The sequence below is a fragment of the Salinimicrobium sp. CAU 1759 genome, assembly GCF_054482715.1.
This window is the reverse complement of the sequence record NZ_JBTLRK010000001.1, coordinates 1746934-1803856: the sequence shown is the minus strand read 5'-3', so window position 1 is coordinate 1803856 and position 56923 is coordinate 1746934. Positions and strand designations below refer to the sequence as shown.

At 41.6% G+C, this 56923-nt stretch carries 59 protein-coding genes and 1 tRNA gene (2 of these 60 running past the window's edge); 30 read left to right on the top strand and 30 right to left on the bottom strand.

All coding sequences use genetic code 11. The features are described 5' to 3' along the window. Positions 1–660, bottom strand: partial view of a diaminopimelate epimerase gene (gene dapF, locus ACXYMT_RS08170; protein WP_459058588.1) — the 5' portion only. Its footprint begins 135 nt before the window's first position; 660 of the gene's 795 nt are visible here — the first part of the coding sequence; the start codon lies at positions 658–660; its stop codon lies beyond the left edge, outside the window. A gap of 134 nt (positions 661–794) precedes the next feature. Here dapF and ACXYMT_RS08165 point away from each other — a divergent pair, with 134 nt between their 5' ends. The 7 genes from ACXYMT_RS08165 to ACXYMT_RS08135 all read left to right on the top strand — a co-directional run bounded on the left by ACXYMT_RS08165 (position 795) and on the right by ACXYMT_RS08135 (position 9780). Next, positions 795–2162, top strand: a complete 1368-nt coding sequence (locus ACXYMT_RS08165; protein ID WP_459058587.1) for a S1C family serine protease — start codon at positions 795–797, stop codon at positions 2160–2162. A gap of 122 nt (positions 2163–2284) precedes the next feature. After that, positions 2285–3733, top strand: coding sequence for a glyceraldehyde-3-phosphate dehydrogenase (locus ACXYMT_RS08160; protein WP_459058586.1), 1449 nt, complete (start codon positions 2285–2287; stop codon positions 3731–3733). Between the two features lie 300 nt (positions 3734–4033). Continuing rightward, positions 4034–4615 carry a hypothetical protein gene (locus ACXYMT_RS08155; RefSeq protein ID WP_459058585.1) on the top strand — a complete coding sequence of 194 codons (582 nt, stop codon included), beginning with the start codon at positions 4034–4036 and terminating at the stop codon, positions 4613–4615. 71 nt (positions 4616–4686) lie between these two features. After that, positions 4687–5373 carry a tRNA (guanosine(37)-N1)-methyltransferase TrmD gene (gene trmD / locus ACXYMT_RS08150; RefSeq protein WP_459058584.1) on the top strand — a complete coding sequence of 229 codons (687 nt, stop codon included), beginning with the start codon at positions 4687–4689 and terminating at the stop codon, positions 5371–5373. Positions 5374–5488: 115 nt separating this feature from the next. Further along, positions 5489–5839, top strand: a complete 351-nt coding sequence (gene rplS / locus ACXYMT_RS08145; RefSeq protein WP_324719494.1) for a 50S ribosomal protein L19 — start codon at positions 5489–5491, stop codon at positions 5837–5839. A 537-nt stretch (positions 5840–6376) separates the two neighbouring features. After that, positions 6377–8602, top strand: coding sequence for an NADP-dependent isocitrate dehydrogenase (locus tag ACXYMT_RS08140; RefSeq protein WP_459058583.1), 2226 nt, complete (start codon positions 6377–6379; stop codon positions 8600–8602). 236 nt (positions 8603–8838) lie between these two features. Then, positions 8839–9780 carry a LysR family transcriptional regulator gene (locus ACXYMT_RS08135; protein WP_459058582.1) on the top strand — a complete coding sequence of 314 codons (942 nt, stop codon included), beginning with the start codon at positions 8839–8841 and terminating at the stop codon, positions 9778–9780. Between the two features lie 56 nt (positions 9781–9836). Here ACXYMT_RS08135 and ACXYMT_RS08130 read toward each other — a convergent pair whose 3' ends face one another. From ACXYMT_RS08130 to ACXYMT_RS08120, 3 genes are all read right to left on the bottom strand, one after another. Then, positions 9837–10034 (bottom strand): hypothetical protein, encoded by a 198-nt coding sequence (locus tag ACXYMT_RS08130; protein ID WP_324719497.1) that lies wholly within the window; start codon positions 10032–10034, stop codon positions 9837–9839. A 127-nt stretch (positions 10035–10161) separates the two neighbouring features. Then, a complete protein-coding gene (locus ACXYMT_RS08125; RefSeq protein ID WP_459058581.1) occupies positions 10162–10962 on the bottom strand; it encodes a TIGR00266 family protein in 801 nt (266 codons plus the stop codon). Positions 10963–11136: 174 nt separating this feature from the next. Continuing rightward, positions 11137–11589: a DUF4442 domain-containing protein gene (locus ACXYMT_RS08120; protein WP_459058580.1), complete on the bottom strand. Its 453-nt coding sequence runs from the start codon at positions 11587–11589 to the stop codon at positions 11137–11139. Between the two features lie 143 nt (positions 11590–11732). Between ACXYMT_RS08120 and ACXYMT_RS08115 the strand changes: the two genes are divergently transcribed. The 3 genes from ACXYMT_RS08115 to ACXYMT_RS08105 all read left to right on the top strand — a co-directional run bounded on the left by ACXYMT_RS08115 (position 11733) and on the right by ACXYMT_RS08105 (position 14354). Beyond that, a complete protein-coding gene (locus ACXYMT_RS08115) occupies positions 11733–12254 on the top strand; it encodes a DUF4870 domain-containing protein (protein ID WP_459058579.1) in 522 nt (173 codons plus the stop codon). Between the two features lie 71 nt (positions 12255–12325). Continuing rightward, positions 12326–12670, top strand: coding sequence for a PadR family transcriptional regulator (locus ACXYMT_RS08110; protein ID WP_459058578.1), 345 nt, complete (start codon positions 12326–12328; stop codon positions 12668–12670). Further along, on the top strand, positions 12663–14354 hold the full coding sequence (locus tag ACXYMT_RS08105) for a PspC domain-containing protein (RefSeq protein WP_459058577.1): 1692 nt from the start codon (positions 12663–12665) through the stop codon (positions 14352–14354). The genes ACXYMT_RS08110 and ACXYMT_RS08105 overlap by 8 nt, the downstream gene beginning before the upstream one ends. Before the next feature lie 390 nt (positions 14355–14744). Here the strand turns inward: ACXYMT_RS08105 and trxB are convergent, their stop codons facing one another. After that, positions 14745–15716: a thioredoxin-disulfide reductase gene (trxB, locus tag ACXYMT_RS08100; RefSeq protein ID WP_459058576.1), complete on the bottom strand. Its 972-nt coding sequence runs from the start codon at positions 15714–15716 to the stop codon at positions 14745–14747. Positions 15717–15857: 141 nt separating this feature from the next. On the opposite strand from trxB, the gene ACXYMT_RS08095 reads away from it, so the two are divergent. Beyond that, entirely contained in the window at positions 15858–16484 is a 627-nt protein-coding gene (locus ACXYMT_RS08095) for a trimeric intracellular cation channel family protein (RefSeq protein ID WP_459058575.1), read from the top strand. 161 nt (positions 16485–16645) lie between these two features. Continuing rightward, a complete protein-coding gene (locus tag ACXYMT_RS08090; protein WP_459058574.1) occupies positions 16646–16999 on the top strand; it encodes a hypothetical protein in 354 nt (117 codons plus the stop codon). Here ACXYMT_RS08090 and ACXYMT_RS08085 read toward each other — a convergent pair. From ACXYMT_RS08085 to ACXYMT_RS08040, 10 genes are all read right to left on the bottom strand, one after another. Further along, a complete protein-coding gene (locus tag ACXYMT_RS08085) occupies positions 16996–17412 on the bottom strand; it encodes a DUF6691 family protein (RefSeq protein WP_459058573.1) in 417 nt (138 codons plus the stop codon). The two genes, ACXYMT_RS08090 and ACXYMT_RS08085, sit on opposite strands and share 4 nt — an antisense overlap. 1 nt (position 17413) lies before the next feature. Further along, positions 17414–17971, bottom strand: coding sequence for a YeeE/YedE family protein (locus ACXYMT_RS08080; RefSeq protein ID WP_459058572.1), 558 nt, complete (start codon positions 17969–17971; stop codon positions 17414–17416). A gap of 80 nt (positions 17972–18051) precedes the next feature. Then, positions 18052–18942 (bottom strand): NAD(P)-dependent oxidoreductase, encoded by an 891-nt coding sequence (locus ACXYMT_RS08075; protein WP_459058571.1) that lies wholly within the window; start codon positions 18940–18942, stop codon positions 18052–18054. 120 nt (positions 18943–19062) lie between these two features. Then, positions 19063–20604 (bottom strand): acyl-CoA carboxylase subunit beta, encoded by a 1542-nt coding sequence (locus tag ACXYMT_RS08070; protein WP_459058570.1) that lies wholly within the window; start codon positions 20602–20604, stop codon positions 19063–19065. 17 nt (positions 20605–20621) lie between these two features. Then, positions 20622–22064: an acetyl-CoA carboxylase biotin carboxylase subunit gene (accC, locus tag ACXYMT_RS08065; RefSeq protein ID WP_459058569.1), complete on the bottom strand. Its 1443-nt coding sequence runs from the start codon at positions 22062–22064 to the stop codon at positions 20622–20624. A 48-nt stretch (positions 22065–22112) separates the two neighbouring features. Further along, positions 22113–22598 (bottom strand): acyl-CoA carboxylase biotin carboxyl carrier protein subunit, encoded by a 486-nt coding sequence (locus ACXYMT_RS08060; RefSeq protein ID WP_459058568.1) that lies wholly within the window; start codon positions 22596–22598, stop codon positions 22113–22115. Positions 22599–22725: 127 nt separating this feature from the next. Next, the gene (locus ACXYMT_RS08055; protein ID WP_459058567.1) at positions 22726–23085 is read right to left on the bottom strand and encodes a DUF3703 domain-containing protein; all 360 of its coding nucleotides are present in this window, start codon (positions 23083–23085) and stop codon (positions 22726–22728) included. 9 nt (positions 23086–23094) lie between these two features. Continuing rightward, positions 23095–24432 (bottom strand): MBL fold metallo-hydrolase, encoded by a 1338-nt coding sequence (locus ACXYMT_RS08050; protein ID WP_459058566.1) that lies wholly within the window; start codon positions 24430–24432, stop codon positions 23095–23097. 130 nt (positions 24433–24562) lie between these two features. Continuing rightward, entirely contained in the window at positions 24563–25051 is a 489-nt protein-coding gene (locus tag ACXYMT_RS08045; RefSeq protein ID WP_459058565.1) for a DUF2231 domain-containing protein, read from the bottom strand. A 2-nt stretch (positions 25052–25053) separates the two neighbouring features. After that, complete coding sequence (locus ACXYMT_RS08040; protein ID WP_459058564.1) at positions 25054–25368, bottom strand: hypothetical protein; 315 nt, start codon at positions 25366–25368, stop codon at positions 25054–25056. Between the two features lie 195 nt (positions 25369–25563). Here ACXYMT_RS08040 and ACXYMT_RS08035 point away from each other — a divergent pair, with 195 nt between their 5' ends. The 5 genes from ACXYMT_RS08035 (at position 25564) to ACXYMT_RS08015 (ending at position 29099) form a co-directional block, all read left to right on the top strand. Next, positions 25564–25884: a hypothetical protein gene (locus ACXYMT_RS08035; protein WP_459058563.1), complete on the top strand. Its 321-nt coding sequence runs from the start codon at positions 25564–25566 to the stop codon at positions 25882–25884. Positions 25885–25940: 56 nt separating this feature from the next. Continuing rightward, positions 25941–26336, top strand: a complete 396-nt coding sequence (locus tag ACXYMT_RS08030; RefSeq protein WP_459058562.1) for a DoxX family protein — start codon at positions 25941–25943, stop codon at positions 26334–26336. 6 nt (positions 26337–26342) lie between these two features. Further along, positions 26343–26771 (top strand): DsrE family protein, encoded by a 429-nt coding sequence (locus ACXYMT_RS08025; RefSeq protein ID WP_459058561.1) that lies wholly within the window; start codon positions 26343–26345, stop codon positions 26769–26771. 7 nt (positions 26772–26778) lie between these two features. Further along, entirely contained in the window at positions 26779–28431 is a 1653-nt protein-coding gene (locus tag ACXYMT_RS08020) for a bifunctional metallophosphatase/5'-nucleotidase (RefSeq protein ID WP_459058560.1), read from the top strand. A 74-nt stretch (positions 28432–28505) separates the two neighbouring features. After that, positions 28506–29099: a TlpA family protein disulfide reductase gene (locus ACXYMT_RS08015; protein WP_459058559.1), complete on the top strand. Its 594-nt coding sequence runs from the start codon at positions 28506–28508 to the stop codon at positions 29097–29099. Positions 29100–29147: 48 nt separating this feature from the next. Here the strand turns inward: ACXYMT_RS08015 and ACXYMT_RS08010 are convergent, their stop codons facing one another. The 6 genes from ACXYMT_RS08010 to ACXYMT_RS07985 all read right to left on the bottom strand — a co-directional run bounded on the left by ACXYMT_RS08010 (position 29148) and on the right by ACXYMT_RS07985 (position 33494). Then, a complete protein-coding gene (locus ACXYMT_RS08010) occupies positions 29148–29759 on the bottom strand; it encodes a class I SAM-dependent methyltransferase (protein ID WP_459058558.1) in 612 nt (203 codons plus the stop codon). An 11-nt stretch (positions 29760–29770) separates the two neighbouring features. Then, positions 29771–30388 (bottom strand): class I SAM-dependent methyltransferase, encoded by a 618-nt coding sequence (locus ACXYMT_RS08005; protein ID WP_459058557.1) that lies wholly within the window; start codon positions 30386–30388, stop codon positions 29771–29773. Continuing rightward, the gene (locus ACXYMT_RS08000) at positions 30360–31433 is read right to left on the bottom strand and encodes an MBL fold metallo-hydrolase (protein ID WP_459058556.1); all 1074 of its coding nucleotides are present in this window, start codon (positions 31431–31433) and stop codon (positions 30360–30362) included. Before ACXYMT_RS08000 ends, ACXYMT_RS08005 begins: the two co-directional genes overlap by 29 nt. A 6-nt stretch (positions 31434–31439) precedes the next feature. After that, on the bottom strand, positions 31440–31904 hold the full coding sequence (locus ACXYMT_RS07995) for a methyltransferase family protein (protein ID WP_459058555.1): 465 nt from the start codon (positions 31902–31904) through the stop codon (positions 31440–31442). 93 nt (positions 31905–31997) lie between these two features. After that, entirely contained in the window at positions 31998–32795 is a 798-nt protein-coding gene (locus tag ACXYMT_RS07990) for a sulfite exporter TauE/SafE family protein (protein WP_459058554.1), read from the bottom strand. A 63-nt stretch (positions 32796–32858) separates the two neighbouring features. After that, positions 32859–33494 (bottom strand): Crp/Fnr family transcriptional regulator, encoded by a 636-nt coding sequence (locus ACXYMT_RS07985; RefSeq protein WP_459058553.1) that lies wholly within the window; start codon positions 33492–33494, stop codon positions 32859–32861. 151 nt (positions 33495–33645) lie between these two features. Between ACXYMT_RS07985 and ACXYMT_RS07980 the strand changes: the two genes are divergently transcribed. After that, positions 33646–34485 (top strand): TlpA family protein disulfide reductase, encoded by an 840-nt coding sequence (locus ACXYMT_RS07980; RefSeq protein ID WP_459058552.1) that lies wholly within the window; start codon positions 33646–33648, stop codon positions 34483–34485. A 68-nt stretch (positions 34486–34553) separates the two neighbouring features. Here the strand turns inward: ACXYMT_RS07980 and ACXYMT_RS07975 are convergent, their stop codons facing one another. Together ACXYMT_RS07975 and serA are read right to left on the bottom strand one after the other, a co-directional pair. Further along, the gene (locus ACXYMT_RS07975; RefSeq protein WP_459058551.1) at positions 34554–36353 is read right to left on the bottom strand and encodes a nitronate monooxygenase family protein; all 1800 of its coding nucleotides are present in this window, start codon (positions 36351–36353) and stop codon (positions 34554–34556) included. A 290-nt stretch (positions 36354–36643) separates the two neighbouring features. Further along, complete coding sequence (gene serA, locus ACXYMT_RS07970) at positions 36644–38536, bottom strand: phosphoglycerate dehydrogenase (protein WP_459058550.1); 1893 nt, start codon at positions 38534–38536, stop codon at positions 36644–36646. A 245-nt stretch (positions 38537–38781) separates the two neighbouring features. On the opposite strand from serA, the gene ACXYMT_RS07965 reads away from it, so the two are divergent. The 3 genes from ACXYMT_RS07965 (at position 38782) to ACXYMT_RS07955 (ending at position 41811) form a co-directional block, all read left to right on the top strand. Beyond that, entirely contained in the window at positions 38782–39207 is a 426-nt protein-coding gene (locus ACXYMT_RS07965) for a hypothetical protein (protein WP_459058549.1), read from the top strand. Positions 39208–39344: 137 nt separating this feature from the next. Then, on the top strand, positions 39345–40652 hold the full coding sequence (locus ACXYMT_RS07960; protein WP_459058548.1) for a rhodanese-like domain-containing protein: 1308 nt from the start codon (positions 39345–39347) through the stop codon (positions 40650–40652). A 613-nt stretch (positions 40653–41265) separates the two neighbouring features. Next, on the top strand, positions 41266–41811 hold the full coding sequence (locus ACXYMT_RS07955; RefSeq protein ID WP_459058547.1) for a GNAT family N-acetyltransferase: 546 nt from the start codon (positions 41266–41268) through the stop codon (positions 41809–41811). A gap of 11 nt (positions 41812–41822) precedes the next feature. On the opposite strand, the gene ACXYMT_RS07950 is transcribed toward ACXYMT_RS07955, so the two are convergent. Continuing rightward, on the bottom strand, positions 41823–43292 hold the full coding sequence (locus tag ACXYMT_RS07950; protein ID WP_459058546.1) for an SLC13 family permease: 1470 nt from the start codon (positions 43290–43292) through the stop codon (positions 41823–41825). A gap of 227 nt (positions 43293–43519) precedes the next feature. Here ACXYMT_RS07950 and ACXYMT_RS07945 point away from each other — a divergent pair, with 227 nt between their 5' ends. The 4 genes from ACXYMT_RS07945 to ACXYMT_RS07930 are packed head-to-tail and all read left to right on the top strand — an operon-like array spanning position 43520 to position 47244. Further along, on the top strand, positions 43520–43975 hold the full coding sequence (locus ACXYMT_RS07945; protein ID WP_459058545.1) for an RrF2 family transcriptional regulator: 456 nt from the start codon (positions 43520–43522) through the stop codon (positions 43973–43975). Next, positions 43975–44919, top strand: coding sequence for a quinolinate synthase NadA (gene nadA, locus ACXYMT_RS07940; protein ID WP_459058544.1), 945 nt, complete (start codon positions 43975–43977; stop codon positions 44917–44919). The genes ACXYMT_RS07945 and nadA overlap by 1 nt, the downstream gene beginning before the upstream one ends. A gap of 2 nt (positions 44920–44921) precedes the next feature. Next, complete coding sequence (gene nadB / locus ACXYMT_RS07935; RefSeq protein WP_459058543.1) at positions 44922–46448, top strand: L-aspartate oxidase; 1527 nt, start codon at positions 44922–44924, stop codon at positions 46446–46448. Positions 46449–46506: 58 nt separating this feature from the next. Further along, complete coding sequence (locus ACXYMT_RS07930; RefSeq protein WP_459058542.1) at positions 46507–47244, top strand: hypothetical protein; 738 nt, start codon at positions 46507–46509, stop codon at positions 47242–47244. 34 nt (positions 47245–47278) lie between these two features. On the opposite strand, the gene ACXYMT_RS07925 is transcribed toward ACXYMT_RS07930, so the two are convergent. From ACXYMT_RS07925 to trhA, 3 genes are read right to left on the bottom strand one after another with little or no spacing between them, the layout of a single operon-like run. Further along, the gene (locus ACXYMT_RS07925) at positions 47279–47584 is read right to left on the bottom strand and encodes a YidH family protein (RefSeq protein WP_459058541.1); all 306 of its coding nucleotides are present in this window, start codon (positions 47582–47584) and stop codon (positions 47279–47281) included. Then, positions 47547–47933 carry a rhodanese-like domain-containing protein gene (locus ACXYMT_RS07920; protein WP_459058540.1) on the bottom strand — a complete coding sequence of 129 codons (387 nt, stop codon included), beginning with the start codon at positions 47931–47933 and terminating at the stop codon, positions 47547–47549. The genes ACXYMT_RS07925 and ACXYMT_RS07920 overlap by 38 nt, the downstream gene beginning before the upstream one ends. Before the next feature lie 47 nt (positions 47934–47980). Further along, positions 47981–48631 carry a PAQR family membrane homeostasis protein TrhA gene (gene trhA, locus ACXYMT_RS07915; RefSeq protein WP_459058539.1) on the bottom strand — a complete coding sequence of 217 codons (651 nt, stop codon included), beginning with the start codon at positions 48629–48631 and terminating at the stop codon, positions 47981–47983. A 692-nt stretch (positions 48632–49323) separates the two neighbouring features. Between trhA and ACXYMT_RS07910 the strand changes: the two genes are divergently transcribed. The 4 genes from ACXYMT_RS07910 to ACXYMT_RS07895 all read left to right on the top strand — a co-directional run bounded on the left by ACXYMT_RS07910 (position 49324) and on the right by ACXYMT_RS07895 (position 53254). Then, positions 49324–50688, top strand: a complete 1365-nt coding sequence (locus ACXYMT_RS07910; protein WP_459058538.1) for a short-chain fatty acid transporter — start codon at positions 49324–49326, stop codon at positions 50686–50688. Positions 50689–50878: 190 nt separating this feature from the next. Further along, a complete protein-coding gene (locus ACXYMT_RS07905) occupies positions 50879–51286 on the top strand; it encodes a hypothetical protein (RefSeq protein WP_459058537.1) in 408 nt (135 codons plus the stop codon). Between the two features lie 18 nt (positions 51287–51304). Then, on the top strand, positions 51305–52711 hold the full coding sequence (locus tag ACXYMT_RS07900; RefSeq protein ID WP_459058536.1) for a PQQ-dependent sugar dehydrogenase: 1407 nt from the start codon (positions 51305–51307) through the stop codon (positions 52709–52711). 469 nt (positions 52712–53180) lie between these two features. Continuing rightward, a tRNA-Pro gene (locus ACXYMT_RS07895) sits at positions 53181–53254 on the top strand. Between the two features lie 69 nt (positions 53255–53323). Here the strand turns inward: ACXYMT_RS07895 and ACXYMT_RS07890 are convergent. The 3 genes from ACXYMT_RS07890 to ACXYMT_RS07880 form a co-directional block, all read right to left on the bottom strand. Next, positions 53324–54196 carry an ester cyclase gene (locus tag ACXYMT_RS07890; RefSeq protein WP_459058535.1) on the bottom strand — a complete coding sequence of 291 codons (873 nt, stop codon included), beginning with the start codon at positions 54194–54196 and terminating at the stop codon, positions 53324–53326. 61 nt (positions 54197–54257) lie between these two features. Beyond that, positions 54258–54719 (bottom strand): hypothetical protein, encoded by a 462-nt coding sequence (locus tag ACXYMT_RS07885; protein WP_459058534.1) that lies wholly within the window; start codon positions 54717–54719, stop codon positions 54258–54260. Between the two features lie 134 nt (positions 54720–54853). Then, positions 54854–55672, bottom strand: coding sequence for a helix-turn-helix domain-containing protein (locus tag ACXYMT_RS07880; RefSeq protein WP_459058533.1), 819 nt, complete (start codon positions 55670–55672; stop codon positions 54854–54856). Positions 55673–55881: 209 nt separating this feature from the next. Between ACXYMT_RS07880 and ggt the strand changes: the two genes are divergently transcribed. Next, positions 55882–56923: the 5' portion of a gamma-glutamyltransferase gene (ggt, locus tag ACXYMT_RS07875; RefSeq protein ID WP_459058532.1), read on the top strand. Its footprint extends 668 nt past the window's final position; 1042 of the gene's 1710 nt are visible here — the first part of the coding sequence; the start codon lies at positions 55882–55884; the stop codon falls past the right edge of the window.

Below are 56923 nucleotides of genomic sequence, written 5' to 3'. Positions count from 1 at the left end.
TGAAGTAGTTCTGCCACTATGATACGCTGCAAGTGCACTAGCCGTTACTCCAGTACCACAGGAAAGGGTTTCCGCCTCCACCCCTCTTTCATAGGTTCTCACATTAAACGATGCAGTATCTAACGGCGACACAAAATTGACATTTGTGCCACCTTTAGAATTGTAGTCTTCTGAATATCTTACTGCAGATCCCTCTTCCTGAATATTTATGTCTTTAATTTCCTCTGAAAAAATGACATGATGCGGTGAACCTGTATCTAGAAAAAATGCACTCTCTGCTTCAGAAACACTCTTTACTTCTGTCATTTTCAGTCCTACAAGGTCATCCTCAATTACAGCTTTATGGAAACCATCTATTGCTCCAAATGCTGCTTCTTTTGAGATTATTCCGAGGTATTTTGCAAAAGCAACAAGACATCTGCCTCCGTTTCCACACATGCTGCTTTCATTACCATCGGCATTGAAGTAGACCATGTTAAAATCCTCCCCTTCATTAGGAGAATTTTCGAGCAGGATAAGACCATCGGCGCCAATGCCAAATCTTCGGTCACAAAGGGATCTGATTAGATTGGTATCATTTTTGGATAAAACAGAAGTACGGTTATCTACCATAATAAAATCATTTCCCGTACCCTGATATTTAAAGAAGTTCAGCTTCATCTGGATGAATTTGAGGGGGCAAAGATACAATAAAACACAAAAAACGGGAGCGGTTAAACCAGGATTAAACTGTGGCAGAACCGTGCTAAATCATTAAACTTTTTGTTCCACAATAATTAAAAAACAATAGATATATGAAAAGATTCGCAAGTTTTCTCATGATCTCTCTTTTAAGCGGAGCTCTTACTCTAGGAGGATACATCCTTTTTATTGATAAAGACCCTGTCTTTGTTCAGGAAAGCAGGACTATTCCCGACTATACTCCGGTAAATATGAACTCGCTACCTCCAGACGCTAATGCAGATTTTACCGAAGCAGCAAATAAATCGGTAAATGCGGTGGTACACGTAAAGAACGTTGCAGCAGTTAGAACCTCGCCATTTTCTTCAGCTACCTCCCAGGTACTGCGCGGGGCGGGAAGCGGAGTCATCATTTCTCCTGACGGCTATATAGTTACGAATAATCACGTGATCCAGAATGCTAATCGCCTTCAGGTTACCTTAAATAATAATCAGAACTACATGGCCGAAGTCATTGGGACCGATCCCAAGAGCGACATTGCCCTGTTAAAAATTGATGCTGAAGACCTTGATTATCTTCCCTTCGGAGATTCAGATAACGCCCGAATTGGGGAGTGGGTACTTGCTGTTGGAAATCCTTTTAATCTTACCTCCACAGTGACTGCCGGTATTATTTCAGCAAAATCCCGTGATCTGGGAATGGACGAGAACATCTCTTCTTTTATCCAAACCGATGCAGCAGTGAATCCTGGTAACAGTGGGGGAGCTCTCGTGAATATCTATGGGGAATTGATAGGCATTAATACAGCCATTACCTCACAGACGGGAACCTATGTGGGTTACGCCTTTGCAGTTCCTTCCAACAATGCCCGTAAAATTGTAGAGGATATTCTTGAATATGGAGATGTACAGCAAGGTATACTTGGTATTCGCGGCGTACAGGCTGCCAGTGTGCCTAGTGACTATGACATTGCAGTTTCTGAAGGAGTTTATATCGATGAAGTTGAACAGGGAAGCGGGGCAGATAAAGCAGGCTTACGCTCTGGAGATGTTATTCAGAAAATAGATAATGTAAAAATCAGAAAGTTCTCAGATCTCACAGGGTATATTGGCTCTAAGAGACCAAACGATGTTGTGAAGGTAAAGGTGATAAGGGATGGAAACACCAGAGAATTTGACGTAAAGCTTACAAAATATGAAGTGTATCAAATTAAAGCTATAGGTCTTGAAGTATCTAACGCAACTCCCGAAGAACTTAAAGAACGCAACGTGGAGAACGGTGTTAAAATCACCAGAGGCCTAACTCCACAAATGCAAAATGAGCAACTTTATGGAACTATAATAACAGCTATTGACAATATTCCCGTAAGAAACGTGGGAGATGTAGAAAAGATCATGCAGCAAAGATCTGCAGGAGAGCCTATCTCAGTAACTTTTGTGACTCCCGATGGGGAGAAACAGAAGTATGTGTGGCGACGATAATCTTTTAAAGAAATACCTGAAAATACCTGCTTTTTGGCAGGTATTTTTTTATTTAAAATCCTTTACGAAAACGTTTGAAATATATATTTTTGCCGCAATTTCAACACAACACCAAAAGAAGAATGAACTCTAACGAAGTTTACGAGAAAGAATTAGCCTTTCAGGCAGATCGTCGTAGGGCTGCAGTGCAATTCATCAAAACTGTAAGTGATCTATGGTACGATAAATCCATTGAACTGGTTCTATTCAGGAATCAATTGATCGATCGCAACGTGAGTGACATCCTGGACCTACACGAGTACGCAGGAGAATTTGTACAAAAGCCAATTTCAATTTTTGATTCCGTAGAGATTGCAGAGGCTATCCAGCGTTTGGATTTCCCACCTTCCAAACTTGATATTGGAAAGCTGACCTTCGAATACCACCTGGAAGACAATAAACATTCTAACGCTACTGCCTTTGTATCCTCTAAATTAAAAGATGCAAAAAAAGTAGAAGAACTTACTCCCAAAGATGTAGTTCTTTACGGCTTTGGTCGCATTGGAAGACTACTGGCTCGTGAGCTAATGACGCGTACAGGAAAGGGAAGTCAATTAAGATTAAGAGCTATTGTGACCAGAGGAAAAATTGATGAGACCGTGCTGGAAAAAAGAGCAAGTCTTCTTAAGAATGACTCTGTTCATGGAGATTTTTCGGGTACAGTTTCTTTTGATGTAAAGAAGAAGTGTCTTATCATCAATGGAACTACTGTACATATGATCTCTGCAAACGAGCCGGAAGAGATCGATTATACCTCCTACGGAATAAAGGATGCTCTTGTTATTGATAACACCGGTGCATTTAGAGATAAGGAAGCTCTCAGCAGACACCTCAGCTCAAAAGGCGCATCAAAGGTTCTACTCACAGCTCCGGGCAAAGGAATTCCTAATATTGTACATGGGGTAAACCATTTAGAACATGACCCTAACGAGGTTTCCATCTTTTCGGCTGCTTCCTGCACCACGAATGCCATAACTCCTGTGCTTAAAGCGATACAGGATTCTTTAGGAGTGGTTCATGGCCACCTGGAAACCATCCATGCCTATACAAATGACCAGAATCTGGTAGATAATATGCATAACAAATATAGAAGAGGTCGTGCTGCCGCATTAAATATGGTGATTACCGAAACCGGTGCAGGACAGGCAGTATCCAAAGCTCTTCCTGTTTTTGACGGCAAACTCACTTCCAATGCCATTAGAGTACCAGTACCTAATGGCTCTTTGGCTATTCTTAATCTGGAGGTAGAAAAAACAACTTCAAAAGAAAAGGTAAATAAGATACTTAGAAAGTATGCCCTGGAAGGAGATCTTGTGGAACAGATCAAGTACTCAATAGATAATGAGCTGGTATCTACAGATATTGTTGGGTCTGCACAACCTTCTATCTATGACAGCAACGCCACTATAGTATCGGGTAACGGAAAGAATATTGTACTATATGTGTGGTACGACAATGAATATGGCTATAGCCACCAGGTGATAAGGCTGGCCAAGTATATTGCGAAGGTAAGAAGGTTTACCTATTATTAAATGAGAGTTTAATTAGTTTGAAGGCCCGTCACCCAAAAGGTGGCGGGTTTTTTCATGCCTTAGTTCAGCAAAATAAATGCAATATTTGAAAGTTTTTAATGCTGCCAATGTTCCTATTAAAAATTAACTAAAATAATTTTACAGGCCTAAAGCTGTACCGTTTATATTCTTTAGTTTTGCATCCGCTTACCCATCGGGCACTTATACACAGGAAGTTAAAGAAGAAAAAACGAGATTTTTTCAACAATAAGAGCTGTCAGCCTTCGTTGTGGTAGTGATCAAAAAACAATAATAATTGCTATGAAAAAAATTCTTTTTGCCTCCCTCTTTTTATTTACTCTTACTAACGCAGTAGGACAGACCTCAACAGAAACCACTATTGACGAAAAATTTCAGGAGTTGATCACCAACTCCAATAATTTTAAGGGTTACAAAGTAGTGGACACAGATCAACTTACAACTTTACAACAACTTACTTCTAACAGGATCGCCGAACTCAAAGAAGAAATCGCCGCTTCAAAAGAGGCTTTTAAGACTCAGAAGTTAAAAATTTCTGATCTTGAGGCTGAACTTGAAGAGATACAAGGGCAATTAAATGCAGTGACTGCCCAAAAAGATGAAATTGCTGTATTAGGAATGTCTGTTAGCAAGTCGGCATACAACAGCAGTATGTGGAGCGTTATAGGTGTTTTGATTCTGGCACTGGCACTATTTGTAGTAAGATTCAAAAAAAGCCATATTCATACCTTAGAGGCGCGCAAGAATCTTGCGGAGCTTGAAAAAGAATTCGACACTTATAGGGCTAAATCTCTTGAAAAGGAACAGAGATTGGGGCGTTTGCTGCAGGACGAAAAGAACAAGCAGCTAAAAATGGCTAAATAAGCCCTTTTCCACTTTAGGTTTTTATTTAACTTTGCGGGCTCAAAGCTCACAAAGCTTAATCTTCTGTCGCCATGCGAATTGATATTATTACTGTTGTCCCAGACATTCTAAAAAGTCCTTTTGAGGCATCCATCTTAAAAAGAGCTATAGAAAAAGAACTTGTTGAGATCCACCTCCACAATTTGCGGGACTACGTGACCGACAATTACAAACAGGTAGATGATTACCAGTTTGGAGGGGGTGCCGGGATGGTAATGATGATCGAACCTATAGACAAATGTATTTCAGCTTTAAAGGCGGAACGGGACTATGACGAGGTGATTTACATGACTCCTGATGGTGCCACTTTAAAGCAAGGTTTGGCCAATGAACTGAGCCTGAAAAAAAATCTTATCATTCTTTGCGGTCATTATAAAGGCGTTGACCAAAGAGTGAGAGATCACTTTATAACCAAAGAGATCTCTGTGGGAGATTACGTGCTCTCGGGAGGAGAATTGGGTGCCGCGGTGTTGTGTGATGCAGTAATACGCTTGCTGCCGGGAGTTCTGGGCAACGAAACGTCTGCCTTAACCGATTCTTTTCAGGACAATTTACTCGCTCCACCCATATATACCAGGCCGGCCGAATATAAAGGCTGGAAGGTCCCGGAGATACTAACCTCGGGCAATACGCCAAAAATTGAAGAATGGCGGGAAGACCAGGCGTGGGAAAGAACGAGAAGCTTACGCCCGGACCTCCTAGAAGAGGAAGGAAAATAATTTTCACTTTGCTTTAGAGAATAAGAATTTTTCTTACTTTTGCACACGTTTCTAAATTAACCTCTGGCGATCACCGTGAATGTTGTTTTAGACTTATTTTTAAACCATTAGAAACATGGAATCTTTAATTAAATTTGTACAAGACGAGTTCGTAACCAAGAAGGAGTTTCCTGAATTCTCAGCCGGAGACACTATTACTGCTTACTATGAAATTACGGAGGGTCAAAAGACCCGTACGCAGTTCTTCCGTGGAGTTGTGATCCAGAAGAGAGGAACAGGAGCTTCTCAGACTTTCACCATTCGTAAAATGAGTGGAACTGTAGGTGTTGAGCGTATTTTTCCACTTAACCTTCCTGCACTTCAAAAAATCGAAGTCAACAAACGAGGAAAAGTACGTAGAGCCAGAATCTACTACTTTAGAGAACTTACAGGTAAAAAAGCCCGTATTAAAGAAAGAAGAGCTTAATACTCTAATAATAGTCAATGAAAAAGCCCCGATTCCGGGGCTTTTTTATTTGTCTCAATTTTTAAGAAATATTTATAAGTGACTGAACGTAAATTGTTTGCAGGATAAATATTTGTTTCGTAAATTTAAATTAGAGTTTTAAGCAAAAGAATGTCGCAAGGAATTCTTCTTACAAACTCCAATGTAGAGCAAAGATCTTTACATAGTTTTTACCATTTTGAATAACAATATGATTATGCATAGTTGGTTTAATTGGTAAAAACATTTTCGGATCATTTACACACACTCTTTTGGGAAATGTAGATTGATCCAGATGAAATAACAACCTGCTTGTGAAATATAGATTTCACTTGAGAATGTAAAAGTTCAGCAAATCATTGTTATTTCATTAGAGCCATTTCATTACTCAAATAGTGAAATGGCTTTTTTTTGTACAATTTACGGCCAATGCCTCACTATCTTCCACCTTCCTCCTGTGAAATGAGCTCGAAAAATGGTAAATTGCAAACCCTTTGACCAAAAAATAAAAATTTCTATATGTCGAACACAACAAAGATTATTTACACAAAAACTGATGAGGCTCCTGCCCTCGCAACATATTCACTCTTACCAATTGTAGAATCTTTTACAAAACCTGCTAACATTGCCCTGGAAACCAGGGATATTTCTCTTGCAGGAAGAATACTCTCTCAGTTTCCGGACAGACTCAAAGAAGATCAGCGAGTTTCTGATGATCTGGCAGAGTTAGGCGAGCTGGCAAAGCAACCGGAAGCCAATATCATAAAATTACCGAATATTAGCGCCTCCATTCCGCAGCTCAAGACAGCGATTGAAGAGTTGCAGAATAAAGGATACGATCTTCCTAATTATCCCGATGAGCCTAAAACTGAAGAAGAAAAACAAATTAAAGAAAAGTACGACAAAGTAAAAGGTAGTGCTGTAAACCCGGTACTTAGGGAAGGAAATTCAGATCGAAGAGCTCCAAAAGCAGTTAAAAATTATGCGAAAAAACACCCTCACTCGATGGGGGAATGGAGCAAGGATTCCAGAAGCCATGTAGCTACGATGGATAGCAATGATTTTAAACACAATGAGAAATCTGTGACCCTAGAGGAGGCTACCAAGGTTAACATTCAACTTCAAACTACTACAGGCGGTACTACAATACTAAAGAAAGACCTTCAGCTTCAAAAAGGGGAAATTATCGATGGGACTTTCATGAGTAGAAAGGCGCTAATTAATTTCCTTGAAGAACAGGTCAAAGATGCAAAAGATAAAGGGGTTCTCTTCTCCCTGCATATGAAAGCAACCATGATGAAGGTTTCAGACCCTATCATTTTTGGTCATGCTGTAAAGGTCTTCTTTAAAGACATTTTTGAGAAGTATGGACAGGAATTGCAAGAAGCGGGTGCCGATCCCAACAGTGGGCTTGGGGATGTTCTTAACGCCATCAATAATCTTCCGGAGGAAAAACAACAGAAAATAAACGCAGATATTGAACAGGATATTGAGGAAGGGCCAGATCTTGCCATGGTAAATTCCGATAAGGGAATTACAAACCTGCATGTTCCAAGTGATGTGATCATTGACGCGTCCATGCCTGCAATGATAAGAACTTCAGGAAAGATGTGGAATGCAGAAGGCAAACCTCAAGACGCCAAAGCTGTTATCCCGGATAGCAGTTATGCCGATCTCTATGAAACGACCATCCAATTCTGTAAAGAAAATGGTGCTTTTGACCCTACCACTATGGGTACAGTGCCCAACGTTGGTCTTATGGCTCAAAAAGCTGAAGAATATGGTTCTCACGATAAAACTTTTGAATTAAAAGAATCAGGCAAAGTACAGATCGTCACACAGGATGGAAAAGTTCTTATGGAACATGAGGTGGAAGAAGGAGATATCTGGAGAGCATGCCAAACCAAAGACGCACCTGTACAGGATTGGGTGAAACTTGCTGTTACACGTGCCAGAGCTACAGGTAGTCCCGCTGTATTCTGGCTGGATGAAGAAAGAGCTCATGATGCCGAACTCATCAAGAAGGTAAACACTTATCTCAAGGACCATGATACTTCTGGTCTTGAGATCAAGATAATGTCTGTTGAGAAAGCTACCAGGTATACTCTTGAAAGGCTGAAGAATGGTAAAGACACCATTTCTGTAACCGGTAATGTACTCAGAGATTATCTGACCGATCTCTTCCCAATTCTGGAAGTTGGAACGAGTGCCAAGATGCTTTCTATTGTACCGCTCATGAATGGTGGTGGATTATTTGAAACAGGTGCAGGAGGTTCTGCTCCAAAACACGTGCAACAGTTTGTTGAAGAAGGTCACCTGCGCTGGGATTCCTTAGGAGAATTCCTGGCCCTGGCCGTTTCCCTGGAACATTTGGGAGACAAGTATGATAACAAAAGAGCTTTGATCCTTTCAAATGCCTTAGACAAAGCTACAGAAGAGTTTTTGGAAAAAGATAAATCCCCGTCAAGAAAAGTGAATGAGCTTGACAACAGGGGAAGTCACTTTTACCTGGCTTTATACTGGGCTCAGGCTTTAGCTGAACAAAATGAAGACAAGGAGCTAAAAGATCATTTTAAGAAGGTTAGTGAAAGACTGGAACAAAATAAGGACCAGATCCTGAAGGAACTTCTGGATGCACAGGGAGCTTCAGTAGACATTGGAGGATACTATCAGCCTGAAGAAGACAAAGTAAACAAGGCAATGAGACCGAGTGAAACTTTCAACAGGATTCTTAGAGGAGAATAGAATTTATACAATTTAAATACAGAGGAGCCGGGGAAAACCCGGCTCTTTTCTTTTAATAGAACGAACAATAGAGTATCTAAAAATGGCATTTTTAAGCATCAGTATTAGAGCGACTTTAAGTATAATAGGCAGACGACTCAATATAAAAAGCGGAGTTATAGAGAAACGAATCCTTTTTTGCTCCTACTATAGAAAAAATAAATACTTTTGCATCTGAACTTAATTTTACGGAACAAATGACCATTACCCAGTTACATTATGTATTAGCTGTTGCAGAACACCAGAACTTCACCAAAGCTGCACAAAAGGTTTTTGTCACTCAGCCGACTTTGAGCATGCAGATCCAGAAGCTTGAGGAAGAACTGGATGTCCTCATTTTTGATCGCAGTAAAAAACCTATTGAGCTTACCGAAACAGGCCGTAAGATCGTACAGCAGGCAAGGAATATTGTAAATGAAAGCGACAGGATAAAAGATATTGTAGACCAGCAAAAAGGATTTGTGGGAGGTCTTTTTAGACTCGGAGTAATCCCGACAATCATGCCTACCCTTTTACCCATGTTCCTCAATAACTTCATCAAGAAGTACCCGAAAGTCAACCTTAAGATCGAGGAACTACATACAGAAGCAATAATTGAGAAACTACAGGATGGACACCTGGATGCAGCAATAGCTGCCACACCTCTTGAACTTGCGGGGATCAAGGAACAAGCACTCTATTATGAACCTTTTGTTGGTTATATTCCGCAGGGACATAGATTGCATTCCAAAGAGAAAATCGAAGTGGAAGACCTTGATCTCAATGACATCCTCCTTTTGGAAGATGGACATTGTTTTAAAGATGGTATTCTAAATTTGTGCAAAGCAAGTCGAAATACCGATGAAGATCATTTTCAACTGGAAAGTGGAAGTTTTGAAACTATGATCAAACTTGCCAACGAAGGCTTGGGGATGACCCTCCTGCCCTATCTTCACACCCTCGACCTAAAGGATGATGAAAAGAAAAATATAAGAATGTTCAGGGAGCCCAATCCTGCGAGAGAGGTGAGCCTTATTTATAATAAGAGCGAATTAAAAATGCAAATAATTGAAGCTCTTCGCAGTACTATAGCCGGTGTTATCAAAGGTGCAATAGCCTTTCAAAACGTGCAGATTATTAGTCCGCTTCACAAAAAGTAGCATTGAAAGTAAAGATTAAAAAAAAGCGGCTCTTTTTTGAGCCGCTTTTCCTATTTCTAAGGATTTAGATAAATTAAACATTGATTTAATTCGGGATTTTGCCGAATTAGTGAAAAAATGTACAGCTTCAACTCCTCTATTTCATAAGGTAATAGTCGTTGAAGCGCTTTTTTCACTTCTTTGCAGAACAGAGTAACATCAAAACTAACCTTGTTTAGGACCGTTTTGGTGTACTCGAACATCGCTCTTGCCATAATTATTAAATTAGTTAACCTTGGTTAGAAAAAGTAATGGTCACCAATAAGCGAAATCGTTTTCGTTAACGATATAAAAATAGCAATTTTTTCCAGATTCGGAACAAGATGAAGTTAATTTAACACACTAAAAACGGTTATCTCCACTTACTATATCCCCAAGGCCGCCAAGGATACTACCCTCTCCTTTGTCCTTACCTCCACCTTGTGGTGCCGCAGCAAGAATACGGCCGGCAAGTCTACTAAAGGGGAGAGATTGAACAAAAACAGTACCCGGGCCTGTTAAGGTGGCGTAAAACAATCCTTCCCCTCCAAAAAGGCTGTTTTTAATCCCTCCTATAAATTCAATATCGTAATCGACGTCCTTTGTGAAACCAATAATACAACCGGTGTCTACTTTTAGCTTTTCCCCCGGCTGCAATACCTTTTTAGCAGTAGTACCTCCCGAATGTACAAAGGCCATCCCGTCGCCTTCCAGTTTTTGCATGATAAAACCTTCTCCTCCAAAAAAACCACGGCCCAGTCTTCGGCTAAACTCTATTCCTATTGCCACTCCCTTGGCAGCACATAAGAACGCGTCCTTCTGGCAGATAAATTTACCCCCATATTCTGTCAGGTCCAGAGGAATCACCTTTCCCGGATAAGGGGAAGCAAAACTAATCTTCTTCTTTCCCTGTATCTGGTTGGTAAAGATGGTCATAAATAAACTTTCTCCGGTAAGTAGACGCTTTCCGGCTCCCAGAACTTTTCCAAGAAAGCCTTCATTTTGTTTTGATCCATCTCCAAAGATGGTGTCCATCTTTATACCGTTATCCATCATCATGAAGTTCCCGGCTTCGGCAATAACAGCCTCTTGTGGATCCAGTTCCAGCTCCACATACTGCATCTCTTCTCCAAAGATTTCATAGTCTATTTCGTGTGCATTCATCTTAATAAGGTTTATGTGTTAAGGTCTAAGGTCTATTATTACTATTTAAGTTAGAGGTTTATCTCTTCCCTACTAACTACTAACTACTAACTACTAACTACTAACTACTAACTACTAACTACTAACTACTAACTACTAACTACTAACTACTAACTACTAACTACTAACTACTAACTACTTCACTTTAATCGTCCATTCAAATTCGAAGACAGAAACTTCCTGTCCCTCTTCATTGAGTCCGCGGGAGCGCATCCAGAAGGTTTGCCCCTCTCCTGTTTTTACTGCTTCTTCAATGGCTGTAGAAACCAGATTGGCATCGTTGCATATAAAAGAGATCTTTCCAGTCGCTTTTTTTGTAAACCGGGATTTATTCTGAGCAACAAGCATGGAAATGGGCTTTTTAGAAGCCCGTATTGCGGTCATGACCAGGGCTCCTGTACTTAGCTCGGCAGCCATAGCCTGTACAGCAAAATAGAGGGAATTAAAAGGATTTTGATTGATCCAGCGATGTTTGACTGCAGTAACACAGTGACTTTCATCGATCTCCTTCACTCTAACTCCACAAAGCCAGGCACTGGGGAGTTTAAATATCAAAAAAGAATTTAGTTTTTGGGAAGAAACTTCCATAGTTGTTGAAGATTTTTTTAAAAGTATTCAAATTATTCAACATGCTCAAATGTTAAATTTTAAGCCTTGGATAAAAAATATAGTACTTTGTTTTGCATAATACTGTTTTTAAGATATATATTTGTATTAGAAAATCAATCATAATGAACAATCAATCACAAAATCATGACAAAACAGTGGCAGCATTGATCCACTTATCGACCTTTACGCAATTTTTCTTTCCTTTTGGGAATTTCATCTTTCCGTTGATCTTCTGGACTGCGAAGAAGAAAGATCCATTCGTAAATGAACACGGGAAGCAGGCACTCAATTTCCAGATAAGTCTCTTTCTATATGCCTTCTTTCTTGTTATGGTAGGCGTCGCCGGTGCGATCATCATTGGCTTAAACATGAACTTCGAAGGATCATTCTATATTGATGATCACCATCAATGGATTGGAAATCCAATGGAGGCAAGCCCTATCATCATCTATATAATGACTATGGCTTTTCTCCTCCTGGCACTTTTTGTGCTTAACCTTTATGCAGTTGTTTCAGCAACAATTAGAGCAGGTGAAGGGCGGCTTTACCAATATCCTTTGACCATTAATTTCCTTAATGCGGGAGAATATCAGGAACAGCAGGAAATCACAAAAACCCAAGAGTCAGACAAGGCTCCGGAATAATAATTTAATCAATCATTAATCATCAATCAATCAAAAAATGAACAGTTCAACAACATTCAAAACCAAACACTATGAAGATTGAAAACACAAAGGCACAAATGCGCAAAGGTGTTTTGGAGTACTGCATTTTGTCTGTCCTCAAGGATAATGACGCTTATGTAGCCGAAATCCTCGACACCTTGAAAAGCGCAAAACTCCTGGTGGTAGAAGGTACGATTTACCCTTTGTTAACCCGCCTCAAAAATGCCGGATTGCTCACCTATCGCTGGGAAGAATCTACCAGCGGACCGCCACGAAAGTATTATGGCCTAACAGAGACCGGAAAGATATTTTTAAAAGAACTCACCCATACATGGGACGAACTGCAAACCGCAGTAACAATAGTAACTACCCAAAAACCTAAAAATCATGAATAAGACAGTCAACATAAATCTTGCCGGCATTTTCTTTCATATTGATGAGGATGCTTATGCCAGGCTGCAACATTATCTCGAGGCTATAAAGAGGTCTCTTACTAATACTTCTGGCCAGGAAGAGATCATTCATGATATCGAAGCCCGTATAGCCGAACTATTTTCAGAAAAGATAAAAAATGAAAAACAGGTAATTGGTTTAAGGGAAGTGGATGAAGTGATCTCTGTCATGGGACAACCTGAAGATTATGTGTTGGATGACGAGATCTTTGAAGATGAGCCTGTTTATAAAAAGACCAGAGGTAAAAAACTCTTCCGCGATACAGAGAATAGCTACATTGGAGGAGTATCTTCGGGACTTGCGCATTATACGGGAATAAACGCTCTTTGGATAAGGATTCTATGGATATTACTTACCGTTTTCTCGACAGGTGCATTCATACTTATTTATATCGCCCTTTGGATATTCGTGCCTGAAGCTAAAACTACTGCCGATAAGCTTGCCATGCGCGGGGAGCCTGTAACCATTAGCAACATTGAACGCAAAATTAGGGAGGGCTTTGATGATGTGTCGGGAAAGATGAAGGACATCAACTACGAAAAGTATGGTTATAAAGCCCGGTCTGGAGCCAATTCAGCTGCAACCGCAGTAGGTGATGTCGTAAAATTCATTCTCAACCTCTTTGTAAAACTTATTGGTATATTCTTGCTGCTAATTGCAGGATTTACTCTCATAGGATTGTTTATAGGTTTGTTCTCAATAGGAACCTTTGGAATCATCGAAGCACCATGGACAGATTATGTGGAGATAGTAGGCCCCGGTGCCGATAGTATTTGGATCATATCCTTGCTTGCATTCTTTGCAGTAGGAATTCCATTCTTCTTCCTCTTTATTCTGGGATTGAAGATCCTGGTTAAAAATCTCAGATCAATAGGAAGAACTGCGAAACTTGTACTCCTGGGACTTTGGATCATTTCGGTGCTGGGATTGATTTTCTTCGGAATTCAACAGGCTACCGAAAGAGCTTTTGACGGAGAGGTAAGAATTACCGAAAATCTTCCTGTAACCGCAAATGATACGCTTTACATTAACATGGTAGGAGATCCTCAGTTAAACTCTACACCTTATCAGTCAAACGATTTCAGTATCTCCTATAATGGAGATAACCAGAAAGTGATCTGGTCGCAAAATGTGCAGTTGATCGTCAAATCTACTTCAGATTCTACTGGTAGAATGGAGATTATTAAAATGGCTGAAGGTAAGACCTACGATGAGGCACGTGAACGAGCAGAAGATATCTATTACCATTCAAACTTTTCAAATGGACGTTTAGACCTTAGCGGTATTCTCACCACAGATCCTGCGAACAAATACCGGGAACAGAAGGTACAGGTAACCTTATTCCTTCCGGTGGGGACCGTGTTATATGCTAATGATAATACCTATTCCTTTCACAGGAACACCGATTATTACGGCGATATCCTACACAATGGATATGAAGAGAGATACCTCAAGATAACCGGAGAGGGAGCTGAATGTCTCGATTGCCCCGAAGAGGAAGAAGACCCCTGGGGAGATTCTGAAAATGACTGGGATACTGAAGACAGCTTTGACGAAACTTTTGATGAAGAGTTGCAGGATGAAGAGCCGGTCATGACTGAAACTGATACCATCCCTCAGCCATGAGCACTCTTATAGAAATCCTGATTGCCAGCCTTCTCAGCCTGCTATTTTCTACTGGCGAAGAAATTAGAACTGAAGTCTCGGAAGAAGTTGGAATTGAAAAAGTTCATTCAGTTCAACAATCCGGGGATTGTTAGAAAATACTACCTGAAATAAAAAAGACTGCTCCAAAGGGCAGTCTTTTTTTGTTCAAATTTTCTTGTTTCTTATTTCTTACAAGAGATACCACAGCACTTTAAAAGAACCCAATCTTAAAATTTAGAACCAGACGTGCCGGAGAATAGCAGTGAAGAATAAAGCTGTTGTTGGTGTTTATAATCAGGATCACGAAATTATTGTCATAAAAAAAGCTGCCTTTTCAGGCAGCTTTATAATCTTATCATCAAGGGATCTTTACTTTGCGGTCACTTCTTCACTACTTTCTACTGTAGCAAGATATCTCTCTGCATCCAGAGCTGCCATACAACCTGTTCCGGCAGCAGTGATCGCCTGTCGGTATTCCTTGTCCTGCACATCTCCCGATGCAAAAACGCCGGGAATGTTGGTTTTGGTACTTTTTCCCTGGGTGATCAAATATCCGGTGCTGTCCATATCCAGCTGCCCCTTAAAGATCTCTGTATTAGGTTTATGTCCAATTGCGATAAAAAGTCCGGTAATTTTAATTTCTTCTTTTTCTCCGGTTTGGTTATTTACCACTCTAAGTCCTTCCACAACCTGTTCTCCAAGCACTTCATCAACCTCAGTATTAAATCGTACCTTAAGGTTCTTGGTGTTAAAGACCCTGTGCTGCATAGCTTTTGAAGCCCGCAGTTCGTCCTTTCTTACCAGCATAGTAACCTTTGTACATATATTGGCAAGATAGGTAGCTTCTTCGGCCGCCGTATCCCCTCCTCCAACAATAGCCACTTCCTGTCCTTTATAAAAGAAACCATCACACACAGCACATGCTGACACTCCGCCTCCTCTTAGTCTTTGTTCACTTGGAAGTCCTAAATATTTTGCAGTGGCACCTGTAGAGATGATCACAGTTTCGGCTTCCACCCATGTTGAATTGTCCACACATACCTGGTGAATTCCGCCATTTTCTTTACTAAGCTGAACTTCGGTCACCATTCCAATACGCACCTCTGTTCCAAATCTTTCGGCCTGTTTTTGAAGGTCGATCATCATTGCAGGACCATCAATACCTTCAGGATATCCCGGAAAGTTATCCACTTCGGTAGTTGTAGTCAACTGTCCTCCAGGCTCTAATCCTGTGTACATGACCGGGTGAAGATCTGCCCTGGCAGCATAAATGGCAGCAGTATATCCTGCCGGTCCCGATCCTATTATTAAACATTTTATTCTTTCTCTGGTTTCGCTCATGGTCAAAAAATTTCTTCCTGTAAAAGTAGTAACTTTCCAATAAATCTTACAGGTTTGAGTATACAGATTTCCTATATAACTATATGATCAGCTTAAAGCAGAAGACTTTAGAAGCTGTCACTATTCCTATACCTTTGCAGCATGATCGAACTTTCCCTCTTTAATATCCTGGACTTGCTGGGAACCATAGCCTTTGCCATCTCGGGAGCTCTCTCGGCCATGAACCGGCGACTGGATCTTTTCGGGATCTTTATAATTGCCTTTGTAACAGCTATTGGCGGCGGAACCATACGTGATACATTAATAGGTAATACCCCCGTTACCTGGATGGAAAATACAATTTATATTTATTTGATAGGCTTAGTAACAGTTCTTGCCATTATCTTTAGAAAAGATCTTGATCACCTGAAGAAGTCTCTTTTTCTATTCGACACTATAGGGCTGGGGATCTTTACTATTACCGGAGTTGAAATAGGAATCCAGAACGATCTAAATCCCATCATTTCCATTACCCTGGGCACCATGACCGGTACTTTTGGCGGCGTTATTAGAGATATATTATGTAATGAGATCCCGGTGATCTTTAGAAAAGAGATCTATGCGACCGCTTGCATTGTAGGTGGTATGGCGTTTATCCTGCTCTATGAAGCAGGAATGCAGCAGGATTTGATCTATGTCCTCACTTCCCTTACCGTGATTGTGATAAGGTTGATGGCAGTTAAATTCCATATCTCCCTTCCGTCCTTTTATCTTTCCGACCAAAAATAGAGCTTTCAAAAATGCTATTTTTGAGGCCTCTTCAAATTAACAGGAAAATATCTTCAAAAAATTTCACCTATATCTGTAACGAATTCATTTCCAGTAAGTCTTTAAAGTAAAGAGTCAAAATCCCCCGAAGAATTTGATATTAACTTTTAAAGATTTGCATCATGAAACGTTTTAAATTACTGCTGTTGACTTTAGCGATCACTGTGAGCACAGTTATCTACGCCGAAAAATCAGGGAAAATTTATGACCTTAATAGTCTTTCTGCTGAAATTGAACAATTACTTCGGGATACCGACCACACTCTTGAAGAAGGAAAATCTGTCACTGTATTCTTCTCTATTTCTGAAGAAAACAGCATTCAGTATTTAAGCGTTGCTTGCGAAGATCCTGAAGTAGTAGATATCCTTCAGAAAAGACTTCAGGATCAAGCCCTGGATGGAGAGAAATGGAGAGAAGGAGTGATCTATGAACTTTCTGTATATGGCAGATCTTCTTTTGCCTGTGTCACCCGTTAATGAGGAAGATACTTCCGAAGCAATCCGTACAGGAAAGCGCCCCCTAGTGCGCCTAATAACACTACCAAAATAGATACATAACCAGCTCCAATAAGTGTGTAAATAGGCCCGGGACATGCTCCTGCCAAAGCCCAGCCCAGTCCAAAAATAATACCTCCAAAAAGGTAATTTTTGAAGCCTCTTTCTTTAGGGACTATTTTTATTGGTTCTCCAAAAAATGATCTTCCATTACTTCTTTTTATAAGCTGCACTCCTATGATCCCCATTAATAATGCAGAACCTATGATCCCATACATGTGAAACGAATCGAATTGGAACATCTCGTAAATTCGAAACCAGGATGCAGCTTCAGATTTATACATTACAATCCCGAAAAAGATCCCTATTAATAAATAACCGGCTGTTCTTTTCATTTTAAAATATTAAAGGAAATAATAAATGTATCATGATTAGACCACCTATGAAGAAGCCTATAACAGCGATCAACGATGGAAGCTGCAGATTACTAAGCCCGGAGATGGCATGACCCGAAGTACAACCTGCAGCATAGCGTGCTCCAAAGCCAATTAACAGGCCACCTGTCAATAAAATAAGAAGTGGTCCCGGCTGGGTCAAAGCCTCCAAACTAAAAAGTCTTTCGGGTAGATAAGCCTTTCCCGCACTATTAAAACCCAATTCTTTTAGATTGGATACTGTAGTTGCTGCTATTTCTACCTCAGCACTGTTAGATAAGAGGTGGGCTCCTATAAAACCACCTATGGCTGCACCAAGAATGACAGTTAAATTCCATCGGCTCCCTTTCCAGTCGACATTGAAATAGGAAGCCTTTTTTCCCGCCCCGCACATTGTGCACATGGTCTCGAGATTGGAGGACATCCCAAACTTCTTACCCATGAAGATGAGCAGAAACATGACCACTGCGATCAATGGGCCAGAAACATACCAGGGCCAGGGTTCAAAAAGATATTCCATAAAGAAATTTTCAGCAAATATAAAGCTTCCTTTCTTTCCTTGGGGCTAATACCTTATCATGAAACCTGATGCTGCAATTACTATAGAAAATCTTTTATGTTTTGCAGCACTTTTTCTGAAAGTCTTCTCTGGGTCTCTACAGCCCAACCTGCACTTTTTCCTGCTGAAATTACACGTGGCAGTTTTTCAGTCTCTTTTGAAAGTTCCTTTTTTCCATCCCCGTCAAAAATGGCAAAATTCCCTGCTCTTTTTATCCAGCTTTGGAAAGCTTCTTCCTCAAAAGGAAGACCGAGAGAGGTATTGATAAGAATTTTACCGGTCCCAAAAAGGTCAAATTCGGCAGCTTTTAAGATCATTGTATTTCTCGGAAGGTGTAGGGAGATCACATCTACAGTCTCTAACAACTCCTTTAGCGGAAGAAAAGTAATTTGTTCTTCCAAATCTCTTTTGCGGGTCCTACTGTAGTAGTAGAGATCTGCACCAAAAGGCCGCAGGCATTTTGCCAGAAGTTGCCCTGTGACTCCCAGCCCTATAATCCCGATCTTCTTTTCGGTAAGTTCAACCGGCATTTCACGCCATTGATAATCTCCCAGTCCATGAAATAATCTCACTAATTCAGAAATAATGAATTCAGCCACCCCGGGATCGCCATAGTCCTTTATTCCTGTCACAGTTATTCCTTTGCTACGGGCATAATTTACCGCCACATTGGCCGATGCATCATCGTATAAGCTACAGGCCATCCCAATGTACTTCAGGTTTTGACACTGCTTAACGATGTTTTCAGAAATTGGAGTTTTCCAGGAAACGATGATCGCGTCGGCATCTCCAATCCTTTTCACCGTTTCCTCCTCTGTGCCCGGCACATCCCCGTAGACATTAATCTCTTCTTCACTCAAACCCTGCAACTCCTCAAGCGCCCACGACTCCAGCTTAGTATAATCAACGCAGACGATCTTCTGGAACTTCATGTGAGATTTGAGATTTGAGATTTTAGACTTGAGATCTTGAATAGTGTAATTATGGTGAAAAACAATAAATTATTGATCATTGTTCATTGACAACAACCCTTAGCCCTTAATCTTTATACCTTAAAGTGGGATATTCCCGTGTTTCCTATCTATCCTTAGCACTTCCTTATTCTCCAACATGCTAAAGGCTTTCAGGAGTTTTCGGCGGGTATCACGCGGCATGATGACCTCATCAATAAAACCTCGTTGTGCAGCTTTAAAAGGATTGGCAAATTTCTCGGCATATTCCTTTTCCTTTTCCGAAAGTTTGAGCTCTGGATCTTCGGCAGCTTTGATCTCTTTTCTAAAAATGATCTCACTTGCACCTTTGGCGCCCATTACTGCAATTTCGGCTGTTGGCCAGGCATAATTGAGATCGGCACCAATATGCTTGGAATTCATCACATCATAAGCCCCACCATAAGCTTTTCGGGTAATAACCGTTACTCTTGGCACGGTGGCTTCACTTAGTGCATAAAGCAATTTCGCTCCATGAAGAATGATCCCGTTCCACTCCTGGTCCGTCCCCGGTAAGAATCCCGGTACATCAACAAGAACCAGTAATGGAATGTTGAAGCAGTCACAGAATCGGGTGAAACGCGCCGCTTTTCTTGAAGACTCCACATCCAGCACTCCGGCTAAGCTCATGGGTTGATTTGCTACAATTCCAATGCTCCTTCCACCTAGCCGCGCAAAACCTACAATAATATTGTCGGCGTAGTTTTTATGTACTTCAAAAAAGGAATTTTCGTCTATGATTCCCTTGATCACCTCGTGCATATCGTAGGGCTTATTGGAGCTATCTGGAACTATGGACTCCAGTTCCTCCCGCACCTCATCTCCAAAGTCATAAGGCAATTTTTCAGGAGTGTTCTTATTATTTTGAGGCATGTAACTCAGCAGCTTCTTGATATCTTCTAAACAAGAGATGTCGTTGGCGGCAGTTCTGTGAGTAACTCCACTCTTGGTAGAATGCGTGCTCGCACCTCCAAGTTCTTCGGAAGTAACCTCTTCATTTGTTACCGTTTTCACCACATTTGGACCGGTAACAAACATGTAACTCGTATCCTGCACCATGAGCGTGAAATCGGTCATGGCTGGAGAATAAACTGCTCCCCCCGCACAGGGTCCCATGATCGCCGAAATTTGCGGGATAACTCCCGAAGCTTGCACGTTCCTGTAAAAGATGTCTGCATATCCTCCCAGGGACCTTACCCCTTCCTGTATCCTGGCACCACCAGAGTCATTTAAACCAATTACCGGGGCTCCAACCTTCATTGCATGGTCCATGATCTTACAGATCTTTTCGGCATGGGTTTCTGAAAGAGAACCTCCAAAAACGGTAAAATCCTGGGCAAATACATAGACAAGTCGGCCATTGATGGTTCCGTAGCCGGTAACAACTCCATCGCCATAGTACTGCTGTTTTTCCATATTAAAATCGGTGGTGCGATGTGTTACCAGGATTCCAATTTCTTCAAAAGAACCTTCGTCCAGAAGATAATCCACTCTTTCGCGGGCGGTGAGTTTCTTTTGTTGATGTTGTTTTGCTATTCTTTTTTCACCGCCACCCTTGAGGGCTTCGGCCATTTTATCCTTTAGCTTTTGTGTATTCTCACTCATAGATCTCTGCTTCGGAATTATTCATTGGGCAATCTTAACTGCTGCCTGTCCTTTAAGTATTGCTTAAGAGCAACTAGTGCAGCAAGCTCAGCTTCTTCCCTTGTTTTAGATTCTAATTTTTCGGCGGAATAATATTTCTTCACGAAATGTGTGTCAAAATTTCCGCTTCGGAAAGCTTCATGTTCAAAAACGAATTTTCCGAAAGGTAATGTAGTACTAACTCCTTTTACTTCATACTCCCCTATGGCCTGAAGCATACGCTGTATAGCTTCCTCCCGGGTTTTTCCGTAGGTAATGAGCTTCGCAAGCATGGGGTCGTAATAAATAGGAACCTCCATTCCTTCCTCAAAACCATCATCCAGCCTCACCCCTTCTCCTGAAGGGCCCCGGTACTTTTCAAGTACTCCTACGCTGGGCATAAAATCTTCCAGGGGATCTTCGGCATAGACCCGAAGCTCCACCGCATGTCCGGAGATCTTTAACTCATCCTGAGAAAAAGAAATAGCTTCCCCTCTTGCCACTTTTATTTGCTGCTCCACAAGGTCGACTCCGGTGATGAGTTCAGTGACCGGATGCTCAACCTGCAGACGTGTATTCATTTCAAGAAAATAGAAATTCCTGTCTTCATCCATGAGAAATTCCACCGTTCCCGCACCAACATAGTCACAGGCTTTAGCAACTTTTACAGCAGCTTCTCCCATTTGTTTCCGCAGCTCGTCATCTAGAATGACTGAAGGAGCTTCCTCTACAACTTTTTGATGGCGGCGTTGAATACTGCATTCCCGCTCAAAAAGGTGCAGGTAATTGCCATGGGTATCGGCCAGGACCTGGATCTCTATGTGCCGCGGACTTCCAATATACTTTTCTATGAAGACAGAACCATCTCCAAAGGCAGATTCGGCTTCACTTATCGCCCGCTTCATTTGGTCTTCCAGGTCTTTCTCCTTTTCAACTATTCGCATCCCTTTTCCTCCACCTCCGGCCGAAGCTTTGATAAGGATAGGGAAGCCAATCTCAGTTGCGATCTTTTTTGCTTTTTCGGGATCTGTAATGGCCTCATCGATTCCGGGAACCATAGGAATATCATATTTTTTGACAGCATCTTTTGCTGCAAGTTTGCTCCCCATGATCCTGATGGCTTTAGAACCGGGTCCAATCCAGGTGATCCCGTTTTGTTCCACCTTTTCGGCAAAGCCGGCATTTTCACTTAAGAAACCGTATCCTGGATGTATTCCATCTACCCCTAGCTGTTTTGCAATTTCAATGATCTTTTCTCCCTTGAGGTAAGATTGATTGGAAGGTGCCTCTCCAATACATACAGCTTCATCGGCATATTTTACATGAGGTGCATTTCTATCAACAGTTGAAAATACAGCCACGGTATGAATTCCCATTTGCCGGGCCGTTTTCATTACCCTTAGAGCGATCTCTCCCCTGTTGGCTACTAATATTTTTTTCATTCTTTTCAATTGGAATTTGATGCTTGTAATTAGAGATTGTATTGGATTCTATTCCATCTCTATAAGCAGTTGATTCTTATCTACCGTTTGTCCCTTTTTGACACTTATAGATTTTACTACTCCATCCCGGGGTGCGGTTAATGTATTTTCCATTTTCATGGCTTCGAGTACCAGGAGATAATCTCCTTCCTTGACCTCATCTCCTTCCTTAACCTGTACATCCAAAATAAGACCCGGCATTGGGGCTTTAATATCATTAATAACTTGTGCAGCAGCAAGGCTTAATCCCATTTCTTCGATCAAAAGATCGAGCTCATTTGAGATCTTCACTTCAAATGGCCGGGAATCAACTCTAACGATGTAGCTCCTGTTCAAAAAATCCCAATCCTGAAGCTGCGTTTTGAAAGAACGGTGGTCCCTGAGTACATGAGCCATCCCTTCTGAAGTTTCCTCAAGATCAAGTGCCTCCACCTGTTCACGGGTAAATGCAAACTCCATATTTCCATCTACCGTAACTTTATATTTTTCTTCCATAAATGGGGTTTTTATGCGCTTTTGGTAAATATAAAAAAATATTATCCTCTTGTTTTAAGAATTTGTGAATATAGGATAGCAAAAAGGCCACCCTATAAGGTGGCCTTAACTTCTGATCTTAATTTTTCTAATGCCTGAACAAAGCCTGAATATCTTCCGGCAAAGGCATGGATCTCAAGGGTGGAACATTTGCCCCTCCTGTATTACCTAAAGGGATGTTTCCTACAAAAGATTTAACTCCACCAACGAGCAGGCGCGGAATTTGACCTAATACTTCTTTAGGATCCTTAATTGCAATTCCGAATTTCAGCATAAGCCAATGCGCATAAGTGTGCTCATATGGATAAGATTGACCAATGACATGTGCCCGTTCCAGGTGGTACCATGCATGAACTAAATTGCCCTGACGCAATGCTAGCCGATACTGTACCAGCTCGCGAAGATAGTAGTACTTTAGACGCTTTGGAATGCCGGTGTTCACTTTCATTATAGGAAATTAACTGAATTTCCTGATATCTTCACTCAAGTCAAGGACCTTTGTCTTGGGAAACTGATTCTCAAGAATACTACTCCCCGCTGAAGATCTATAGCCACCTGCACAGTGAACTAATATAGGTTTATTGGCAGGTATCTCATTAGCACGCTCCCGTAATTCATTAAGCGGAATGGCAATAGCATCATCAAAGATCTTTCCCTGTGCCACTTCATTATCGTTCCTGATATCTACTATGGTATATTGATCTTTGTTCTTCTGGAAATCCTGCAGATCAAATTCATCTGATCTTTTAGAAACATTTGCCGCTAGAGTTACAATTCCTTTCAACTGTTTCTCATATCCAATTTTGGCCGTCCTTTCTAGAATATCCCGAACCTGCCCGATGCTCTCCACGACTAAATAGAATGGCTCCCCGGGTTTTACTATTGCTCCCAACCAGGTCTCATATTTATCATTCTCGCTACGCGCCATTACATTAATACTATTTGGCAAATGACCTCTCTTGTAAGCATCGCCATCACGCACGTCGACTACAGTAATTCCCTCCTCCAGCTTATCCACTAACAGCTGAAGTTTAACCGCTGCTTTTGTTATCTGCACATTATCTGCACCGGCCTTGTTCACATCCACATTAAATCCAAAATAATGCGGAATAAAGGGTTGATCCTGAAGTATGGTATCTACGAATTTTTCCTCTGTCTGTTCCTGGAATGCCCAATTGTATTTACGCTCATTTCCCAAAGTACTGGAAGAATCTGTACTCATGTTCTTGCCACAAAGAGATCCGGCACCATGTGCAGGATAAACAAGAGCATCGTCGGGAAGGTTATTGTATTTGGTCTGAATCGTATTGTACATTGCCTTTGCCAGTTCCAGCCTTTTAGCAGTCATATTCCCAACCTTCTCCCGTAGGTCTGGTCGGCCAACATCTCCAATGAAAAGAGTATCACCTGTAAAAAGAACTGTTTTTTCCTTGTCTTCAGCAACTATAGTGATACTGTCTGGAGAGTGTCCGGGAGTATTTATTGCTTTAAAAGAAACTTCACCCATTTCAATGCTATCTCCCTCATCAAAGGCCTTATGCTCATATTCTGCCCCAAGTAATTTACTTGCGTAGATAGTTGCACCGGTTTGCTCATGGATCTGGCAATGGCTGCTCACAAAATCTGCATGAGGATGAGTCTCAAAAACGGCAACGATCTGTGCATTTTCTTCTTCAGCATATTGGTAATACTGCAGCGGATTTCGACTGGGATCAACCAGTGCCATTTTTCCTTCACTTACAATAGCATAGGAATAATGCGCCAGCGGACTATCTTTAAATTGCTTTATCTTCATAATGTCAAGTTTAAAATTAATAAGCTATCGGTCTATTGCGATAAAAATCGAATACAAAAATACCCTTTTTTAAGAGGTAACTTGGTAACTCATGTTACTGACAGCTTCTAAGGGCCTCCTCCGACTCTTCTTATTCAAACTCGGCACAATTTCCCGAAGGCACATACACGCCAGCAGCCTGTTGGTATACCAAAGTTGCACCTAAATGCCCTGTATAACTTAAAGTACCTGTACCTATTGCCAACAGCAGGATCATGAAAAGTCTGGTAAGAAAGTTACGAAAAACCGGATATTTTAGTTGTCTTAAAAGATCTAATAAAAGTCCCGCTGAAAAAATCCAGGCAGTTGTCCAGGCTAAGTTTTCATGTTCCTTTAAAACAGTGGGATCACAGATCTTTCTTGCAACAACTCCATCGGCAATATCTCCTGTAAAAATGGCAATCCAGAGGGTTACCACACCGGCAATGAGCAGAACGCTTCCTCCCCGTTCCCAGACTTCCCGGGAATACCTTAAAGCAACTACTTTAAATAAAAAAGCCACTACCAACAGGGCAATGGGAAAATGAACAGACAGAGGATGAAACACCTCTGTCCGCCAAAAATCGGGTATTTCCTGCATTTCTATTCAAGAACTCTTACGGCCAAGGGATTCAAACGCTTGCCTTCTTTTTCTACATCAACTTCTACTCTCATTCCCTCTTCAAGAATTGAAAAATCTACAGTACTTCCATTACGGGTAAGTTCAGTATTATCATTAAAATAGAGCTCTAAGGTCTTGTCATCATCAGTTTCCACATAGATCTCTGTTTTAGAAGCTTCTACTTCTTCAATAGTTCCCTGGTAAGTTCCAGATTCTACCACATCTGTGCTTTCGCCACAGGCAAAGAATAAAAAAATAGTAGAAAATACAGCGGTCTTTAATAGGGTGGTTTTCATATGTTTTAATTTAAATTGGTTCTAAAGTGCTTCTTTTGAATTCCCAAATGTACCTAAAAGCCTGCTTTTCCCAAAATGTTAAGCGATGTATGTAACAAATGTCACAAAGACTTTTGAAGGATAGTTTTATGTTTGCTTCTAATGGAACACAAGAATTTTTTAGCGGTTCTCCTTGTCATGATTTTCTTCGGAAAAATGGCATTTTTAGATGCTAAACTTCCGGCGTTGATATTCGATGCCTCAGGTATAACCCTGGTTAATAAATTGTGTTCTAAAAAGCAAATGCAAACAGCATCTGCCGAGGCATATACTTCAGAAAATATTACTGCTGGTTTGGAGATCGATTACTTATGCCAATCAGCTTTTGATTTCAGATTTCAGGATTATTTTGAAACTCCTGTAGTAGATAACTTTAATAAATACGCCTATCGTGCGCCAGGTAAATTCTCAGTACCTGATGATAAGTTCTACCCCCCTCCCAGGCTTGAGGTTATTCCCCCACATTTTAAGGGCTGAGGAAGGACAGGTCTGTTTTTTCAAAAGCCAATCCATTCAACTTAAATAATTTATCAATGAATCACATCTTAGTGAATCGTCATTCGGTAAGACTATTCCGAATGATGTTAAGCGGGATCTTTCTCGTTGCCAGTTTCAGTCATCTTGTAAAGGTGGAAAAAACAGTGCAACGAATAGAACAAGCGAGATTTAAAGGCTTTGCCTATTTCTTTGGAGAACCAAAGATCCTTGTGATCTCCTCTGGTATTGTGATGTTCATTGCAGGAATTGGACTGCTAACGGGTTATAAGACCCGATGGTCGGCCATTATTCTCGCTGCAGTATTGATCCCTATCACCCTTACCATTCAGGTGGGGCAGATCACGACCCTGGGACCACTTTTTAAGAACATCGCCATTCTTGGCGGACTCATCTTTTTTATCATTAACGATTTTAATAACACACAAAAATAATAAGCAATGAAAACAATAATTTTAGCAAGTTTCACACTATTGTATAGCCTGTTCACAAGCCCTGTGCAGGCCCAGACCGGACATGAAGAACATGCCGGCAATATTAATTACGTGGTCCTTACCCGCAAAATCCCACAATTAAAACCAATCCTTTTAGCAGCAGAGGAACTGGCTATCCAGGACGGTGAGAAATTTGGGGATTTCCAGGTTGTTGTTTGTGGTAAGAGCGTACAGGAGCTTACCAATGAAGAAACTATGAGCGGCTTTATAGAGAAGGCAAAAAAAGCCGGAGTGACTATAAATGCCTGCGGATTTTCTCTTAAAAAATTCGGCGTGGACAGGTCGAAATTACCTGAATCGCTTCGGGTTGTGGAGAATGGAATTCTGCACAATTTCGAACTTCAGAAGAAAGGCTATTTAAGCATTGAACTCTAACAGAGTTATGAAATACCGAAATAGACTACTGCTCATAATTCCTGTTGTTTTGGGAGCTATATTTTTTATGGCCTCTTTTGAAGAAAAAAATTTACAGGAAAAAAAAGCAGCAACTTTAAAGGACACTGTAAGTGTAACCATATTACAGACGGCCGATATTCACGGCCAATTGGATCCACATCCCGAGTTATTCTGGGAAAATGACAGTATCATTTTTAAGAACCGGGGCGGACTTGCACACATACAAACATTGTTCAAGCAAGAAAGAAAGAAGAATCGGAATACGATTATTATTGACGGAGGTGACCTTATTCAGGGAAGTGGATATGCAGCGCTATCTAAAGGAAATGTTTTTCCCGAGATTATCAAAAACATGGACTACGATCTACTGGTGCCGGGAAACTGGGAAGTGGTCTACGGCAAAGAATCCATGATGGATATTCTAGACAGCTACAATACCGCTGTCATTGCGCAGAACATGTTTCATGAAAAAAATGGCGAGGCGCTGTTTCCGCCGTATTGGATTGAGGAAGTGGAGGGGGTCAAATTAGGATTTATTGGCATCAATGATCCCGATGTACCGGTTCGGCAGAATCCAATCTTCAGTAAGGGAATAGATTTTAGTGGATTAGACCAGGGAGTGAAGGAACTTATTCACCAGGTGAAAAATAAGGAAGGAGTACATGCATTATTTCTGGTTACTCATTTTGGCGTTTTTAAACAAGTGGAACTTGCAAATCGAGAAATGACTAAGGATGTAGATTATATTCTTGGTAATGACACCCATGAACGAATACGGAAACCTATTGAAGGCAAATATGCGAAGGTGACAGAACCGGGAGCTTTTGGTTCCTTTGTAGGCAAGCTCACCCTTCACTTTGTTGATGGAAAGATAGTGAGCGAAGATTATAATTTACTCGATGTAGATCCAGAAATTTATCCTGCAGATCCTACCATAAAAGAGTTAATTGAGAAGGCAAAGGAACCATATAGGGAACACCTGGAAGAGATTGTGGGCTACACCAGCACTCCCCTTTACCGTTATCTTACTGTAGAAAACCCTATGGATAATGTTATTACCGATGCTGCCCGCTGGAAAACAGGAGCAGATATTTCCATTTCCAACGGGTTTAGGTTTGGGAATCCAATTGTTCCTGAAAATGGAGAACCTGCACCTATTACTCGTGCAAATCTTTGGAACCTGCTTCCGGTAAATGAAAAAGTAAAGACCGGAAAAGCAACAGGAAATCAAATTTGGGATTGGCTGGAAGACGAAATGCACAATGCCTTTGCTCAAAATTCTACAGAGCGATTTGGGGGCTGGCTAGTCCGATTCTCCGGAATGGAAGTTGAATTCAACAGCCAAAATCCAAGGGGAAAAAGGATAAAATCTGTCACAGTAAATGGAGAACCACTGGATAAAGATAAATACTACACAATATCTGCTTGTGTCCGTCCCGGTGATCCTATTGACAATCTTTGCCGCATGCCTAACGTAAAAGATGTGGAGGTTCTGGATTATACCATTCATGAGCTGGTCGAGGAATACTTAAGAAAACACTCCCCGGTATCGCCTACACTTGAAGGAAGGGCTTACTGTGAATACCTGGGGCCTAATTCATTCTCAACTATTCCCGGTACAGATTATGAATTTCATTGACATAAATCCACAAGTGATAAACTGCGGCCGCTATGAGGTCGCAGTTAGTCTTATCATTCCTAAAAATTAATTATATGAAAAAGAAAATAAAAAAGAGTCTAATAGAATATGGAATCATTGGAGCAGTGTTTATCGGCCTTTTTGTCAGCGGACTCCATACCGAGGTCTTCGGATTCCTACAGCGGGGGATATTGGCCACCGGGCTTATGAACCCAGACATAGAAGAAAAAGCTGAGTTAGCTGTGGCCACACCTTCCAAAAATGCCATTCTGGATTTTGATTTAGTAAATTCCCAAGGGGAGAAGGTAAATCTGGAAAAATTCCGTGGAAAAGTCATTTTCCTAAATTTCTGGGCCACCTGGTGTCCTCCCTGTATTGCCGAGATGCCCGGTATAAACAATTTATACGAGGAGATGAAGAACGAAAATGTAGAATTTGTAATGGTCTCCTTTGACCGCGATTTTGACAAGGCTAAAAACTTTAGGGAAAAAAAAGGCTATGGTTTCGAGATCTACAAAGCGACGGGTCGCATCCCCGGTGCTTACTCCTCAAATAGCCTTCCCACAACCTATGTGATCGACGCACAAGGGAACCTGGCCCTTACTCATTTGGGAATGGGCAATTTTGACACCACAGATTTTAAGGAATTTCTAAGTGAGCTTCAGTAAACAAAATAAAAGCAAGATCTGCAGCCAATATTGTTGCCTGCAGATCTTTTACTTTTTCTGTGCTACAAATCTTATTACAGCGCCCAGGCCATCGTGAAGCTTACCTTCTTTCAGGTCGACTTCAGCTTCATAAAGCTCAAGGAAATTGAGGCTGCCAAAGTCCCTCTTGATCTCCTCCATCGAGTAAAGTAAGTCTTCCTCTTTTGGGCCACCCACTCCAGGATTCTTCTGCTGGTAAACACTGTGCTTTTTACTGAAGCCCTCAAAAAAGATTAAACCGTCCCGGCGAAGGTAAGAGATCAACAGTTCGTGATAACTACTGCGAACATCGGGTGGAAAATGTGCATAGATCAAAGCAATTGCATCAAAATCATCTTTTTCAAAACCCAGCTCGGGCAGATCACCTACACGGTAATCCAGCTCTACCTCGTGCTTTTCTGCAAGCTTTAAAGCTTTGCGCTTTCCTTCCTCACTTTGGTCGAAGGCGGCTACTTTCCAGTCACACTTAGCTGCAAATACAGCATTGCGACCTTCTCCTTCGGCAGCAAAGAGGATCTCTCCCGGATCAAAGTGTGTAAATCTCGAATGGAAATATTCATTGGGTACTTCCCCATAGACATATTCCTCTGCACGGTATCGCTCGTCCCATTTTTCCTTCATATTCTATATTTTTATTGTTTCTTCTGGAAGCTGCAAAATGTAAAATTCTGAGTTCCTCCCGATGGAGTCTTGTGATCGATGTTTTTCCCGCTCAACATATCAAATTCCTCCTCAAAAAGTTTGCACATATCTCCCACCGAATAACGCTGCACCTCTAGACCGCTACACTTTTCGGGGCCGTTATTTGAAAATGTTCCCATGATCACATAACCGCCTGGTTTAACTGCTTTGTGCACAGTTTCCAGATAATTCTTTCTTTGTTCTTCTGTTGTGAGGAAGTGGAATGCGGCACGATCGTGCCATAGATCATAAGTTCTTTCCGGATGAAAGTTAGATGCATCGGCAGTTATCCATTTCACTTCATCTGCCTTTTCGCACATACGTTCTTTAGCCCTCTCAATGGCTTTTGAAGAAATATCTACCACTGTGACATCATGATATCCCAAAGAAATAAGGAATTCGGCCAGGAAACTGTCGCCTCCGCCTATATCTATAACAGCGGCATCCTTAGAGATCCCGCAGCTCTTTATAAGGTCCAGGGAAACTTCGGGCATTGGTTCATACCAGCTGACCTCTGTGGGCTGTTTTTCTGAATAAACTTTATCCCAATGTTGCTGATTCTCGTTCATAATATTTTTCTTTATTCTCAAAGAGCCACCAGGGCTCCTGTTTATATTGCGATGTGAAATCTACCTGCTCTCCAGGTCGGGGTGATAAATAATCAAGTTCTGCTTTTTCTGCTGCCATTACAAATCTTTGAATGGGTAAATTCCATGGATGATAAGAAAGCACAAACTTCCCCCAATGTACGGGAACAGCTCTTTTCACCTTTAGGTCTATGGCCGCTTGTATTGTTTCCTCTGGAAACATATGGATCTGTGGCCAATACTTTCCGAATTGCCCACATTCAAGAAAGGCAAGATCGAATGGGCCGAATTTTTCCCCGATCTTTTTAAAAGTTCCATCATAACCCGAGTCTCCACCTATAAAAATTCTGTGGCCAAAAATGTCTAAAACAAAAGAGGACCATAGGGTTTGTGCCCACTTAAAACTTCTTCCCGAAAAGTGCCGCGAAGGAGTTGCGGTAAGACTCACCTCCTGAGCTAGTTCAACCGATTCCCACCAATCAAACTCTAGGATTTTGTCATTTTTGACACCCCAGGTTTCCAGGTGTGCTCCCACCCCTAAAGAGGTTGCTATTTTCGTAATTTTTGGGAGGAGCTTTTTTATGGTAGGATAATCCAAATGGTCATAATGATCATGCGTCAGGATCAAAAGATCGATCTCTGGCATATCTTCAGCACTAAAATGATCTGCACCTTCAAAGGCTTTTCCGAAGAATCTAAAGGGAGAGGCATTTCCGCTAAAGACAGGATCTACAAGAATTCTGTATCCATTTACCTGCAGCAGGTACGAAGAATGTCCAAACCAGACCAGTTGGGGCTTGTTAGCATCAAGATTTTTAAGATCGGGCTTCACATTCGGCAATTCAGAAGAAGGCCTCACAGAAGAGGGCCTAAAAATCATCTTTTTAAGAATTGTAAGCATAGATACATCGTTGGGATTGACCGAGGTCTCTTCCACGTTCTTAAAGCTTCCGTCCCTGTAGTTGGGAGAGTTTTTTATCCTCTGCAGGCGATCACCTTCAGGATCACTTCCAAACCTTTTTACCATGGCTTTTTAAATTCTTCCTTTAAATTTAGGAAAAAATCTGCCGGTATTCCTCTTGTAAATTTCATATTCGGGAAAGATCTGTAAAAGTCGCTTCTCCTCGTACCTGCTCTTCAGAAAAAAGATCAAATAGAGTAAGAGGCTCATCAACAATTTGTATCCCGAGCCCAACCATATCGAAAGACCAAAAGCCGCAAAAAGAATCCCGGAATACATTGGATGCCTCGCGAATGCAAACGCTCCTGAAGTCACCAGCTTTGCTCCCTGCATCGGGCTTGGAAAAGGAGAAATCCTGGTGCCGATCTGTACCAGAGCGACAAGGATTAGTATTGAACCTATTACGGCCACGATCAACCCCAGGTTATGAAGATTCTCCGATAATTCAAATTTCCAACTTTCCGGTTCGAATAGCCAGGCAGTAAATACCAGGAGCTGAAGTAGAACGTAGATCTTATCTTCTTTTGGAATAGACATTACAGAGTATTCTCTTGTAATTATAAAAATAAGCCAAAAATATCGGCTTTTTGACATTTCAGCTCCAGGGCAGGCTTTGCTATAGTTTTAAGTCTAGAAGATCTCTTTCCAGATGATATATAGTCCCATTAATAAAACAAACCAGCCAAAACCTTTTTTCAGCTTTTTACCATCGATAAAGCGATTCAGCCATATCCCTAAAAAGATCCCGATTACAGAAATTACTGTAAAAATGAGCAGAAAGATCCAGTCAATATCCAGGTTCTCCACATCTCCTATAAAGCCTATCAGAGATTTTACGGCTATAATTACCAGAGAAGTGGCAACAGCTCTCTTCATTGGCAGTTTCACCATGAGTACGAGGGCAGGGATAATGAGAAAACCACCGCCGGCACCCACAATTCCCGTAAGCACACCAACTATAGCACCTTCAAGAGTTATAAATAGGTAGTTAAATTTTACTTTTCCTGGTCTGGCGTCTTTTTCTGACGGTTCTAATATCATAGAAACCGATGCCAAGACCATGATCAAGGCAAAGAACAACATGATCCCAATGTCCTTTGTAATTACCAGGTCTCCAATGCTAAATATAGTCTCGGGAATTGCAGGAACTAAGAATCTCCTGGTAAGATATACTGCAATAAATGCCGGTATAGAAAAAACCACTGCCGTTTTAAGATCTACCCTTTTCTTTTGAAAATTCCTGATGGAACCTATTAGAGAGGTTGCTCCTACTACAAACAGAGAATATGCCGTTGCCGTTACAGGGTTTATGGACAACAGGTAGACCAGCACCGGCACGGTAAGTATTGAGCCTCCCCCACCTATTAAACCGAGTACAACTCCTATTATTAAAGCTCCAAGGTAACCGAGAATTTCTGTTATATCCATTCCTACAATTTTCAGCACAAAATTAGATCATCCATCTCGCTGTATTTGTAACAAAGGTCACACTTACAGGTCGTGCACCATAATACTATTGCGCTGTAGCCCAATTTTCCCCTCCAGCTCGAGCTTCTTAAGCAATCTCGAGACCACGACGCGGGAGGTATGAAGATCATAAGCGATCTCCTGATGCGTTACCTGTATCTGTTCACTTTTATTGATCTTGGCTTTGTCCTGCAGGTACCGCATGAGCCGCTCATCCATATGAAGAAAAGCAATAGTGTCAATAGTATCGAGCATCTCACTTAACCTGCTATGGTAGCTTTCGAAGACAAAATTCCTCCAGCTTTTGAATCGGCTCGTCCACTCCTCCATCTTCTCAATAGGGATCATCACCAGCCGGGTATCTTTTTCTGCAATTGCCCTGATCTCACTTTTAGTCTGGCCCAAACAACAGGAGAGGGTCATGGCACAAGTATCGCCGCGTTCCAGGAAGTAAAGCAGCAGCTCATCACCATCTTTGTCTTCCCTTAAGATCTTAATTGCACCCTCGAGTAGCAGAGGCATACTTTTTACGTATTCCCCAATGTTGATGATGATTTCTCCGGCCTTCACTTCTTTTAAAGCCCCAAACTTCACCATCTCCTGTATCAACTCTTCTTCAAAAATAAAATGATAGGCGTCTCTAAGTTCTTTTTCGAGCATAGGCTATGATTTGCAAGGGTAAATTTAAGGTATTTCCTGAGATATTTCTTTTGCTGAAGTATACCCTATACAGAATCTGCAATTTACTGCGGGATTTTCTCCTGTATTTCCGGAATCCTTATCTTTAAACCCAAACAAAAACTGAAATTTTTTGAAACTATTTTTCAAGACAATTCGCAATTTACTTTGCCTGGCAACCCTGGCCTTCATTTCTTGCCAGGAAAAAGAAAGACTGACAGAGATGGACCTGCTTTTCTCATCCCTGCAGACGGATCAGGTAAAATGGTGGAGGTACCACAAGACAAATATAGATCTGACTTCAGATTTTATTCCGTTGGGAGAAGCCGGAGATAGCCTTTCAAAAAAAGCATTTTTTGAAGCTCTTTTGACAGGCGATTATATTGCTTTGGAGAAGAAGTCTAATGGCGAGCAGGAATTATATCAGCTTTTCAAGTTGACCGAAGGAGCCGATGAAGATATTAGCTATACCATTGCAGCCGATAGTTACAGGCAGTACAAGCACTTCACCATGGAGGGCAAAGAATTTCCCGATTTCAAGCTTACCGATCTGGAAGGAAAAACCTGGACAAAAGAAGGATTGCAGGGAAAGACCCTGGTAGTGAAGACCTGGTTCCTTCGTTGTAAACCCTGTATAGAAGAAATGCCACAACTCAATCAACTGGTCGAAGAATACAGCGACCGGGACGATGTCAAATTCCTGAGCCTTTCTCTCGATCCCGAAGACGAACTTGAAAAGTTTCTTTCTGAAAAAGAATTTAAATACGCTGTGATCCCTCAGCAAAAGACTTTCATTGAAGACACCCTGGGGTTTTCTATTTATCCCACGCACATTATAGTTGAACCGTCAGGAAAGATCAGAAAAGTAGTAAATACAGCTCCCGAAATGATAGCCGCATTAAAAGGTATGTCCCTGGAAGTGGAGCGCAGTAATTCTGCACCACCTCCCCCTCCACCACCTCCCGGCGGGTGAGCAAGTGATCGATAGAACCTAATAAAGAATAGCTCCTCAAAAATGACATTTTTGAGGAGCTATTCTTTTTACTTCTCTGTAAGACTGGATTTGATATCTATCACTGCCCTCTCCATTTTATCCAAACCTTCTTCAAAGGCTTCTTTCTTCTTTATAAGCTCCTGTCCAACCAACTTCCTGTAATGAGCAACCCCGTTGAGAAGATTATTACAGAAACTATTCCAGCCCTTAATGTCGCGTGGCCCGGAGTTAAAGGTGTTTCTCATTTCTTCTTTTAGATAATCCACGTAAAGCTGAAGTTCCTTAAGGAACATATGCGGCCGTGAAGAACTTTGGGGCAACTCCCTTCGTCCATAGATATGGTCTGTCATCTCCTGTAAGCTGGCAATTTTACTGAAATTGGCAATGTTAGGTCCCGGACAAATTGTTACCGCATCCAGCTTTTCTACAATTGGAACATTATAATTCAATCCGGCAGAATTGCTTAGACCTATACACAAACACTCTTTGCTTAACAGATCTTCCACCTGCAGCTGATATTCCTTTTCAGGAAGTCCGGCATTTTTGAGTTGTTCCAGCTTTAATTTTTGATACTTTCTCGAAGCAGTACAAATAGGTTCTTTTGTGAATTCGGTATTGGAGACCAGGTACTTTTCGGTACAGGGGCTTCCCGGCTTTCCTTTTGCGATCCTTTGCTGCCTTTCCTTGTCGGCCGTAGTGTTTTTCAGGTAATTGAACCGCACACCCAGCGGAGAAGCTTTGCTCAATACCACATCATTTTCTTTACTCTTGCTTAGCAATTCAAGAGTATTGTCATCAACAGTTGTGGCTTCGGGACAAAGCAGGAACGGAGTTCCCCATCCGGTGCCGTTAACGCCGTAATAGCCATAAAGCAGTTGTTGTTCGGCGGCAGTTCCAATACCACCCTGTACAGTGATATTTACAGGATGCGGCTTCTCAAAACCTGCTTCTCCCCTTGCCTGTATCGCAGGATTATACAAGCTGAACAACTCCTGCGCCAATTCTTCTTTCTTAATCCGGAACTCTTCAAGGTTAGGCCCCAGTAAATAGCCCTGGGTAGCAAATGCATGTCCGCCACAATTCAAACCCGATTCAATCCTGAATTCACTTACCCAAATGCCTTTTTTGGCGAGATATTTCCCCTGGATCAAAGCCGACCGGTAGTCGCTTACTTTAATGATCACTTTCTTCTTAAAAACACCCCAGGCCGAAGCATCAAATTCCCTGAATTTTTCCAGATAATTGAATAAGCGGGGATTCATTCCTGCGGAAAATATCACTGCTGAATTTTCCAGATCACTTTTTGCATAAGCTTTTAAGGCACCAAGTGCGTCAGATCCTTCAGGCAGGATCTCGCCTTTACTGTCCAAATTGTTCTTATCAACTTTGGTCATGATGTTGACCTCAATGTTGCCGGGGCGCATGTGCTTCCGAAGAAAACTTTCCAGTTCCTCCCGCGCTTCGCCATGGGCCTGTAAGAACTGCCGGTATTTTTCTTTTAGTGCGCTTTCCCCGGGAAGCATCTCGAAATATTTCATGATCTCAGAACCTTTTTCAAAAGCCGATTCTTTCAGCTTTTCAAATTTTGTCTGTACGTTGTGGTTTACCAGGTTGAGATAACCTGTTATTCGGCGCACCCGGTAATTTTCCTCATGCTTCTCAATAGGCACATAAGGTTCGTCATTTTCCTGGTAGTAATGTTTTCTCATCATCTCGATGAGATTGTCTTCAATGATAGATATAGCTGAAGTAATTCCGTAGGAAGCAACTTTTATCGGGGTGTCTATAGTGAAGGCAATTCCCATAACCGGAATATGGAACCGGTGGGGAGGTAGATCATATGTCATAATTTTTAAGGTTTTTAGCGGCAAAACCTCAAAGATGAAGAACCTCTGGTTCCTGAGATATGATTTGGATCAGGTTTTGGGTTAGATGTGAGATTTGAGATGTGAGATGTGAGATATGAGATTTGAGATTTGAGATGGACAATAGAATTGAAAATGAACCTATGGAGAGGTTTTATACCCCACTTTCCGAAGGAGGGGATAAATAAAAACAAATCACAGAAAGGTAGATGATCCAGGAAACAACTTGAACCTCAATTCAAATCTCTGAACTCCAAACTCTCGCCTGTAGACTAATAAAGAACTCTAAACCTTATCGTACCCTCGATTTCCCTCATTTCTTCTATCACCTCCTCATTATAAGCCTTATTAATGTCTGTGATCACATAACCTATAGTCTCGTTGGTCTTAAGATACTGCCCCACGATATTGCAATCGTGATGTGAAAGGATGTTGTTGATATGAGCAATAATTCCCGGTCGGTTATGGTGAATGTGGATAAGGCGGTGAGCATTCTCCAGGATTGGCAGCTGCAGGTTGGGGAAGTTCACACTGTTGGTAGTGCTGCCGGTATTGATATATTCAATGATCTTTCCAGGCACAAAATTCCCGATATTCACCTGCGCCTCCTCTGTACTTCCTCCAATATGCGGCGTTAAAATGACATTTTTGACACCTCTTAATTCAGATTCGAATTCTTCGGCATTGGTCTTTGGCTCCTTCGGAAATACATCGACCCCGGCACCACGAATCTTTCCGCTCTCCAGGTGCTTTCTCAATGCTGGCAGATCCACCACATGTCCACGGCTAAGATTGATAAATACCGATCCTTCTTTCATTAAATCCAGTTCTTTTTCACCAATGAGGTTATGGTTTTCTTTACGACCGTCAACATGCAGGGTTACAACATCAGAGATCTTCAGCAGTTCCTCCAGACTTTTACATTTGGTTGCATTTCCCAAAGCCAGTTTTTCCATGAGATCGTAATAATAAACATCAAAACCAATAGCTTCGGCTACTACCGACAGTTGGGCACCAATGTTTCCGTAGCCAACGATCCCTAGTTTCTTTCCGCGGATCTCCCTACTACCGGCAGCCGACTTATTCCAGGTGCCGGCATGCATTTCGGCAATTCTGTCGGGCAAACCACGCATGAGAAAAATAATCTCTCCAATGGCGAGTTCCACAACAGATCTTGTATTGCTAAAAGGAGCATTGAAAACTGCAATTCCTTTTTTGAGACATTCTTCCAGGTCGATCTGGTTAGTCCCTATACAAAAAGCACCGATCGAGATAAGCCGGTTGGCATTATCCAGAACCTTTTTCGTCACCTGGGTTTTAGAACGTATTCCTAAGACCGATACATCCCTTATCTTTTCTGCCAGCTCCTCTTCATCAAGAGCGCCCGAAATTGTGCTCACATTGTAACCTTCATTCTTCATGATCTTAACGGCATCCTCGTGTACATTTTCAAGAAGCAGGACCTTAATTCGGTTTTTTGGATAGGAAATGGCTTTGTTCATTTTATGGAGGTAAAGGAATTCATCAAGACTTGGAGTAATATGATCGGCTTTGTCCAGCACATTCCCGCGCTCTACATTTTCGGTAAAGGCGTAAAATCTGTTTGCCAGCCCGGCAGCCTTGATCTCATAATCTGTATATCCATCTCCAATTACATACACATCCCCTTGCAGGTCCAGTCTCTTGAGCATTTCTACCTTTCCGTTGTTTGAAGACAGCACATTTTCTGTATCAAAAGCGTTTAATTTCCCGTTGGGGTCAGGTCGAAAAGTGTTGGCAAAGACATTCTCCTCCCTCACCCCAAACTCCTTTACAATTGGAACGATAAACTCCTTGAAGCCATTGGAAATAATGTAGATGTTCTCGTGGTTCTCTTCAAAGAACTCTTTGTTCCTAATGAAGCTCGTGGAGACCTTACTTTTAAGCCGGTCAACAAGAGCCGGCAAGTGTTTTTCTTCAGCATTGAGGAGCGCCAGGCGTTGTTCCAAAGATTCCCTGAAGGAAAGATCACCCGCCATACCACTGTTGGTAAGATCTGTAAGCTTTTGAAGCCGTTCCTCTTTTTCCTTGTGACCCTCGAGGGAGATCTCTCCTAAAACATCTAAAGCTTCTACCTGGGTAAAGGTGCTGTCGAAATCTATCACAAAATGCCTGTTATTCTTCATGCTGAGTTTTTTGGAAGTCTACCCAAAACTAAGCTTTTTCGCGCACAAGCCGAAGACTTCCACATAAGTTCATAAGATTTCACAGATCCTGAAATTATCTTGCTAAAAATTTAATTTTTGCGATTTTTTTTACCTGAAACTGAAGTTCCCATATTCATCTAAAAGAATTGAACCTATATGATAAATTCACAGTTGTAACAAAAGTACCAGGACACATACTAATAATCTTAAATAACCACCCAATCATGAAAATCAAGACTATACTACCTATTCTCCTGCTGTTGATCTCCTTCACATCCTGTGTGGAAAAGATCACAAGAATTGAAACTAAAGAACATATGGTCACTATTGACCCGCAATTCTCTGTGGAAAAGGAGACTTTAAAAAGCAGAATAGCTGCTATAATTCCTGCGGAAGAAATTTCTATTAACTCCTCTAAGACCACAAAATCTGGCGAAGAAGATTACCACACCCTTAACGTGGAGATCCTTCGGGAAACCTTACCAAATAGCATTGCCTTTTATAACCTGACCGATGAGATACAGACTGCTGTGGAATCGGGCATCAGCAACATGAACCATTATCAAAAATTGAACATTACTGTTAGTCAACACAGTGTTGAGAATGGTATTGAGCATAATCGTTCTTACAAGAAGGAAATAGACCTGTAAAGGAATTTCAGCAAGTTTTAGGAATTTCTTAAGCCGCAGCCTGCTTCAGAAAAACCTGAATTTAAGTATCTTCGGAAAAATCAATAATCAAGGACTTCTTCGGAAGTTCTTTTTTTACTCAAAATCCAAAGCAGAAGATGACACAATTCAGGGAAGTGACCACTCAGGAACTTATTGACAGACAAAAAAAAGGTGCACTGCTAATAGATGTGCGCCCGGTTGACGCTTACAACGGCTGGAAATTAAAAAATGAGCCAAGAGGTGGTCATATCAAAGGTGCAAAGTCATTGCCGGCAAAATGGGCCGGCTATATGGATTGGATCGAAATCGTAAGACATAAGAATATTGACCCTGAGCAGGAACTTATCCTCTATGGTTACAACAGGGATTCGGTGCAAAAAGTAGCTGAAAGTTTTGAAAAAGCAGGCTATTCAAAAATAGCATTATATAATCACTTTTTGGATGAGTGGGCCAGTGACCAAACCTTACCCATGGAGTACCTTTCAAAATACCGGCAACTTGTGTCGGCTGAATGGGTGAAGAAACTGATCTCCGGTGAAAAGCCTGCAGAATATGACAATGATAAATTTATAGTGGTACACTCCCACTATCGCAACCGGGATGCTTATTTGAGCGGACATATTCCCGGTGCCATTGATATGGACACGAATGCGCTGGAATCACCTGAAACATGGAACCGGCGCAGCCCCGAAGAGCTAGAGAAAGCTCTTGAGGAGCATGGGATTACTGCCGATACTACTGTTGTACTTTACGGAAAGTTCATGTTTCCCGATAATGATGACGAATTTCCCGGAAGTGCAGCCGGTGATATAGGGGCTATTCGAAATGCATTTATAATGATGTACGCCGGAGTGAAAGACGTGCGGGTACTCAACGGCGGATTTCAATCCTGGGAGGATGCAGGATTTGAAGTGAGCAAAGATGATGTTGCAAAGCAGCCGGTAAATGATTTTGGCGCTAAAATTCCGGCAAATCCTGAACTTGCTGTTGATGTACCGGAAGCGAAAGAAATGATCGCTGCAAATGATGCCGAACTTGTATGTGTGCGCAGTTATCCTGAATACATTGGGGAAGTGAGCGGCTATAATTACATAGAAGCCAAAGGTCGTATTCCCGGTGCTATTTTTGCCGATTGTGGTAGTGATGCCTACCATATGGAAAACTACCGGAATGTGGACCATACCACCCGGGAATTTCATGAAGTCATTGAGAACTGGAAACAAAATGGAATAACTCCAGATAAACACCTGGCCTTCTACTGCGGTACAGGCTGGCGCGGTAGTGAAGCCTGGTTCAATGCCTGGCTTTTAGGCTGGCCTCAGGTGTCTGTCTACGACGGTGGATGGTTCGAATGGAGCAATGATCCGGCTAATCCATATGAAACCGGAGTGCCCGAGGAAAAAGTTAAATTTCAAAACCCTTAAGGCTTTATTTGAATGATTACAGTACCTGGATTTCCACAGGATCAAATCTTATGGTAGACTGACCACCATGGGGCGGTCTTTCTTGGTGTCGAATTCAGACGTAAATGATTTTTCCATTCCTCTTGGAATAATAAAGATAAAAAAGAGAACTACTAGCAATAAAAAGGTAATAAGGAAAAGCCTTTCTTTAAGGTTCAGTCTGTCTTTAAGTGTAATCATTTCTTCTCTTTTTTATCAGTTGGACATTTCTAGAATGTTTAATGGGTAAAACTTCACGCTCCTAATTGAGCATTTTATCGATCAAATATTGCACTTTATCGATTAATTAACAAAACATTTAGATTTTTTAACACAAATATTTCTTCAGCTTATTTGTTGTCCCGGCCAGTATTATGAAAGGAGTCCGGAACCTGGTACCTGGTTAAAAACCAGCGCGACGAGGAGGAGCACATAAAGAAGTAGGAACATAGACCAAGACTGCGGTTAGGGAAGCTACTTGCAGAATTTTCACCGTTACCTGTGTGAATAAAATTGGTAAAGCCTGAACCCGGAAATTTTCTGTTTCGGGCCTTTTCCTATTTTTGTTCCAGGAATTAAAAAGTTTATCAAGAAAATGAATCAGCCGCAGACCAGTAGATTTTTCCTGAAGGAGATCACACAGGAGGATATAGACCACATCTTTAAAGGCCTTTCAAACCCGGAAGTGACGCAATTCTACGCTGTACATTTTCCTACCCTTGAAGCTACGCAGGAACAAATGGATTGGTACGAAGATCTCAAAAAGAATAATACAGGTCTTTGGTGGGGGATCTGGTCAAAAGAAAAAGAGGTCTTTGTAGGGGCAGGTGGCTTCAACGGCCTGGAAAAGGAGAACCGGAAAGCTGAAATAGGTTTATGGCTGCTGCCCGAATACTGGGGCCGTGGAATTCTTGGAGAAATTATGCCCTGCCTATTTAGAGAAGGATTTGAAAATCTGAACCTCAACCGTATCGAAGGCTTTGTAGATGCCGACAATGTGAAATGTAGACGTGCTCTGGAAAAGATCAACTTCAGCTATGAAGGAACTATGAGACAGGTTGAGTTTAAGGATGGACAATTCCTTGATGTGGCGATCTACTCTATTTTAAAAGAAGAATTTTCTCCTAAGCCAGTTTTTTGAATCATACCCCATCATTCAAATACAGCGGGAATCTCCTCCACTCTTATTCCCCAGAAGACCGGAAGCAGAAAATAGACTGTAAGCGTGATAAGGAGAATGGAGATAGTATTCATCCAGATGCCTGTTCGCACCATATCCTTTATCTGTAAATGTCCTGAACCAAAAACAACTGCATTTGGCGGAGTTGCCACCGGCAGCATAAAAGCACAGGAAGCCGCAAGTGTAGCAGCTATTAATAAAAAGTACGGGTGAATATTCATCGCAACGGCCATAGGGGCCAAAATTGGTAGTAACATGGCCGTAGTGGCAAGATTTGAAGTCACTTCGGTAAGGAAGTTGACTGCCGCCACCAGCACCAATATCAGCAAAATAAGTGGTAAACTCTCAAGGTCTGTCAGCTGCTCCCCTATCCAGACCGCCAGCCCTGTTTCTCCAAAGGCCATAGCAAGGGCCATTCCACCCCCAAACAGGATAATGATCCCCCATGGGATCCTGGTAGTATCTTCCCAAACCAGGATCCTTCCTTTTTCTTTTCCCGAAGGCAAAAGAAAAAGGATAATTCCGGCAGTAATTGCTATGATGGTATCATCTATAAAAGGAAAAAATGGCTGTAGCAAAAAAGACCTGGTGATCCAGCCAAGTGCGGTCAATATGAATACGGTGAGTACAGTTTTCTCTTGTCTGCTTATTTGTCCCAGATCCTTTAAAAGCTTCGAAATCTCATTTCTTCCACCCGGCAATTTCATTTCCCTGAGATCAAAAGCAAATGAAGTGAGATATTTCCAGCAAATAGCCAGCAAACAAATGGAAATAGGCAGACCCAGTTTGATCCATTGGTAGAATGTGATCTCGATACCGTAAAGCTTTTCCACGATCCCTGCCAGGACCAGGTTAGGTGGGGTTCCAATTAAAGTTCCTATTCCTCCAATAGAAGCACTGTATGCTATGGCAAGCATTAATGCTTTTCCAAATACCTTTCTTTCATTTCGCTCCGTATCTGGATTGTCACTTAACTGATCAATTATGGCGGCACCAATGGGCAGCATCATTACAGAAGTTGCCGTGTTTGAAATCCACATGGAGAGGAAAGCAGTAGCGATCATGAACCCAAGGATGATGCGCTTAAGGTTCGTGCCAATAAGTTTTATGATGCTTAGTGCGATACGTTTGTGAAGGTCCCATTTTTCAATGGCAATCGCCAACAGAAAACCTCCCAAATAAAGAAAAACGAACTTATCACCGTAAGCAGCTGTTGTAGCACCTATTGACACCGCTCCTGTGAGGGGAAAGAGCACTATGGGAAGTAAAGCAGTCACAGCAATAGGCACAGCCTCTGTCACCCACCAAAGTGCCATCCAGATCGTAACACAAAAGACCTCCCAAGCCGATGGGGGCATGGATTGAGGATGGTCAAGAAACTGCAGGACGAGATAAAGCAGCGGCCCCACATAGATCATTATATTTTTTAAGGTGATCTTCATTGCAGCCTTAAGTTATACATGGCTCATGCAGTTTGACTCCAGCTGATAAAAAAGGAAATTCCATGGAAACATTTTCCCTATAAATGTAAAAATTATGAATTTACTGTAAAGACAATTTCATCATTACATCCCACTTTTTCTCATAAAAACATCTAGTTACTGATACAGGTCATAAAATAAAGACCTTCATGTCTCTAATTTTGTTTGGTAATCTGAAAATTAGACCCATGTTCTCAAAAGCCTGTGAATATGCTATTAGGGCCGCTATTTTTATTGCATCAGAATCTGAAAGAGGGCAAAGGGCCAGCCTGAAGGATATTGCCCGGGAAATAGATTCTCCTGAAGCCTTTACCGCCAAAACCCTTCAGAAATTGACCCGTAGCGGAATTATAATTTCTACCAAAGGTGCACACGGCGGCTTCGAAGTGAAGCCCGAAATGATGTCTGTAATAAAGGTTTCTCAGATCGTACAGGCCATAGACGGGGATAAGGTCTATACCCGCTGCAGTCTTGGGCTGCACAATTGTTCTGAAGATCACCCATGCCCTTTTCATTCCAGGTTCAAACCCGTAAGGAACGGGCTTCAGGAAATTGTAGAGAACACAAGTCTTAAAGATCTTACCGGTAGTTTACTAGACGGGGATACTTTTTTAAAATCTAATTTTCAATCCCCTAAGAAGTAATGGAAAAAGCCCTGCAAAGAAACCATTTACAGGATCAAATAATTAGGTTAAAACAGAATAAAAATGCTGTGATCCTGGCTCATTATTACCAGGAGCCGGAGATACAGGAAGTAGCCGATTTTATTGGAGATTCCCTGGAGCTTGCAAAAAAGGCAGCAGGAACCCGGGCAGACATAATTGTCTTTGCAGGGGTGCATTTCATGGCTGAAACCGCTAAGATCCTTAACCCTTCAAAAAAGGTACTTTTGCCCGACCTTAATGCCGGCTGTTCTTTGGCAGAAAGTTGCCCGCCTGATGCTTTTAGGGAACTAAAAAATAAATATCCGGATCACGTGGTGGTGACCTACATAAATTGTTCAGCAGAAATCAAGACCCTCAGTGATATTGTCTGCACCTCATCCAATGCCGAAAAGATCATTAACTCCATTCCTGAGGATAAGCAAATAATTTTCGCTCCCGACAAAAATCTTGGAAAATACCTAATTCAGAAAACCGGAAGAAAAATGTTGTTGTGGGATGGCTCCTGTATTGTGCATGAAGCCTTTTCCTTTGAAAAGTTACTGGACTTAATTAAAGAAAATCCTACTGCCAGGGTCATTGCTCATCCCGAATCTGAATCCCACATCCTCAAGGTTGCAAATTTTATTGGGTCCACTTCCGGAATGTTGAAATATGTAAAGGAGAACAGCAATAACAAATTTATAGTTGCTACAGAAGCCGGAATCTTGCACCAGATGCAAAAAGATGTGCCAAATAAGACATTAATTCCGGCCCCTGCCAAAGAAGACAACACCTGCGCCTGTAGTGAATGTGCGTTCATGAAGATGAACACCTTAAAAAAACTCTACAGTTGCCTTGAAAGGGAAGACCCCGAAATAACTCTTTCTCCTAAACTTATGAAAGAAGCATTAGCCCCCATAGCACGAATGTTAGACCTTTCCTAAGCATGAAGACAGACGTAATTGTTATAGGATCTGGTGTGGCAGGATTGACCTTTGCCATAAAGATCGCGCAGGCCCGACCCGATATTGAAGTGACGGTGATCACCAAGGAAAGTAAAGAAATTTCAAATACTGCCCAGGCCCAGGGAGGAATTGCAGTTGTACTTGACAAGATACAGGACAGTTTTGAACTTCACGTAAAAGACACTCTTAAGGCCGGTCGTGGACTCAATGATCCCGAAGTTGTTGAAATGGTAGTCTCGCAAGCGCCTCAACGCCTAATTGAACTAATGAGTTGGGGGACAACATTTGATGCCAAAAATGGAACATTGGAACTAGGTCTTGAAGGTGGCCACTCCCGACACAGGATCGTCCATCACCGCGACTTTACCGGACTCGAAATTCAGAGAAAATTGATCTCCCGTGCAAAATCCTTCTCAAATATTCAATTTTACGATCATTACTTCGTAACTGATCTTTTGCTGGACGCTCAAAAAAAGAGCTGCATTGGGATAAAAGCATTAGATAAGAATCAACATCAAAAAATAAATATTACGTCAAAAATTACCTTTTTGGCAAGTGGTGGTAGCGGAGTTGTCTTTGAAAATACTACCAACCCTGCTGTCGCTACCGGAGATGGAGTAGCAATGGCATGGCGTGCGGGAGCAAAAATAAAGCATATGAATTTTGTGCAGTTCCATCCCACAGCGCTCTATGAAAAAGATAAATATCCTCTTTTCCTTATCTCTGAAGCAGTGAGAGGTCATGGAGCTTACCTAGTGAACCAGCAGGGCAATCGTTTCCTGTTCAAAAGTGATTTTAGAGGGGAACTTGCGACGCGGGATATAGTTTCTGAAGCTATAGTCAGAGAACTAAAGGATTCAGGGGAAAATAATGTATACCTGGACTGCCGCCACCTTAACCAGCAGGAATTCGCTAAAAAATTTCCTACCATAGTGAACTACTGTAATTCGATAGGACTTGATCTTGCGGTCGATCTAATTCCGGTTGTTCCGGCTGCGCATTACCAATGTGGTGGAATCGACGTAGATCGAAAAGCACAGACTTCGGTGAAGCATTTATTTGCTTCAGGTGAATGCGCCTACACAGGTCTGCACGGGGCCAATCGTTTGGCATCAAATTCTCTGCTCGAAGCATTAGTCTATTCTCATGAGGCGTCAAAAGTTGTATTACAGGAACTGGATAAAATACCGGAACCGAAACTTCTGCAGCAAAAAGAATTATTTAATAACGATAATGAGGCCGATGATGACATCATTGCCAGCATACGGGGGCGCCTTAATGAGATCATGAATTACCACCTCCTAAACTCAGCTTCAAAAAGGGAAAAAACTGATGCTCTTGAACAGCTCCGGTACTTACAGGACATGCTGGAGAATTATCCCTCATTTAATTCAGGTACAATAGCATTCTATGAGCTAAGGAATATGGTACAGACGGCGATTCTTATCCTTAGAGACACACTTGATTATAGCCTTCCAAAAAAGGGAATTCCGGAAGGAATTTTTTAGAACTCAAGTTTTTGTTACTTCAGAATCATTATACTTGCACAAATTGTAAAGATTTGAGATGCCATTCGTAAAGCGCAAAACAGCTTCAACTCTCAGGAAAGCTCATCGTTACCTGGGAATATTTCTGGGAATTCAGTTTCTAATGTGGACCATAAGCGGAATATATTTCAGCTGGACGGACATCGATGAAATTCACGGCGACCATTTCCGAAAAGCACATGTTCATCCTACTGCTTTTTCAGATCTCTCCGGAATATCTGAGATAGCTCCTGAAGAACAGGTACATTCTGTACAACTAAAAGATATTGCGGGAGAACCATACTACTGGCTGAATGAAGAGAGGCTGGTTCATGCCCGCAGCGGAAAAGAGAAAAAAGAGATCACCGAGGCTGAAGCCATACAAATTGCCGGTAAATATATGCTGGATAGCCTGAAGATCTCAGGCATTGAACACATTACCTCCACAGGGGATCATCATGAATACAGGGGTGGTAGCCTTCCGGCCTATGTTATCTCTTATACCGGACCTGAAAATGTGAGGGCTTATATTTCGGCTTTAGATGGCAGCTTTAGATCTGTTCGCCACCGGGATTGGCGCTGGTTCGATTTTCTTTGGATGACACACACCATGGATTATGAAACCCGGGATGATTTCAATACCAGCCTTCTCCGGGCTTTTTCGTTACTCGGTCTCATTACAGTATTTAGCGGATTTTTGCTGTGGTTCATCTCCTCCCCAACTATGATGAAACTGTTTGGAAAAAAAGGGAAGAAAAAAAGAAAAATACGACGGTAGAACTACCAGATTATAAGTGTGAGTGCTAAATTGCTCAGGAAGATTGAGAGTGATATTTCCTGATATGCCTTCTCACATAGATGAAGCGAATTAAACCTATTATAAAAATAATTGGCGCAATAACCAGAAGAAAGATCCCCAGATCAAACATTTCCTGAAGGACGTCTACCTTTATTATTGCAACTCCCGAGCTGAGAACAACAATAAACGTGCGAAGGTAAGCCAAAAAAGTTCTCTCATTGGCCATTCGGGTGCGGTCTATAGCTAACCAGTCCCTGGTGATTAGCCCCTCTTTAACTGCTTTAGGGTTCTTGTTCTTCCTCAATTTCTTTCCAGGCATTATAGCCTCCTTTTAGATCAACGATATTCTTAAATCCCATTTCTAACAACTGTGCTGCCGCTCTACTGCTTCGATTTCCACTTCTGCAATAAATATAGACAGGTTCATTCCTGTCAAATTTTTCCATTCTTGACAGGAAACCTTCAGCCTTGAAATCAATATTCTCTGCACCGGCTATATACCCCTGGCTGTATTCCTGCGGGGTTCTCACATCTACGAACTGCTGTGGAGAACTTTTAACCTGTAATTTATATACTTCGGGTTCTAGTACCTGTACTCCGGCTGAATCCTGTGCATACAATACTGCAGCGAAAAAGAAAATACAAAAACTCATAATCCATTTCCTCATAGTTCTTCTCTTTGTTTGGCTAAAGATATACAAATTCTACACCAGACTCATGGAAGCACGTGCCTGTAAATGGCCATGAAGTGGCAATAACTGCCCAGCAAAACGAACAAATGGAAGAGTGCATGATTATAGTTGATCCTGCTTATGCTATATAGAATTGCACCAAGCGTATAAGCAACTCCCCCACCAAGAAGCCACCACAGACCTGTTGAAGAAAGATTTTCCATTAATGGCTCAATTGCAAAAATGATCACCCAACCCATTCCAACGTAAAGCAAAGTTGAAACGATCTTGAACCTTCCCGTGAAAAACAATTTTAAAATAGTGCCCAAAAAAGCAATGACCCAAACCACTACAAGTATGACCCAACCAGTGGTACCTCTTAAGGTCACAAGGGCAAAAGGAGTATAAGTGCCGGCAATAAGAATGAATATTGCAACATGATCAAGGATCTTGAAATAGAAGCGTTTTTTGAGATCCCTCGTGCTGTGGTAAAGCGTTGAAGCAGCATACAATAAAACTAGAGATGCCCCAAAAATGATAAAACTGATCATGATTTTGGTACTCCCGAAGGTAAGCCCTCTAGAGATAAGCAGTAAAAGACCGAGCACACTTAGAAGTAATCCTATACCATGAGTTATTATATTTAAAAGTTCCTCTTTTTGGGTATAGAACTTGATCTTTAATGGCTTCTTCATTTTGTGGTATCCTTCTTGTAAAAGTAGTGCTTAAATAGCTTTTTCAAAACCTCAAAACATATTTCTGTAGGTTTTATCTTACAATTAATAAGTTTTTATAGCCTTTTATATCGATCAAATACATAATTTTTTAGCTGTTATGCGTTCAGAACGTTAAAAAAACTTGCAGGTTAAAAATATTCGTTTAATTTAGCTTCTTCAGTTTCACCTACTTACTGCCTATGGACCTGTTAATTGCCCTAATTGCTTTTGAGATCATAGCCTCAAAATTTTTGTTTTCCTACATTTCTTCCTATCAGTCAAATGGTAGCTATGTTGAACAGAACCCGGTACTTAAATTTGCATTGGATAGGCTAAAACTCGAGCACGATGAATGGCTTTCATTCTTCTGTAATATTTTGCTTACAGGAATTTCGGTGTACCTTCTAAACACTTTTTATTCCGCTACTGCATTTCAGGTGCTATTTCTTTTGACCGGTTTTTACTGCACTGTTTTAAATCTTGGTGCTGCTCACAGTAGTTACTTTCAAAAAACCAATTTCATTACCCGCAGACTTTTACGTTAACCTAACGACCTATTAATATTTCCCTTTTTTTAGCCTTCTATTTGAACTGAGATACCTTTTTAAGTTCATTCTTTCCTGTACACCCGGGAGATGTGAGGATTCGATCTTTTTCCTCATATTTGAGCTATGAAGTTTTCACGACTCATAGAAACCGGTTTTAGAAGGTTTATTCCTGCTCCATTTACCCTCGCAGTTCTCCTTAGCCTTCTAACCATGTTGCTCGCATTTTTCTTTACGGAAAATAACGACTTTTCGGGTGCAATCAATATTCTTGATCACTGGCAAAGCGGAATGTGGGATCCTTCCCTGCTCGTTTTTGCAGTTCAAATGATGCTTATCCTGGTTTTGGGTCACGTACTGGTGCTGAGTCGGCCGGTGGCAAAACTGACTTCCAGACTTACCTCCTTCGTGAACAGCAACAGCAGTGCTGTACTTACTGTTTCCATCTCTACCATGGTAGTTGCATTTTTCAATTGGGGACTGGGACTCATCTTTGGGGCTATCATGGCCAGAAAAATTGCAGAGGTTGCTGCAGAAAGAAATTTTAAGATCAATTATCCTCTTATAGGGGCTGCCGGTTATGTAGGCCTTATGGTTTGGCATGGTGGTATGAGCGGCAGTGCGCCTCTAAAGGCTGCAGAAACCGGTCACTTAAAGCAGCTTTTTGAAGCCAATCCCGCTATTGCCAATCAATTACCCGATTTTATTTCAACGGGATCTACCATTTTTTCTTCATGGAATTTAATCACATTTGCAACACTCCTTTTTGTTATCCCTCTAATTCTTTTTCTTGTTTCCCGATTCACCACTGTAGATCATGTCGAAATTACGAAGCCTAAGAATGACAGAAGTACCCTGAAGATCTCGGGCGCAGAACGTCTCGATCATTCTCCATATCTAAAGCTGCTCTTTGGACTCCTCCTGCTGGGTGCTTTTTTTGCGAGCTATTCAAATAACCTGGCAGCCGGTAATCTCACGCCCAACATGCTCAATTTTCTCATGTTGAGCCTTTGCATTCTCCTGCACCGGTCTTTTGTTTCTTTTTTAGCTGCGCTGGATGAAGCCATCGTGGGCGCCGGAGCTATACTAATTCAGTTTCCCCTGTATTTTGGGATCATGGGGATTATGCGGGAAACCGGAATGGTAAGTGATATTGCGTCTTTTTTCGCAGGTATTGCTTCAGAAGTAAGCCTGCCTATTTATACCTTCTTTAGCGCCGGGTTAGTAAATATTTTTGTTCCCAGTGGTGGCGGTCAATGGGCAATACAAGGCCCTATTGTCATAGAAAGTGCATTAAAGCTCCAAATTCCATTAAATAAAGCCATTATGGCTTTTTCTTATGGCGACCAGATCACCAACATGCTTCAACCATTTTGGGCATTGCCTTTACTTGCTATCACAAAATTAAAAGCACGGGAAATACTTCCATATACTCTGGTAATGATGTTTGCAGGAAGTTTTATCTATATCTGCTCCCTACTTCTGATTTAAAATAATCCACAATTTTTACTCTTTTATAAATAATTTAATTAAATTTATTCTAAATCATATCAGTAATTCTTATTAGTTTATTGAATTCATTGATAATACTGATCTTCACTACCAACATTCCCTCATTGTTAGTGAAATCCCCACTTCCCCCCTTACCTGCTGTACTGAATGTTTAACTACAAATATTTCAATGATGGACAGAAAGACATTTATCCGGAAAACAACTGCAGGAATTCTTTTAGGAATCCCCGCGATCTCCCTACTCGGTTGCTCAAGTTCTGACGATGGCGGAGATCCCAACCCTAATCCAAATCCTGATCCCGATCCCGATCCCGATCCACAGGCAAACTGCCTTGAAAACGGAACCGATACTTCAGTTGCCAGTAGTGCAGGTCATACCCACAGCTTTACAGTTCCCAAAGAAGACGTATCTGCCGGAGTAGAAAAGACCTATGTAACAAGCAATGTAAATGCTCATACCCATGAAATCACTATCACAGCAGCTCAATTTACCACTTTACAGGAAAACAACTCAGTAACAGCTACCTCGACTTCCGATAGTGGTCACACTCATAATGTTACTGTCTCCTGCGCTTAAAATTTAAAAATTGTGATTATGAGACAGAAAAAAGAAAATAAGCTGAAGTTGACACCACCAGGATTCGGGGCCTTTTTAAAGAGCATTTCATTGGCTTTCTTAATGATTTTTGGCATTTTAGGATGCTCCGATGATGATGACTCCACCCCCCGGGAACCAGAGCCCGAAATGGCTCTTGACCTGGTGTTGGTTGCAGAAGGAATGACTTCTCCTGTAGGATTGGCGGAAGCACCAAACGAAAGTGGTTGGTTATATGTAATTGACCAGGTAGGAATGATTTGGATCATTGACGAAAATGGAAACAGGATGCAGGATCCTTTCCTGGACGTTAGTGATAGAATGGTCAGCTTAAATGAGAATTATGATGAACGCGGGCTTCTGGGGCTCGCATTTCATCCGGCTTACGAAACCAATGGCAGGTTATTCGTCTATTATACAGCACCTCCAAATGCAGGAGGGCCTGCTGAAGGGGAAAGCTGGAATAATACTAGCCGTATTTCCGAATTTACTGTATCAGCTACAGATGACGCTATGGTGAACATGGGTTCCGAAAGAGTGATTCTGGAGGTCAATCAGCCCCAGGGAAACCATGAAGGAGGTACAATTGCATTTGGACCTGACGGTTATCTCTACATCTCTATTGGAGATGGAGGGGCTTCAAATGATGTTGCGCCGGGACATGTTGAAGATTGGTATACTGTAAATGCAGGAGGTAACGGGCAGGATATAGAAGCTAACCTGTTAGGTGATATCCTGCGGATAGACGTTGACAATGGAATGCCGTACGACATTCCGGGGGATAATCCATTTGTGGATCAACCGGGGCTGGATGAGATCTATGCCTATGGCTTTAGAAATCCTTTTCGTTTTTCATTCGACATGGGCGGTGCAAATCAATTGATTGCAGGTGACGCCGGGCAGGGTCTTTATGAAGAGATCAATCTTGTCGAAAGCGGCGGGAATTATGGTTGGAATGTAAAGGAAGGAACTATTTGCTTTGATGCTTCAAATAATCAAAACATTTTGGACTCCTGCCCTGATGTAGATGTTTACGGCAATGAACTTCTCGACCCCGTTATTCAAATACCCAACTCTTCAAATCCTTCCGGAGGAATTACCGTCACAGTGATTGGAGGGTATGTCTACAGAGGTACAGACGTTCCTCAACTTAATGGCCGGTATATTTTTGGTTCGTTCTCAAGTGATTTTGAACCCAAAGGAGAGATTTTTGTAGCCACGCCTTCGGGCACAGGACCTTGGGCCTTCGAAACTCTTGACCTCGCCAGCTATCCCAATAATATTGGTCATTTTGTCAAGGGCTTTGGTCAGGACATGAATGGCGAGGTTTACGTGGCTGCATCTTCGGCACTTGGACCGGCTGGTAATTCAGGGAAAATATTCAGGCTGGACATGGTGGAACAATAGAAAACTACCAAATCGAGAGGATCAGTGTCTTTTTTACAGCTGATCCTTTTTTATGTTTTGATCCAGAGTGAATTTCTTCAGAAATTCTATCCTGATCCCTTATTCCAGGTCGCCCCAAAAAGGGTGTTTTTTGAAGTCTTGCTGGTGTGGAAATGACAGCTCGTGATCATCCCGTACCTACAGATAATTCGACTGGAATGATTCTGAAGGTTCAGATACCGGGATATTAATTAAATCTTTTATATAGTTAACTAAAAACCACTGCAGAAAATAGCAGGAATAAAAGAATATTTTTGGAGATTCAGATTAAAGTCTAATGTATTCAGAAAGTTACATTGGCACCTGAATAAAAAGGAACTTTTCCCTTTGAAAATTACACAGAAGCTGTTTAATTTGCATTTTCAATTCGGGAGTGGTCCCGGGACCGGGAAGTAGTCAATACATTGCTTCCTTTAAAAAACCATAAATTCGGGATGTGGCGCAGTCCGGTAGCGTATACGTCTGGGGGGCGTAGGGTCGCAGGTTCAAATCCTGTCATCCCGACAAAAAGAAAAGTGATGCGAAAGCATCACTTTTCTTTTTTTAAAATGTTTTGGAGATTACCAATTGATGTTATTTATCTGTCTCGGCCAGAGTCCTTGTATCTACATACTGCTGAAATGAAATAACCTTCCCATCCTTCAGGGTCCACAAGTGAGCTGCCTGTGCGTCGTAATTTTCTCCGTTCTTCCACTTTCCATCATACCGCAGGGTAGCCAATACTCTATTGTTGCTCATCTCATGCAGTTCAATATCCTTTAATTTAAAATACTCATGTTCTACTCCAATTCGTGAAAAGACACCATTTAGAACAGCATCGGGACCAATATATGGATTCCCGTCAGCATACTTATTTCCTTCAGCCTCATTCCATTCTACCTGTGGATCCATACCTGCAAGTACTGTGGGAATATCCCCGGCCCCAAAAGCCTCGTAGAGGGAATTGATCACCCCCACATTATTAGGTTCACTCATAAGACCCAGTTGCTGCATGAAGATCATGCTATCCATAAAATCATGTTCCCGGGCGATCTTTCCGTTTTTCATTTTCACCAGGGTCACTCCCTCCACATCTACCTTTCTTCCGGTAGCGGGAATACCAAAGAAATCTCCGGTATGCTTCCCTTTAAAGCGCCAATGTTTCACCAGCTTATCTCCCTGACCAAAAGCATCAATTACAGTGAATTCAATTTCTGAGAATCCGGTGAGAAAATTTTGATAATAGGCTTTGAAATTCTCTATGCCAAGAATATTTTCCGGCTGACTCACCATCACGATATTCTCATCAAAATGGTCAGGATTTATCTGGTCGATCTGTCCCTTATTGATCACTTTGTCCCAGGTGGTTTCATACATTTTGATGTTCCTGTTTACTTGGTCTTCCTGTGCGCTTGCAATAGAGATCCCAAACATGGTAAATGCAAATAACATTAAGCTTGATTTCATATTTATAAGTTTTAATAGCTAAAATTCTATAGGTTGCTTTTTTCTATGGATTTCCATAACATCATTCTTTAAAGCCAGTGATCCTTTCATCCTCCAGCAGCCAGTAATGTTCAAAGCTATAGGAGATAAACTCACATTCGGTAGGTTGTCGCCCGTGGACAAACCCCGTCACCAGGATAGAATTCTCATCGGCAGTGTGAAATTGAAGATCCTTGATCACTATGCTCATCCACTCATTTCTCAACAAACTGCTAAGACTAATATGATTCCAGGCATCCATTCCTTCCGTCAGGACTATTTCCTCCCAATCTATATTTGAAGTTAGGCTTTCGAAATCTTTTAAAGTTGTGCTCTTCTCCTGCAAAATTTCATAGATCTCTTTGATTAAACTGTGATTACTCCTTTCCTGCTTCCCCTTAATTTCCAGAATGTCCTTCTGCCAAGCAACATGGGCCTGCCCTGTTAATTCTGCAGGAAAGATCAACAATACAATCAGACCACTGAAGAGAACAAATACCCGCATATGCAAAAGTTTGGTTGAAAATAATTCAGGGGAGACACACTTAACACTAAATTTACTGCCGGATTCTTATTAATTCTTGTACAGATGCGACATTATTACATTCTGTAAATCAGCGTATTACACTTACTTGAAACTTATCTATTTAGAAGGTAGTTAATAAATTCCATATCAAGCTTTACCATACTGTTGGGGGAAACCTGTAAGTATTCTTTTAAATATCGCGACATATGAGAATGATCAAAATACCCCGATTGATTGGCCAGTTGGCTCCAGGTAATTTCCGGGTGGGACTCAAGAAAGTTTATGAGGCATTTGAATTGGTAGATCTGGGCATAGACCTTTGGCGACAAACCCACTTTCCTTTGAAAATGGCGCTCCAGCGTCTTTCGCGTATAAGGAGTGGCCTGTTCGATCTCGCCAATACTTACGTTCCCCTTCTTCTCATGAATATAATTTAATACTTTCTCAAAAGAATCCCGATCATCTTCCTGCGGAATTCTTTTACTGAAGAACTCTTCCAGGATCATAATCTGTTTTTCAGTCTCAGCTTGAGAGGTGAGATTTTGCCATAGTAGATCGGCTTCCTCCTCTCCTAATAAATCCGTCAACTTCATTGAACTATTGGTCAATTCGGAAAGGTCATTATTAAAGAGGCGGTGCATACCTGTTGGCTTAAAAAAGACGAGAAAAGACTTGAGCTCCCCGGTCATCTGCCCATATACGGGAGTTGTGACTTGTCCGGTAGCTACTGCATTTGAAGTAAAAAAATCCCGATCTCCAATTTTACACTCTACTTTGCCAACTTCATCCCCCACATTAATTATAAAACCGCTAAGTGCTAAAGGTGGCGAGAAATAAGATTCAGTCATTCCCGCAGGGATCTCAATAACGCTGTAAGACGCTATGTAATCCCGAAGTTCTTCAGCCGGAAGATAGGTATGTGGTCTTGGCATTTTTCAAAGTTGTTTCAGCAGGAAAGATCTGTGACACTCGGCATAAATGCGGGTTTTTCATGATTTTTAAAAGTTAAGTAGAAAAGGAGTTGTCCTAAGGTAGTAACTATTTTTTATCCACAGGAATTTATATCGGCATTTCAAACAGCTGTAGATTCCCTTTTTTAGCTTTTTTTCTTTAGCTTCTGCTCTCTTTAAGACTTTCAAAAATGAGAAAAATTGCCTTCCTTTTTTTACTGCTTGTAATACAGCAGTCCTGCAAGTTATCGGACAAACCCACCCTAACGCCATCTACTTCTTCTGAACTTGGACTTATCGCAGAGCAGGCCATGGTAGTTTCTGCACGGGAAGAAGCCTCCAAAATAGGAGTTGAGATCCTTAGGCAGGGTGGAAATGCTTTTGATGCCATGATTGCTACCGAAATGGCCCTGGCAGTTGTATATCCATACGCAGGGAACCTTGGCGGTGGAGGCTTTATGGTCTATCGACTACAGGATGGAAAAACAGGCGCTTTAGATTACCGGGAAAAAGCTCCTGTAAAAGCGCATCGCAACATGTTCCTTGACAGCCTGGGAGAACCAGACCGGGAAAAAAGCTGGTTTGGCGGATTATCAGTAGGAGTGCCAGGAACTGTAGCCGGGATTTTTGCTGTCCACGAGAAATTTGGCAGTATGCCCATAGAAGAAATTCTTGCTCCTGTTATTGCATTGGCCAGGCAGGGGTTTGTGGTGACCACAAAACAGGCAGCCTCTCTCCAAAGACACCGGGAGGAGATCATCAGGTACAATAATGATAAAGTACTTTTTGCGCTTAAGCACCAGCCGGGAGATACCATTAAGAACCTGGCTCTTGCCAAAACCCTTAGCCGGTTAGCAGTAAAAGGCCGCGAAGAATTCTACAGCGGCGAAACAGCCGGGAAATTAGTCGCTTTCCTGCAACAGAACGGCAGTATCATAACTCTGGAAGATCTTACCACTTATGAGGCACAATGGCGGGAGCCTATAGAATTTGAGTATGACAATTTGAACATTATTTCCATGTCACCTCCTTCCAGCGGTGGGATCGTGTTGGGACAGATCATGAAAATGATAGAACCTTTTACGCTGGACAGGTACGGGCACAATTCGGTCAAAGCTATCCAGGTGATCACCGAAGCCGAAAGAAGAGCCTATGCAGATCGAAGTTATTTTCTTGGAGATCCAGATTTTGTAGGGATCCCTGTAGAAACTCTCCTGAGTGATGAATATCTTG

Coding starts and splice junctions, on each gene's coding strand:
- ACXYMT_RS08165 (WP_459058587.1), top strand. CDS start 795: ATGAAAAGATTCGCAAGTTTTCTCATGATCTCTCTTTTAAGCGGAGCT.
- ACXYMT_RS08160 (WP_459058586.1), top strand. CDS start 2,285: ATGAACTCTAACGAAGTTTACGAGAAAGAATTAGCCTTTCAGGCAGAT.
- ACXYMT_RS08155 (WP_459058585.1), top strand. CDS start 4,034: ATGAAAAAAATTCTTTTTGCCTCCCTCTTTTTATTTACTCTTACTAAC.
- trmD (WP_459058584.1), top strand. CDS start 4,687: ATGCGAATTGATATTATTACTGTTGTCCCAGACATTCTAAAAAGTCCT.
- rplS (WP_324719494.1), top strand. CDS start 5,489: ATGGAATCTTTAATTAAATTTGTACAAGACGAGTTCGTAACCAAGAAG.
- ACXYMT_RS08140 (WP_459058583.1), top strand. CDS start 6,377: ATGTCGAACACAACAAAGATTATTTACACAAAAACTGATGAGGCTCCT.
- ACXYMT_RS08135 (WP_459058582.1), top strand. CDS start 8,839: ATGACCATTACCCAGTTACATTATGTATTAGCTGTTGCAGAACACCAG.
- ACXYMT_RS08130 (WP_324719497.1), bottom strand. CDS start 10,034: ATGGCAAGAGCGATGTTCGAGTACACCAAAACGGTCCTAAACAAGGTT.
- ACXYMT_RS08125 (WP_459058581.1), bottom strand. CDS start 10,962: ATGAATGCACACGAAATAGACTATGAAATCTTTGGAGAAGAGATGCAG.
- ACXYMT_RS08120 (WP_459058580.1), bottom strand. CDS start 11,589: ATGGAAGTTTCTTCCCAAAAACTAAATTCTTTTTTGATATTTAAACTC.
- ACXYMT_RS08115 (WP_459058579.1), top strand. CDS start 11,733: ATGAACAATCAATCACAAAATCATGACAAAACAGTGGCAGCATTGATC.
- ACXYMT_RS08110 (WP_459058578.1), top strand. CDS start 12,326: ATGAAGATTGAAAACACAAAGGCACAAATGCGCAAAGGTGTTTTGGAG.
- ACXYMT_RS08105 (WP_459058577.1), top strand. CDS start 12,663: ATGAATAAGACAGTCAACATAAATCTTGCCGGCATTTTCTTTCATATT.
- trxB (WP_459058576.1), bottom strand. CDS start 15,716: ATGAGCGAAACCAGAGAAAGAATAAAATGTTTAATAATAGGATCGGGA.
- ACXYMT_RS08095 (WP_459058575.1), top strand. CDS start 15,858: ATGATCGAACTTTCCCTCTTTAATATCCTGGACTTGCTGGGAACCATA.
- ACXYMT_RS08090 (WP_459058574.1), top strand. CDS start 16,646: ATGAAACGTTTTAAATTACTGCTGTTGACTTTAGCGATCACTGTGAGC.
- ACXYMT_RS08085 (WP_459058573.1), bottom strand. CDS start 17,412: ATGAAAAGAACAGCCGGTTATTTATTAATAGGGATCTTTTTCGGGATT.
- ACXYMT_RS08080 (WP_459058572.1), bottom strand. CDS start 17,971: ATGGAATATCTTTTTGAACCCTGGCCCTGGTATGTTTCTGGCCCATTG.
- ACXYMT_RS08075 (WP_459058571.1), bottom strand. CDS start 18,942: ATGAAGTTCCAGAAGATCGTCTGCGTTGATTATACTAAGCTGGAGTCG.
- ACXYMT_RS08070 (WP_459058570.1), bottom strand. CDS start 20,604: ATGAGTGAGAATACACAAAAGCTAAAGGATAAAATGGCCGAAGCCCTC.
- accC (WP_459058569.1), bottom strand. CDS start 22,064: ATGAAAAAAATATTAGTAGCCAACAGGGGAGAGATCGCTCTAAGGGTA.
- ACXYMT_RS08060 (WP_459058568.1), bottom strand. CDS start 22,598: ATGGAAGAAAAATATAAAGTTACGGTAGATGGAAATATGGAGTTTGCA.
- ACXYMT_RS08055 (WP_459058567.1), bottom strand. CDS start 23,085: ATGAAAGTGAACACCGGCATTCCAAAGCGTCTAAAGTACTACTATCTT.
- ACXYMT_RS08050 (WP_459058566.1), bottom strand. CDS start 24,432: ATGAAGATAAAGCAATTTAAAGATAGTCCGCTGGCGCATTATTCCTAT.
- ACXYMT_RS08045 (WP_459058565.1), bottom strand. CDS start 25,051: ATGCAGGAAATACCCGATTTTTGGCGGACAGAGGTGTTTCATCCTCTG.
- ACXYMT_RS08040 (WP_459058564.1), bottom strand. CDS start 25,368: ATGAAAACCACCCTATTAAAGACCGCTGTATTTTCTACTATTTTTTTA.
- ACXYMT_RS08035 (WP_459058563.1), top strand. CDS start 25,564: ATGGCATTTTTAGATGCTAAACTTCCGGCGTTGATATTCGATGCCTCA.
- ACXYMT_RS08030 (WP_459058562.1), top strand. CDS start 25,941: ATGAATCACATCTTAGTGAATCGTCATTCGGTAAGACTATTCCGAATG.
- ACXYMT_RS08025 (WP_459058561.1), top strand. CDS start 26,343: ATGAAAACAATAATTTTAGCAAGTTTCACACTATTGTATAGCCTGTTC.
- ACXYMT_RS08020 (WP_459058560.1), top strand. CDS start 26,779: ATGAAATACCGAAATAGACTACTGCTCATAATTCCTGTTGTTTTGGGA.
- ACXYMT_RS08015 (WP_459058559.1), top strand. CDS start 28,506: ATGAAAAAGAAAATAAAAAAGAGTCTAATAGAATATGGAATCATTGGA.
- ACXYMT_RS08010 (WP_459058558.1), bottom strand. CDS start 29,759: ATGAAGGAAAAATGGGACGAGCGATACCGTGCAGAGGAATATGTCTAT.
- ACXYMT_RS08005 (WP_459058557.1), bottom strand. CDS start 30,388: ATGAACGAGAATCAGCAACATTGGGATAAAGTTTATTCAGAAAAACAG.
- ACXYMT_RS08000 (WP_459058556.1), bottom strand. CDS start 31,433: ATGGTAAAAAGGTTTGGAAGTGATCCTGAAGGTGATCGCCTGCAGAGG.
- ACXYMT_RS07995 (WP_459058555.1), bottom strand. CDS start 31,904: ATGTCTATTCCAAAAGAAGATAAGATCTACGTTCTACTTCAGCTCCTG.
- ACXYMT_RS07990 (WP_459058554.1), bottom strand. CDS start 32,795: ATGGATATAACAGAAATTCTCGGTTACCTTGGAGCTTTAATAATAGGA.
- ACXYMT_RS07985 (WP_459058553.1), bottom strand. CDS start 33,494: ATGCTCGAAAAAGAACTTAGAGACGCCTATCATTTTATTTTTGAAGAA.
- ACXYMT_RS07975 (WP_459058551.1), bottom strand. CDS start 36,353: ATGACATATGATCTACCTCCCCACCGGTTCCATATTCCGGTTATGGGA.
- serA (WP_459058550.1), bottom strand. CDS start 38,536: ATGAAGAATAACAGGCATTTTGTGATAGATTTCGACAGCACCTTTACC.
- ACXYMT_RS07965 (WP_459058549.1), top strand. CDS start 38,782: ATGAAAATCAAGACTATACTACCTATTCTCCTGCTGTTGATCTCCTTC.
- ACXYMT_RS07960 (WP_459058548.1), top strand. CDS start 39,345: ATGACACAATTCAGGGAAGTGACCACTCAGGAACTTATTGACAGACAA.
- ACXYMT_RS07955 (WP_459058547.1), top strand. CDS start 41,266: ATGAATCAGCCGCAGACCAGTAGATTTTTCCTGAAGGAGATCACACAG.
- ACXYMT_RS07950 (WP_459058546.1), bottom strand. CDS start 43,292: ATGAAGATCACCTTAAAAAATATAATGATCTATGTGGGGCCGCTGCTT.
- ACXYMT_RS07945 (WP_459058545.1), top strand. CDS start 43,520: ATGTTCTCAAAAGCCTGTGAATATGCTATTAGGGCCGCTATTTTTATT.
- nadA (WP_459058544.1), top strand. CDS start 43,975: ATGGAAAAAGCCCTGCAAAGAAACCATTTACAGGATCAAATAATTAGG.
- nadB (WP_459058543.1), top strand. CDS start 44,922: ATGAAGACAGACGTAATTGTTATAGGATCTGGTGTGGCAGGATTGACC.
- ACXYMT_RS07930 (WP_459058542.1), top strand. CDS start 46,507: ATGCCATTCGTAAAGCGCAAAACAGCTTCAACTCTCAGGAAAGCTCAT.
- ACXYMT_RS07925 (WP_459058541.1), bottom strand. CDS start 47,584: ATGCCTGGAAAGAAATTGAGGAAGAACAAGAACCCTAAAGCAGTTAAA.
- ACXYMT_RS07920 (WP_459058540.1), bottom strand. CDS start 47,933: ATGAGGAAATGGATTATGAGTTTTTGTATTTTCTTTTTCGCTGCAGTA.
- trhA (WP_459058539.1), bottom strand. CDS start 48,631: ATGAAGAAGCCATTAAAGATCAAGTTCTATACCCAAAAAGAGGAACTT.
- ACXYMT_RS07910 (WP_459058538.1), top strand. CDS start 49,324: ATGAAGTTTTCACGACTCATAGAAACCGGTTTTAGAAGGTTTATTCCT.
- ACXYMT_RS07905 (WP_459058537.1), top strand. CDS start 50,879: ATGATGGACAGAAAGACATTTATCCGGAAAACAACTGCAGGAATTCTT.
- ACXYMT_RS07900 (WP_459058536.1), top strand. CDS start 51,305: ATGAGACAGAAAAAAGAAAATAAGCTGAAGTTGACACCACCAGGATTC.
- ACXYMT_RS07890 (WP_459058535.1), bottom strand. CDS start 54,196: ATGAAATCAAGCTTAATGTTATTTGCATTTACCATGTTTGGGATCTCT.
- ACXYMT_RS07885 (WP_459058534.1), bottom strand. CDS start 54,719: ATGCGGGTATTTGTTCTCTTCAGTGGTCTGATTGTATTGTTGATCTTT.
- ACXYMT_RS07880 (WP_459058533.1), bottom strand. CDS start 55,672: ATGCCAAGACCACATACCTATCTTCCGGCTGAAGAACTTCGGGATTAC.